Source organism: Acinetobacter pittii, from assembly GCF_022449185.1.
In the GTDB taxonomy this organism is placed as follows: domain Bacteria; phylum Pseudomonadota; class Gammaproteobacteria; order Pseudomonadales; family Moraxellaceae; genus Acinetobacter; species Acinetobacter pittii_I.
Genome location: NZ_JAKUKO010000003.1, coordinates 115,344 through 173,014, shown reverse-complemented (window position 1 = coordinate 173,014; position 57,671 = coordinate 115,344). Strand labels below are relative to the sequence as shown.

Sequence of the window (57,671 nt, the reverse complement as noted above, 5' to 3'; positions counted from 1 at the left end):
AAAATTAATGATTATTAATTAAAATACCTCACAATTTAGATGGGGTATTTTTAAAACTAAATAAATTTTTCAAATATATGTAATAATTATTTTAGATTCATTTATTCAATTTGCTCTTTTAATCTAAAAGTATTATTATTTTGTTTAGTAACACTATTAAAGTTTAAATACTGAAAATTAATAAAATAATCTAAACCTCTTAACTACCTATAGAGTGATTAAGCCCCATTCACATTGCAAACAAACTTATGCAACTTAGCTCAAAGTTAGCCTCTAAATGCTTCTTCTTCTCATCTGACTCATCAATATATATAATTAAAAAAAATGCCATACAATTTTTATTTTTATAATACCTTTATATTATTTTATAATAGCATTCATTTATTATAAACCTATTATAACCATAATATATATTCAGTATTTCACATAAATACACCCTTTTAAATGAATATATATTAACCAAATAAACTAAATATATTATTTGTCTTTTTAATAAAAATTAATAAGAATAATCAAAGTCAGAGTTTTGAATAAACTTGTTCAGTAAAACTATAGGCAAAGGATTGATTGTATGCTGACATTACTTGGTGTTGGCATGATTTTGTGCTTCATGTACTTAATCATGTCCAAACGTTTAAGCCCTATTATTGCTTTAATTCTCATCCCATTTATTTTTTCTCTCATTGCTTGGGGCCTAGGTCATTACTTTGAAAGTTTAAGTCACATTGAACTTAAAGGTCTCAGTGAGATGATGCTGGATGGCATCAAAAAATTAGCGCCAACTGGCGTAATGCTTTTATTCGCAATTTTATATTTTGCCTTAATGATCGATGCAGGTCTTTTCGACCCACCGGTTAAATGGATTTTGAAAAAAGTTAAAGGCGATCCTTTAAAAATTACACTAGGAACCGTGTTTTTAACCACTCTCGTTTCTTTAGATGGTGATGGTTCAACCACTTATATGATCTGTGTGGCTGCAATGTTACCACTTTATCAGCGTTTAGGAATGAACACACTCATCATGACTGCGCTTATGCTTTTATGTAGTGGTGTAATGAACCTAACGCCATGGGGTGGTCCTACTGCTCGTGCTGCAAGTGCGTTACAAGTTGATCCAAGCCATATTTTCGTACCGATGATCCTTCCAATGATCATTAGTATTGGTTGGTTATTCTTCCTAGCATATTTATATGGTCGTTATGAGCAAAAACGTTTAGGCGTGATTGAGCTTGAAAGTCATCATGGTGACAATATTACCGTTTCAAAAGACCCTGAAGCGACGCGTCCACATTTACGCAAAGTGAATATGGTACTTACTATTATTCTCATGATTGCATTAATTAAAGGCATTTTGCCGATGTCAGTGCTATTCATGCTAGCGTTCTGTATTGCAATGCTGATTAACTATCCTGATGTTGATATGCAGAAAAAGCGTATCGCAATGCACGCAGATAGTATTTTAGCTGTTGTAGGTTTAATTTTTGCAGCTGGTATCTTCACAGGGATTTTATCTGGTACTGGCATGGTTGAGGCGATGTCTAAAGAATTCGTCGCAATGATTCCTCCAAGCATGGGCCCATATCTTGCACCGATTACCGCTTTAGTCAGTATGCCTTTGACATTCTTTATGTCAAATGATGCATTCTTTTATGGTGTACTACCAATTCTTGCTGAAGCGGCTTCTCATTACGGTATTAGCCCAGAAGCTATTGCTCGTGCATCAATTGTAGGCCAGCCAGTACACTTGCTATCACCTCTTGTTCCTTCAACTTACTTATTATGCGGTCTTGCTAAAGTTGACTTTGCAGATCATCAAAAGTTCACATTTAAGTGGGCATTTATAACATGTATGGTTTTGATGGGCACTGCATTAGTGATTGGCGTTTTCCCGCTCTTTAGCACACTTTAATTATTCTTCTACAAGAAAAAAGCCCCTATCGGGGCTTTTATTTTTATTTATTTATATACTCAATCATGGCGTCTAAGAACGCATGAAAGTGCAAGCTAATATCTTCTTCTAAAATTTTATAGGCATTATCAAATTGAACCATTGGCCAACCTTCTTTCCAAAACGGGAAGATGTCATGTAAGTCATGAGTAACTATTGCATCTTCTCGAACAATCGCTTGTGAAATTTGTGCCAAAACTTGCGCTGTTTCTGCACCATCAATAGCTAAATAATCAATACCACGCGCTTTTAAAATACGAATTCGATCTTTTTTATAGCGAATTTTTTTAGCTTGAGCTGCATTTAAACCTAGTGCAAGAGTAACTGCCTCTACAAACTTTTCTTCAAAATTTGTATTCAGTGCCACTAAAGCCTGTTTATGTGCTTCCTGACGTCCTGCTTTCCCCCCGTTACGGATGATCTCATTTGCTTCCGTATCTAGCTTATCTTTTTTCATCGACTGTAAAATGTCTAAAATTTCGATATCGCTTAAAGATTCAGGAGATTGCTCAAACATAGGAGTCTCTATACATACAACTAAAGGCGTATTCTCTCATAAAAGCGATACTAAAGCAGAGTAAAATTTTAAATAGCTCATTATCTTGACTATTTTTATAGTCCTAACTTCATCGACTACACTCATAAAATCAAATAATTCTTTGGTTATAATTTTAATTATTTGCCAAATTAATTTTACCCTGCTAATATTATTTTACCCAGATAAAAATATATGGCTAAAATGAATACTAAAATCACCTATACTGCCTTCACTGGAAGCACGCTTATTGCGAGTGACTCCCTTATTGAACTTGCAAAAAAACTCAAAGATCTTCCGAAAACAACGGAAAATATTCTGATTTTTAATGATCAAACAGGTCAACAAATTGATCTTGATCTTTCTGGTTCGGAACAGGAAATTCAACAACGTTATGCTGAACCGGAAGAAATTAAAAAAGTTGGACGACCTAAACTCGGAGTAATTTCGCGTGAAATCACTTTACAAAAAAAACATTGGGATTGGTTAGATCAACAAAGCGCGAGTGCATCAGCAGTGATTCGCAAGTTAATTGATAAAGAGTTAAATAATCCAAATTCTGAAGGCAATATTATGCTGGCCAAACAAGCCATCGACCGTTTTATGTCTGCCATGTTAGGTAATATGCCTAATTACGAGGAAGCAACACGGGCCTTATATCAAGGCGATCGAGATATATTTTTAAAAATGATTCAGAGCTATCCTAAAGATTTAAGAGAATATTTAACTTTAAAAACTCAAAGTATTTTCTAAATCCAATAAAAAACCCGCTTACGCGGGTTTTTCAAAATCAATTCAGTCTATTAAAGACGAACTAATTCCACAACTTTTTCAGCTGCCTCTTCAACGGTTTCAGCAGTAACTTCTGTATCCGTACCATCTATAGAAGTTGTGATAACCACAACACCTGTCTCACGCAATAAAGTAATTTGTTCAGCAGTTAAGTTGGCTTTTGCAATCGCAACTACACCTTGCTGAATCAACAAACTTTCTAAAACTTGAGCTTTCTCGATTAACTGTGCAGAAATCCCAATCACCGCTGGCTTTTGGCCCAAACGTGCAGCACGATCTTCAGCTGTTACAGGATTGCTATGTGCAGTCCATTCAACAGCAGCCTCAACCATACCTGCACCAACAGTTACGTTACTTAAGCGGTCAATGAAGATGAATGAACCTGTATAACGAGAATCTTGATATTGATCAAACACAACTGGCGCATCGAACTCAACTACAACATCTGCAATTGCATTTAACTCAAGCTCTTCCACATGAGTATGTTCAAGTGTATTCACATTCACACGATAGTGAATATTAGTCACTTTAGCAGGAACAGTCTGGGTACCAATTTTAACGTTGTACAACTTACCTTTCACGAGCGGATGTTCATTCATCCACACCACTGAAGCACGAACACTACGTGAAATTAATGGTTGCTCACCAGCACGTACCAAAACGTTACCACGGCTAATATCAATTTCATCATTCAGGGTCAATGTAACCGCTTGCCCCGCTACAGCCTGCTCAAGGTTTCCATCAAAAGTAACGATTTCTTTAACTGTTGAACGCTTACCTGATGGTAGTGCAACAATCTCATCACCAACATTGATTTCACCTAAAGCAACGGTACCCGCAAAACCACGGAAATCAAGATTTGGACGGTTTACATACTGAACAGGGAAACGGAATTCGTGTTTATTCGATTCACGACTAATTTCCACCGACTCAAGAATGCTCATCAAGGTTTGACCCTTGTACCAAGGCGTATGAGCTGATGGATTTACAACGTTATCGCCATTTAAAGCAGAGATTGGTACAAACTGAATATTGGCAGGACGGCGATCACCTAGTTGGCTTACGAAAGCATCATATTCAATCTGAATTTCAGTGAAACGTTCAGGTGAATATTCAACCAAGTCCATCTTATTAATTGCAACAACGATATTTTTAATACCAAGCAAACTTGCAATAAACGTATGGCGACGAGTTTGAGTTTGCACACCATAACGCGCATCAATCAAGATGATTGCCAAGTCCGCAGTTGACGCACCTGTTGCCATGTTACGTGTATATTGCTCATGTCCCGGGGTATCCGCAATAATAAACTTACGCTTTTCTGTTGAGAAATAACGGTAAGCTACGTCAATAGTAATACCTTGTTCACGTTCTGCTTGCAGACCATCTACCAGTAATGCCAAGTCTGGTGCATCACCCGTAGTTCCTACTTTTTTACTATCACGCGTTACTGCTTGCAATTGATCTTCATAAATCAATTTTGAATCGTAGAGTAAACGTCCAATAAGCGTACTTTTACCATCGTCTACGTTACCGCAAGTCAAAAAGCGTAGAAGGTCTTTTTGTTCATGTTGCTTTAAATAGGCCAAGATATCTTGACTGATTAATTCTGATTGATGAGACATTGCTCAAACTCCACAAATTTAGAAATTGTCTTAGAAATAGCCTTCTTGCTTTTTCTTTTCCATTGAGCCCGCTTCATCATGGTCAATCATACGACCTTGACGCTCAGAACTCGTGGCTAAAAGCATCTCTTGGATAATTTCAGGTAACGTATCTGCTTCAGACTCAACTGCACCGGTTAACGGATAACAGCCAAGCGTACGGAAACGTACAGACTTCATCTGTGGAACTTCACCCTCTTTTAGACGCATACGCTCATCATCAACCATGATTAACGTACCGCTACGCTCTACTACTGGACGAACAGCAGAGAAATAAAGAGGAACAATTTGAATATTTTCTAAATAGATATATTGCCAGATATCCAACTCTGTCCAGTTCGATAATGGGAATACACGAATACTTTCACCTTTGTTCACTTTACCGTTGTAAAGATTCCAAAGTTCAGGGCGTTGGTTTTTCGGGTCCCAACGGTGTTTGCTATCGCGGAATGAGTAAACACGCTCTTTTGCACGTGATTTTTCTTCATCACGACGTGCGCCACCAAAAGCAGCATCAAATTGATATTTATCCAAAGCCTGTTTTAAAGCTTGGGTTTTCATAATATCTGTATATTTTGAACTACCATGATCGAATGGATTGATCCCAGCTTCACGGCCTTCTTTGTTCTGATGAACAATTAAGTCAAAACCATGAGTTTTCGCCATATTATCGCGAAATGCGATCATGTCTTTAAACTTCCATCCAGTATCTACATGTAATAATGGGAACGGAAGTTTAGCTGGATAAAATGCTTTCAACGCAAGATGAAGCATAACAGCCGAGTCTTTACCAATTGAGTAAAGCATGACTGGGTTTTCGAATTCTGCAGCAACTTCACGGATGATATGAATGCTTTCCGCTTCAAGTTGCTTGAGATGTGTGAGTCTTGATTCAGTCATGAACACGTCCTTCTCTATCCATTTTGCCCATAAAATCTAGAAGCGGTATTAAACCACCACGTAGAAGACCATGTGGAGGAACGAGTGCCATAACAACTCCAATTTTTCGTGATAAATAATCCAACCACAAGCCTTTATATGGCTTATAGCATTAGTTATGCATTATAGTGATTTAAAACCGATTCCTTTTGCTTGTTTTTTCATATTGATATTCGATTTAATCATATACATGTAATATGCTGATTCACTTGCACAACTTCATAATCGTAGCTAGTAGTGCAGTCAACTTAAGCAAACACGTTCTAGTTTTTAGATTTCTTTAAAAGTCATGAAAAAGAGAAGCATTAGTCGCTTCTCTTCTCTAAAGCATGATCTAATCTTAGAAACCAAACATTTTACGTTCTAATGGAATTTCAATACCAATAGATGCACCTGCATCATTACCCTCAAGATCCGAATCACTTACCCATCCATTAATTTTTAATGGAAGATCAGGTTTGATGAAATGCGTCCAAGTTAAATCAAGGGCTTTGATTTCATCGTCTTTAGGGAATGCTTTATTGATTGCCAAGTTAGATTGGTTAACTTTGACCACCATAGCACGACCACTTAAACGGTTCATGACATCAAAGCGGATATCGCCACCCACCGAATACATTTGCCCATCACCACCCATCGCGTGACCTAATGGGAAACCATGTTGGTAATAACCATCTTTATAAACCGAATGCGTATAAGAGATACTCTTTACATCCCCATTAGTACGCGTGTCAGCCCATTCTGCATAAAGTTGATATGGCATGTCATTGTAGCTTGACGAATAATCGACCCCAGCTAAATACATCTTTTTAGATGGCAAATAACCAGCCTCATCCTCACCAACATATTGACCATAAAGACTTACTGGGATATTTAAAAGAGGTTGCAATAATAAGCGCCCATCAAATCCAGCCAATTGGTTTGATGGATTTTCGGTATCGCCATAGACATTATCGTTGCCCTTAATAGCATCCCATAAAGAGCTAAAACTTTCTGAACGTCCGTCTCCCCCCCACTGAATTGTACGTGAAGCACCTAGTTCTAAATATGGCAATGGTTGTGCAGTTAAACGTAATCCAATTAATTTAGCATCAGGTACTGCTTTATAATCATCTAATTGACCAGCAAATGCTTGGTATTGCCAAGGCCCAATCCAAGATAACCATTTTGTTTCAAAAGCATTTTGCACAGCACGTTGCGCCGTTACTCCATAAACTGGTCGACTCGCATCACCACGAATTAAACTACCATCGTGTCCAGGTCCCCACCATGTTGGGATTTGACCCGCAACTACCCATTGATTCCAAAGTTTACCAGCGACATATGAACCTTCAACATTGACGTCCTGCCCATTATCAATTTGAGGATCTTTTTCTGCATTTACTCGGATTTTAGCATCCCAGTTTTCACCGCCAGCATTAAACTCTAACGAACCTTGATATTGAGCTTTTTGGTTATCACCGAATGCTTGAGGAATATTTTTGCTATCAGTTTCAGCAAAAGCACCCACTTTAACTGTATTGTTATCTGCTTTTAATGCATTAAGAACTGAGTTAATAACTTTTTGTTGAGCTGGATGAGACACTTTTGCTTGAGAAAGTGCTCTTTGAATTTCATCACCACTTAACGGCCAAGTTGAGGTGCTAATACTGATAACACCTTGTTGATTTAACCAGTTTAAGTCGGTACGTAAGTCTTCATTATTTAGCACTAAACCTTGTGCAAAAATAGCGGATGAAGCAGTTGCCAATATTGCAATCGAAAGTGTTTTTCTTAGAAACATGCCAGCCAATTCTCAAAGTTATTTATGAGCAACACCTTAATTTTTTTATCACAACTTTGCAATTGTTAAACTGTGCAATTACATTTTTTAACGCTATCTTAAGGTTAGTATAATTAGGTAAGTTTCTAGATATAAAAGGTAATAAAAAAAGGCAGTATTAAATACTGCCTTTTTGCATCTTAGAAGGTTAACCTTCTTTACGACGCATATGCGGGAATAAAATTACATCGCGGATACTTGGCGCGTCAGCAAATAACATAACCAAACGGTCAATACCAATACCTTCACCTGCTGTTGGAGGTAAACCATATTCAAGTGCTTCAACAAACTCTGCATCGTAATGCATTGCTTCATCATCACCAGCGTCTTTTTCAGCAACTTGCGCTTGGAAACGCTCAGCTTGATCGATTGGGTCATTTAACTCGCTGAAGCCATTTGCTAACTCACGACCACCGATGAAGAATTCAAAACGATCTGTAACGTGTGGATTGTCATCATTACGACGCGCCAATGGAGAAGTTTCCGCTGGGTAATCAGTAATAAATGTTGGTTGACGCAGTTTAGTTTCAACAGTTTCTTCAAATACGATCGTTTGAAGCTTACCTAAACCAAAACCTGGCTTAACCTCTTCTTTCAACTCTTCACGAATAAATTTTGCAAGAAACTCGCGATCACCTACATTTTCAGGTGTGAACTGCGGATTATTCTCTAAGATCGCATCGAACATAGAGATTTTTTTGAATGGTCCTTTGAAGCTAAACACTTCACCTTGGTAAGGGACATCGGTTGTACCTAGAATATCCAAAGCCAACTTTTCAAGCATATTTTCAGTCAATGCCATTAAGTCTTTATAATCAGCATATGCCTGATAAAACTCGATCATCGTGAATTCAGGGTTGTGACGTGTTGACACCCCTTCATTACGGAAGTTACGGTTAATTTCGAACACACGCTCAAAACCACCAACCACTAAACGCTTCAAATAAAGTTCAGGTGCAATACGTAAGAATAAAGGCATATCCAAAGCATTGTGATGTGTTTCGAATGGGCGTGCAGAAGCACCACCTGGAATCACATGCATCATTGGCGTTTCAACTTCCATGAAACGTTCATTGTTTAAAAATGCTCGAATACCTGCAACAACTTTGGCACGGATTTCAAAAGTTTTACGTGTTTCTTCATTCACGATTAAGTCAAGGTAACGTTTACGGTACTTAACTTCTGTGTCATTTAAGCCATGAAATTTATCTGGTAACGGACGAAGCGATTTTGTAAGAAGTTCAAAACCTTCAAGATGAACATATAAGTCACCTTTGCCTGAACGTCCGATATAACCTTCGGCAGCAATAATGTCACCAAGATCTAAACCTTTAATAGTTTCAAGAATATCTTTTGGTAAGCCTTTACGGTCAACATATAACTGAATACGACCTGTCATGTCTTGAATCACCATGAAAGAACCACGGTTTAACATGACACGGCCAGCCACTTTTACATAGACATGCTCAGCGCTTTCAATTTGTTCTTTCGACTGATCTTTAAATTGTTCTTGTAGATCAGCAGCGTAATGTTCACGCTTAAAAGTATTTGGCCAAGGACTCTTTCCAGTTTCCTTCGCAACATCTTGGATTTGCTTTAATTTGGCATGACGCTGTGCAATTAAATCGTTTTCGGAAATAGTTGGTTCAGAAGTCGATTGAGCGTTTTGTTGCGTCATCTCTGCCTCGATTAAGTAAAAATGAAGTGGCATAGCTTAACAGATTGCAGGAGTTTTTCGAATGATTTCAATCAAACAAAAATGAAAAAAGACAATTTATGGAAACGAGCAGTACTTTTTAAAGGCAAAATGACTTAGACCAATCGCTAAGATCATTTTTTAAAGCTTTTAGTAAAATAGAAAAAAATCCAAATAACCTCGATATTCAAAGGCCCTTTTTGCCTTGTATTTTATCAATGAGATTGTGTCGTAAATAATGAAAATTCTATTTTTACATGGCTTGGATTCTTCTCGTGAATCAACAAAGTTCCACGCCATTTTACATCCTGAAAAATTTTGTATTGACGTTGATTATCGTAACCTAAGTTATGCATCTGTTGAGTACTTTTATCACCAAGCTATTCAGACGATCAAACCAGATTTACTGGTTGGTCACAACCTTGGAGGATATTGGGCCTTAAAAACTGCCGCTCAACATAAATTAGCTGTGATTGTGGCGAATCCAAGTCTTACGCCTAGTTTTCGACCTGATTATCCTCAGCTTTCCGAAGAGGAACTTACCCTCTCTAATCCTAAAATGGCCTATTTAGAATTAGGAGATGAGCAACTCGATATGTATCAAGTTCAAGAAAAACTTGCGCCCTACATGAATATTGAAACGTTTGAAGGCGGACATCATCGTTTGGCCTATCCTTCTCGCCTCAATGATTTGATTATGAAAATTTATAAAAAATATTTGGCTTAAATTGATGCCGATTGCCTATTTTTCTTCTGCCAATTTCTTGATGACATCAAATCCTTGAACGAAGCCACTTTTCAACATACCCATATATTCAGGTAAGGTGGCCAATTCGACTCTTAAAGTAGTTATATTATCGTGTTGGCTTAAAAAATATTTTTCTTGGGAACCACTCCAGCCTTTAACTTCTTCACTTTCTAAATCTTCCTTACCGTCCTTAATCATTCCTAAATGTTTAAAAATCAAGATTTCCGGCTTTTTCAATTCTTCAATGGTGGAGACCATGCCATTGCCTTCACCATCTAGGAAATAAGTTTTACCACCGATTTGCCAATCAGTACGCATTGAAGAGTCTGGAGCAAAAAATTTTGTCCAAGCATTATATGTCTCGTTATTCCAAAGTAACTCCCATACTTTTTCTATAGGCGCCTCAATTTCTACTTCGTATACTAAATTTTCCATACTTAAGTTCCCTGATTTATTCCGTTCTTATACTGTCGAATTTTAATTTTCGTGTTTAATAATGACATCTGTTGAATCTTTATTTGTTGTTATTTAGCTTTCTTATTATATAAATCTTTTAAATGAGCAGATACTTTTTATCTCTCAATAATTTCACAAACAAGATTAAGTTTAAAATTAACGTTAAGAATGTATTAGTTATTATTAGTTTGTGCTCAAGTTTTGCCTAAAAAACCACTTATTTGTCCTAACCTGCCATTCATCTTTGCTTACGAATGATTAAACTCCGTTATTTGCTTTACATTAAATGTAGAACTGCGTAAAAATTTGATATCCGATCAAAGGCACATTGGTTATTATTGACCGGATCGTGGTTACATTATTAATAGATGGAATAGTTTTACTGAAAGGCAGCTTTGAGCAAACTTATCAGTGCGGAGAGTCTCATGAAAAAATATCAATGTATCGTTTGTGGATGGATTTACGATGAAGCAGAAGGTTGGCCACAAGACGGCATTGCAGCTGGAACAAAATGGGAAGATATCCCTGATGACTGGACTTGCCCTGATTGCGGCGTTTCAAAAGCTGACTTCGAAATGATCGAAATCTAATGACTTAAAGTAAAAGGCCATGATTGACATGGTCTTTTTTACGAATATTACCCATTACCGTATTAAATAAACAATTCTAACTCTGGAGAAAAAAATGCATCCTATCGTCATTATCGGATCAGGCATGGCGGGTTATACCTTAGCACGTGAGTTTCGTAAACTTAGCCCAGAGCAAGAACTTGTGATGATTTGTGCGGATGATGCAGTGAATTATGCAAAACCAACATTATCAAATGCATTTGCAGGTAAAAAAGCACCTGAACAGATTGCTTTAGGTGATGCTGCTAAAATGGGTACCCAACTCAATATGCGTATTGAGCCTTTCACTTTTGTAAAAGAAATTTTAGCTGAACGTCATGAGCTTGTTCTTGAAAAAGACGGGGTAACTTCGAATCAACCCTATTCAAAACTGATTTTAGCTGTGGGTGCTAACCCAATTCGTCTTGCAATTGCAGGCGATGGTAGCGATGACATTCATGTAGTGAACTCGCTAATTGATTACCGTGCTTTCCGTGAAAATCTAGCTCAACGTAAAGACAAACGTGTTGTTATTTTAGGTGCTGGTTTAATTGGTTGTGAATTTGCCAATGACTTACTTCACAGTGAATATGACATCACTGTCATTGATTTGGCACCTCAACCATTAGGTCGCTTATTGCCAGGTCATATTGCCTCTGCATTCCAGCAAAATCTCGAAGAGGCTGGTGTTAAATTTGCATTAGGCACAACGGTTGAAAAAGTCAGCAAAATTAATAACGGCGAAGATTACGCGATTACACTCGCAAACGGACAAACGTTGGTCGCAGACATTGTTCTTTCAGCCATTGGTTTACAGCCAAATATTTCACTTGCTAAAAGTGCAGATATTCAAACAAGCCGTGGAATTATTACCAATAGTTTACTTGAAACGAATCAAGCCGACATTTATGCAATTGGCGATTGTGCTGAAGTAAATGGCACACTACTTCCATATGTAATGCCAATTATGCAGCAAGCGCGTGCTCTTGCAAAAACCCTCAGCGGACAACAAACTGCGGTGCACTACCCTGCTATGCCAGTTGCAGTAAAAACTCCTGCAGCTCCACTTACAGTGTTACCAGCTCCAGTAGATGTAGAAGTGAACTGGGAAACAGAAGAGTTCGACGATGGTATGCTTGCTAAAGCAATTGACAATGAAGGAACATTGCGTGGTTTCGTATTGTTAGGTGCAACAGCAGGTAAACAACGCTTAACTTTAACAAAGCTTGTTCCAGATCTTATTCCAGCCCAAGCATAAGGTTTGAATCAGGAATACTCTTTTGTGAGTATTCCTTTAAGGAATGAATAACATGAATAGTGCCTTACAGTTTAATATTTCGCCGTACACATCTTTCATGCAAGAAACCAAGGTCAACTTAGGCAATGGTATTGAGCTACATGTAGAAGTAGGTGGAAAACCGGAACATCCAACCATTTTGCTGATTATGGGTCTTGGAGCTCAAATGCTTTTCTGGCCGGATTTTTTCTGTAAATCACTCATTGATCAAGGTTTTCGTGTTATTCGTTTTGATAACCGTGATATTGGCCTTTCTTCAAAAGTACGTCATGAAGGGAAACGATTAAATACAGTTAAATTGATGGGTCGCTTTGCGCTGGGGTTAAGTAACCAAGGGGCGCCTTACACTCTGCATGATATGGCAGATGATGTATCAATGCTCATTGACCGCTTAGGCGTGGCTAAAACACATGTCATTGGCGCATCAATGGGTGGGATGATCGCTCAAATTCTTGCAGCAAAATATCCTGAAAAGGTTGAGAAATTGGGGCTCATGTTTACAAGTAATAATCAGCCTTTTTTACCCCCTCCTTTTCCGAAACAGCTTTTGAGTTTAATTGGCAAACCTGAGTCACGTGACGAAGAAGGTATTGTTAATCACAGTTTAAAACTATTTCAATTGATTGGTTCACCTGGTTACGTCAACCAGATTGAAGCAATGCAAACTGCACGCAAACTTTATCAACGTAGCTATTATCCTGCTGGTGTACTTCAACAGTTTTTAGCAATATTATGTACAGGCTCCTTACTTCAACTGGACCGTGAAATTAAGCAACCTGCGTTAGTCTTACATGGCTCTCGTGATCGCTTACTTCCACCTAGTCACGGTAAGGCTGTAGCAAAAGCAATTTCCGGTGCTAAGTTTGAATTAATTGATGGAATGGGGCATGATATCCCTGCACATTTTATTCCTCAGCTTAGCGGTTTATTTGCGCATCATTTTAAATCATCATACTAGGACACTATGGCTGCATTACCCTCACTAAGACAGCTATCATATTTAGTTACGTTGTCGGAAACTTTGCATTTTACTGAAGCAGCACGCCGCTCTTTTGTCACGCAATCGACGTTATCAGGCGGCATCATGGAGCTTGAACGGTTGTTAGGTGGCGTTCTGGTAGAGCGTGACCGTCAGAATGTGCGTTTAACACCATTGGGTGAACAAGTCGTTGCTCGTGCCCGTGTACTACTAGCAGATGCTCAAGATTTAATGCGATTGAGCCGTGAAATGAGTGAGCCGTTAACAGGTGACTTGCATTTGGGCGTTATCCCAACCATTGCACCTTTTATCCTGACACGGTTACTTGATGAAGTGCATCAGCAGTTACCTAAAATTCAGTTGCATCTGCATGAAGCTCAAAGTGAAAAAATTGTAGAGCGTCTAGAACACGGTAATCTAGACATGATTGTTCTTGCTCTACCGTTTGATACCAGAGGCCTAAAAGTCGCTGAAATCTCAAAAGAAAATTTGTACCTTGTATGTAGTAAACAAGATACAAATGCTTTGCAAGCAAATTCACTAGATGATCTTGATTTATCAAGATTAATTTTGCTTGAAGAAGGTCACTGTTTACGTGACCACGTTTTAAGTGCATGCCCTATCGGTGAACGTAAAAACGACAACCGTTTAAAAGCAAGCTCTTTACCAACATTAGTTGAAATGGTTTCTTCTGATTTAGGCTTTACGCTTTTACCAGAAATTGCAATTGAAAACAGTATGATCAAATTTAATGATCAGATTACTGCGAAACCAATTGAAGATGCTCCAAGCCGCACTTTGGCTCTCGTTACGCGTAAAAGTACTCCACTACAAAGTGAATTCGATGTATTACTGCAAATTATGCAGAAAATCACCACCAATTTACATGAATAAAAAGGAGTCTTCGGACTCCTTTTTATTTTATTGCGGTGTAAGAGATGCCCACTTAAATACCCAAGCAGATTGCATGTTCAAACTATGATCGGAAATAATTTTTTCTCTAATGATTTGTGCTATAGCATAATCGTTGGCTGGATCTATCATGACCCTTATTCCTTTAGTCGTTGAGCTAGTTACAACCTTGTAACCCTTTGCTTCAAGCTGTGCCTGAATATTATTTGCTTTATTTTGATTAGCTGCTAATGCAACTTGTACCATCCATTTCTTTTCACCATTTTCTAAAATCTCTTTAGCGATCGCAGCATCAAGTTGTTTTTTATTTTCAGAATCTTTCTTTTCTTCTATTTTTTTTGTATGAATCTTTTCAGTTTTCTTTTTTGCTAAAAACTCATCTTGCTTTTGTTTTCTTGTTTGGTTGATTATTTCTTTATTCCTCTCTTCATTTTTTTTAGTTTTATCATTAGAGAGTGGCACAAAATAAGGATATATTGCTTGATCATCAAATCTTTGAAATACGATGATATCTCCATAACACTTCTGATCTGCATAAGCAGTCACTGACGTTATCCCCAAAAGTATTTTAATAAGTAAACTTCTAATAAAGCATTGCATCTTATTCATTTACCAAAGTTAAGTATATTTAGTGCGGCTTATTAAAGTAGATTTCTCGTAATTTGTATATTTTTAAAATTCAATGTTTTATGGCAAAAATCACATATTTTTAAAACATCTTGCTATACTTCAAATTATTATCGTTTATCCAACAACCATTTAGAAAAACTAACTAAATTACTTTGAATTTCAGTGAATTAAAAAAGCCGATATTTTGTCGGCTTTTTTAATTCAATTTAAAAATTATTATTTAATTATTTCTAACAATACTCTTTGAGCATTATGCAATTTTTCCCCCTCTGCTGGCTCAGCACGCACCCAAGTACCATCTGACTGTAACAACCAAGCTTGCTGGTTATCTTGCAAATAATTTACTAGCCCTTGTTGATAGATACGCTTTTTCAATGCAGGATCTTCTACAGGGAAACATGCTTCAACACGATTAAATAAATTACGATCCATCCAATCTGCGCTTGAGCAGTAAATACGTGCATCACCATTATTACTAAAGTAATAAACACGAGTATGTTCAAGGAAACGTCCTACAATTGAACGTACACGAATATTTTCCGATAAGTTAGGCAATCCTGGACGTAAACAGCAAATAGAACGAATAATTAAATCAATTTGAACACCTGCTTGAGATGCTTCATATAATTTATTGATCAATTGAACTTCCGTTAAAGCATTCACTTTCACGATAATTTGCGCTTTACGCCCTGCCTTAGCATTGGCAATCTCTTCATCAATAAAGTTGATGAGCTGAGCATGTAAGGTAAATGGTGCATGTAATAGCTTTTTCAATTTCGCCATTTTGCCCATACCCGTGAGTTCTTGGAAGATACGGTGCACATCTTCACACAGATCTTTATCAGTCGTCATGAGACCATAATCGGTATAAATTCGAGCATTCATTGCATGGTAGTTACCTGTTCCTAAATGAACGTAACGCACCAGTTTGTTGTTTTCACGGCGTACCACCATAATCATTTTGGCGTGAGTTTTATAACCAACAATACCGTAAACAACGACAGCCCCAGCTTCTTGTAAAACGTTAGCCACCTCAATATTTGACTCTTCATCAAAACGGGCACGCAATTCAATAACTGCGGTTACTTCTTTTCCATTACGTGCTGCTTCTGCCAAAATCTGTACAATTTCAGAGTCAGCACCACTACGGTAAAGTGTCTGCTTGATTGCCAATACTTGTGGATCGCGAGCAGCTTCACGAAGTAGCTGAATTACGGGAGCGAAAGATTCAAACGGATGATGAAGCAAAATGTCTTGCTTCTGCATTGCAGAGAAAATGCTCTCGGTTTTTTTAAACACTTTAGGCACAACTGGCGTATGCGAGTCATAACGCAAATGCGGACGTTTAAAATTTGAAACCAGACGAGCCAAGTTGACAGGTCCATCAACTTTATATAAATGCTCATCGGTTAAATCAAATTCTTCCAGTAAATACTCATAAATATGTTGTGGACAGTTGTGAGTTACTTCTAAGCGAACCGCACGACCAAAACGTCGAGAACTTAATTCACCTTTTAAAGCTTTTGCTAAATCTTCAACATCTTCATTTAATGCTAAGTCAGCATTCCGTGTAACACGGAATTGATAACATCCAGTTGCAGTCATTCCAGGGAATAAATCTGACACATGCTCATGGATAATTGCAGATAGCATAACGTGATGTTCTTTACCACCTGTTAACTCATCTGGCAGTCGAACTACGCGAGGTAATGAACGCGGTGCTGGTACCACGGCTAAATCAATTTGACGACCGAAAGCATCTTTACCTTCTAAGGTCACAATAAAGTTCAAGCTTTTATTGACGAGACGTGGGAATGGATGCGCTGGATCTAAGCTAATTGGTGTTAATACAGGTGCAACTTGCTCTTGAAAATACTTCTTAATCCATGCCGACTGTGCTGGCGTTAACTCACCACGACGGAGGAAGCAAATATCTTCTTCACGTAACTTAGGTAAGATTTCTTCATTTAAAATACGATATTGACGTTCAATCGCAGCATGAGCGGTTTCAGAGATTTTTTGTAAGACTTGTCTTGGCGTCAAACCATCAGGGCTACGACTTTCATTGCCCAGAGAAAATTGCTCCATCACCCCCGCAACACGAATTTCAAAAAACTCGTCTAGATTACGTGAAAAAATGAGCAAGAAATTCATTCGCTCAAGTAATGGATGTAAAGGGTCTACCGCTTGCTCCAATACACGCAAATGGAAGTCAAGAATAGACAATTCACGATTTATATAACGGTCATTATAACTATATTCTGTTGGGGTCGTTGGTGTAATCGCTGTATTCATGTCTAACTCAATTCTCTATCCAGCCAAAATCTCTAAAAAACAGTATGCTGCAAAAATATGACAATTTGGTAAAAACTAAAAAATTTACACATCTTTAAACATCATTATTCAGGAATCTGGGTACTATTCATATAACGTAGAATAACGCGTTTTCTATATTGTAGTTTACGATCGTTGCGGTGATCTTGGTAATATTTCGGATCAGGCAATAATGCGGCTAAAAAAGCAGCTTGTTCACGCGTTAAGCTTCTCGCACTTTTACCATAATAATATTGCGCGGCTGCTTCTACACCATATCGATTTTTGCCAAATTCAACAGAGTTCATATATACCTCAAGAATTCGGCGTTTTGACCACATCCGCTCCATCATCCAAGTTGCGATAGTTTCTTGACCTTTACGAATAAACGAACGCTTATTGTATAAAAACAAGTTCTTTGCAAGTTGCTGAGACACAGTAGACCCGCCAGCAACCACTTCGCCCTCTTCATTATTACGCTCTAGAGCAAAACGAATACCTTCCCAGTCAAAGCCATGATGATGAATAAATTTTGCATCTTCCCCAGCTAAAATCGCATGTTTGAAATTGTCACTAATATCATCATAGTCAAGCCATTCATGAATGATGGGTTCTGAGGTGTCTGACCAATAATCAATTCGCATAAACATGGTCGTATCAACTTCATGTGTACGCCACCAAACCAAACTTGAGAAAATCCAAAGTTGAATCAGGAGAATTGCCCCAATAAAAATTAACAACACGCGAACAATAAAAGCTTTCATGTTCGTCCCTATCTCCTGTATTCAACTTTTTTCATGTTAAGCTGTTAAGCATGTTCATATATAACAAAAGCATAGCATGACTCAATATCAGCCTCCGCACATTAATCGTAAACTCAATGTACAAACTTGGTGGCTGACCGCCTTATTGATCTTGATTAATGTAGGTTTGTTTGTCTGGCAAATTGCGACTGGTGTCGATATTAGCGACCCAGCCGTAAAAGATGCTATTCATTGGGGTGCAGATTTTACACCACTTACTTTTACTGGGCAGCCCGAACGCTTATTTACCAGCATGTTTTTTCATTTTGGTCTTGTTCACCTCATGCTTAACATGTGGGCCCTCTATATTTTCGGTAATGTTGCAGAGTCACTATTTGGTCGCTTCTATTTTATAGGCATGTATTTACTTGCTGGCTTATTTGGCAGCCTTCTCAGTAGCTATATGACTATTCAAAATGGGCATGAATTACTGCAAAATTTTGATCAGAGCTTACTTCCGCATGTCAGTGCAGGCGCTTCGGGTGCTGTGATGGGATTAGGTGCTGCATTAACCGTTCTTTCCTTATTTCCACCGCTTCCACATCAAGCCTACCTACTCGATAAAAAAGCCTTATTAATGATTATGGCCATCAACCTTGTTTTTGGTTTTGTCGCAACCGGTATTAATAATGCCGCGCATATTGGCGGCATGATTATAGGCGCATTCCTTGCACTGATGTGGTACTTAAGCTATGTCAGTAAGTTAAAAACTATACTTAAAATTTTAGGTTTATTAGGGGCAGTAATTATTACGGGTGTTTTTTATATGTACTGTGTACAAATCAACTCACCGTTACTTCCACTATGGCATGAAATCATCATCCAGAACCCTGACATTATTCCTTAAACTACAATTGGTTTAATTCTCTTAAACTCTGTAAAGGTGGTAAATTACAGAGATAACCTAGTCGATAACGACCAATCAAGGCACAAACCAGCATCATGCCAAGAGGTAAAATCAGCCATATTTCAATATGCCACTGTATTGCCATATTCATTTTATAGCTTGCGATCGCACTAATCACTTCTGCAAAACAGCAGGCAACTATGCCTGCTAACAGACCTAAAAACCCAATCTCAAAACTGAGCATTTGCTTCATTTTATTTTTAGATAAACCAAATGAGCGTAGTAAAGCAACTTCACGGCGCCGCTCATCCATTAATAAATTTAGACATGCAATTAAAACGAGTATTCCAGAAAAACCAACTAATGCCGCTAGAACAGTTACTATTTTGACCAAAACATTCATTAAGCGTTTTACTTCATCTAATATTCGATCAACATCAATAAATACTGTATTTGAGAACTGCTGAATAATATTGATCATTTTTGGTTGATCTTGCTTAGGCACATAGAAACTACCTAAATAACTTCCAGCATTTTCGTCTAAGGTTTTAGGTGAAAAAATAAAGAAAAAGTTAGGGCTAAAGCTTTCCCACTCGACACTCCGAAAATTCACAACTTTGGCCTGTAAGTTGCCTTCGGGCAAACTAAAAGTAAGCTTATCTCCAATTTGAATTCCCAAACTTTCGGCAGTTTTACTTTCGACTGAAACTTGCCCTACGCCATTAAACTGGGCTTGACCATTTGTAATGACATTGTCATTTGGTAGTAGATTTGATTGAGTCAAATTCAGTTCACGGCGCAAAGAATTATTTTGCTTTATAGCCTCTTCTGAAAAAGGCACATCATTCTTAGCTAACAATCGGCCACGAATATTTGGATATAACGGCGTGCTTTGCCAGCCATTCTGTTTTAATTGTTGCTCAAATGCTTTTAAATCAAATGGAGGCAATCCATAAACAAATTGATTCGGTGTCCCTTCTGGAAGTTGTTGTTGCCAACGCTCCAATAAATCTGTTCTTAATACGCTGAGTACCGTAATGAGGCTTAAGCCTAAAGCCAATGCGGTAATTTGTAAGGCACTCTGTGATGGCGAACGAATATAAAAAGACAATCGATTCTTCAGCTTTTTTAAGCTACGAAGCAATAGCCAAACAACGGTGTAAAGCAAAATACAAAGAACAATAATTGCTGCTAAAACCAGAATGCTGAGCATTAAGTTTTCACTCAACACCAAACTAAAAACAACTAGGCTAGTGATTCCTGCAAAAAACATGAAGAATAAAGATTTGCGAGATTTGGCTTGCTCGCGAATAACACGAATTGGAGGTGTATTTAAAAGCTCCCAGATGCTTGGCAAAATAAAACCAAGCAGCACTATCACGCTGGTAAAAATCGCAATTGGTAAAGGCCCGATTAAAAGAGGTACAACCGAAAAACTTAACTCTAATTGAGGGATCAATTGCAGCATAAGTTGCAGCAGGCCAAACCCCATGATTAAACCTAATAGGCTTCCCAGCACAATTGAAATCGCACTGACAATACAAAGTAATCCAATATATGCCCATAAAATTTGGAACTTACTGGCGCCTAAGCATCTAATAAGTGCAATGTGATCTTGGTTTTGCTGCACATAACGTTGACTCGTTAAGGCGATGGCAATACCACACAATAAAATCGTTAAAATATTGGCCAATTGCAAAAAGGTATCTAAATTTTCAAGCGGACGTAATAACCTACTGTTCGATTCACTTGCATCCCGTAAACGTAAGCCTGCCGTTTCATCTGCTTCTTTAGAAGGTTGATGCTGTTGCTTAAATTGTTTTGAAAATGCCTGAACTTGTTCAGGTTGACCAGACATTAACAGGCGATAATCGATTCTACTGCCAGTTTGAATTGCATGCGTTTTAGCAATATCAGCTTGATGAATAATGACAGTAGGTGAAAAGCCTGAAAAACCAAGCTCTTGATTTGAATCACGCACAATCACTCCGCTAAAACGGAAGGTACCGTCAGCAATAGAAACAATATCTCCTAGCTTTACTTTAAGTAAATCGGCTGCTCTTTGACTTAGCCAAACCTCACCAGATTGAATCGCTTTAGCGCTTGGTTCAATTTCCAAATGTCCTCTGAGTGGGAATAAAGGCTCAATTGCCTTTACATTCACCATGACAAACTGATCTTGGGTATGTGCCATCGAGCTAAATAGAGTGACATTGGTTTGTTTTAGATCTAGCTGCTCAGCTTTCTTTTTCCACGGCTGTTCGATAGGCTCGTTATTCGACAGAACTAAATCCGCACCCAGCATTTGTGAAGCTTGCAGACTGACTGCATTTTTAACTTGGTCGTTACTAAATTTCAGGGCTGTAGTTGCACTGATCGCAAGCGATAGAGCAATAATGAGTAGATATAATCCACCGGTACGAAAACTCTGTAGCAAAAGTGGTTTGAGAAGATTACGCATAGTTTAACCACCCTGTACTGTCTTTAGTCGGCCATCATCTAACTCAACATGACGCTGACAAAGGGTTGCTAAATTACGATCGTGGGTGACTAAAATCAGAGTCGTACCTAACTCTCGGTTTAAATCAAAGAGCAAGCTTTCAATTTCTTGTGCTGTCTGACCATCTAGGTTTCCAGTCGGTTCATCCGCAAAAATAATTTGTGGTTCTGCAATAAGAGCGCGTGCAATGGCTACACGCTGCTGCTCGCCACCAGATAAGACTTTAGGCGTTTGTTCAACTTGACGACTCAGCCCTACTCGATGCAACCAATCTAAAGCTTTTTTCTCTGCGGTTTTATAATCAAAGTCTTTACGTAATCGTAAAGGTAACATCACATTTTCAAGCGCACTCAACTGAGGTAGAAGTTGAAAAGACTGAAATACAAAACCAATATGCTGCATTCTGATTTGGGCACGTTGTTCCTCTGTTAACTGATGAACAGCTTGACCACACAACCAGACTTCTCCTTCAGATGGTTGATCTAAAGTCGCCAAAATTCCTAGTAAGGTTGATTTACCTGAGCCGGAACGTCCCGTAATTGCTACCTGTTCCCCTTCAAAAATCTCTAAATCAATATCTTTTAAAATCGTAAACTGATTTTGGTTAATCTGAATAGTTTGTGTAACTTGATGGGCAGCAATGATGGGTTGTGGCATGATGTGAAAAGTCCTATGTATTCAGAATCAGGGTCGAAGTACAAATGTCTAAATCTTTTTTGATTGGTTCTAAAAGCATCATGCTCATCTCATTAAGTATGCTGCCTATGCTTGTATCGGCGAAAACTATTTTAATTTTAGGAGATAGTATTAGTGCCGGTTACGGAATTGATCCCAAACAAGGTTGGGTGCAATTACTGCAAAAACGTTTAGACCAACAGTATCCCAAACAACACAAAGTGGTCAATGCAAGTGTTAGTGGAGAAACAACAAGCGGCGCTTTAGCCCGATTACCTAAATTATTGCAGACCTATAAGCCGAATGTGGTCGTGATTGAATTAGGTGGAAATGACGGCTTGCGTGGGCAACCACCTCAAATGATTCAAAAAAATCTGGATCAGCTCATTCAATTAAGCCAAAAACAAAAAGCCAAAGTTATTCTTTTTGGCATGAAGATTCCGCCAAATTATGGGGCTGCGTATAGCAAAGCTTTTGAAAATAATTATAAAGTTGTAAGCCAAAAATATCAGGTGAAACTACTACCGTTTTTTCTAGATGGCGTTGCTGGTCAAAAACAGCTTATGCAAAATGATTTAATTCATCCCAATGCTCAAGCGCAGTCAAAACTACTTAATTTAGCTTACCCATATATAAAAGGTGCCCTTTAGGCACCTTTTATCTTTAAGTATTCTTTTTAATATGATCAGAAATCAAAAAAAGTAACTTCACCAGTTTCGAGTGAATATTCTGCACCGACAACAATTAATTCACCTTTTGCAATCAGGCTCTCTAACACCGCTGAACCATGGCGTAATTGATTTACCGAAGCAAAAACGTTTGAACGCACCGCATGACATGAAAGTTTTTTCAAATCATTTTTTAAATCAGTCTGCATTAAAATTTCAACTGATGGGCGAACGCGGTTCACAATCGACATTAGGTTAGATGATGGCGGGTGATCAGGATTCATTAACGTATCAATTGTTGCCTGAATTGCGCCACAATGACTGTGTCCTAATACAACTACAACTGGGCAATCATAACGCTCTGCTGCGAACTCGACACTACCGACTTGTGAAGGTGCAACCACATTACCAGCTACACGGATTACGAATAAGTCACCAAGACCTTGGTCAAATACCATCTCTGCTGGAACACGAGAATCTGAGCAGCCAAGTACAATTGCAAACGGATTTTGATCCTTTGCCATTTCAGCGCGTTCTTGATGAGATAAGGTTTTTGCAAGGGAAGTATTTCCATTTACAAATCGTTGATTACCGGCTTTCAGACGATCTAAAACTTCTTGCGCAGTAGGCATTTTATATTTCCATTGTTTTTTCAAGGTTGGAAATCATTTTAATGTGTCAAAATTTGAATGTCACTGACAAAAAATAAATCCTTTTCTATGAAAAAATTTAAAAATACTTAACTTGTTTTAATGTAGAGCTCACTGCATATTCGCTACTGTTTAGTGAAAAAATAGACATACTTTGGTTCTCGGATTGACTATAATTTTCTTCATTCCAAACATTTGGCAAATGACTCATTGGCAAAGTTTTTCAATAATTTTTCAAACTCGCTTAAGCTCCAAGGATGAAATCTATGACAAGGCTGTCCACATCAATTATGGCCTCTATGAAAAAAACTGCTACCGCCCTGACTTTGGCTTGTAGCGTATTGTCAGTGATGAGTATTTCTCAAACACAGGCAGCCGATAATATTGATGTGACATTCCAGAATGTGTTACAGCAAGAACGTAGCTGGGCAGGTCTACAAAGTAAAAACTTAAAAGTCGGCGATGTGACTTGGTCATATAGCGAAGGCGGCTCTACAACAAAACCGACTTTACTGCTTATTCATGGTTTAGCGGGTAGCCGTGATAACTGGAACCGAGTGGCTCGTTATCTCACCACAAATTATCATGTCATTATTCCTGATTTGCCGGGTAGTGGCGAAACTATCGTTCCACAAGACTTCGATTATTCAGTACCAAATCTTGCTGAAAAATTACGTCGCTTTGTTGAGGCTGCAAATTTAAAAGGTCCAATCCATATTGCAGGCCACTCACTGGGCGGTTCCATAGCCTTGCTGTATGCTGGACAATATCCATTTGAAACTAAGAGTCTATTCTTAGTTGATAGCGGCGGTATTTTCCGTTCTGCCAACACAATTTATCTCAAAGATCCTACCTATCTAAAACAACTTTTAGTCTCTAAAAAAGGTGACTTTAACTATTTGTTAAAACAAACCATGTTTAATCCTCCGTTTATTCCTAAAGAGTTCTTACAGGCTCAGGAAAAACTGATGATTAATCAGGCACCACAAACACAAAAACTAGTTGATCAACTGATCGCACTTAATAAAGTCTACACTCCAGACTCATTTGCAGTGCTTACCAAAACCATTGATGCACCCACACTCATTTTATGGGGCAAACAAGATAAGATTATTAATGTAGAAGTGGCGAGTGAGCTCAAAAGCCTCTTAAAAAATGCACAACCTCCTGTCATTTTAGAAAACGTAGGCCATATGCCAATTTTGGAGGCTGAGCAATTGGTTATTCAACAATATGTACCGTTTCTACTTAAAGTAGAAACAAATCAAGCGTCGAAAACGACTTCTCATTAAATAAAACTTCGGACTTATGAGACCTTATGTCTACCCAACCAATCATTGAAAAACTTATTGAAGCTCATCTAGATTTTTTAGATGAGCAATTTGCTCAGACTCAAGTCATCCAACAAGAGTTTGAGCAGTTTTATCATTGGTTGGGTAGCCGGCAGTTACAACAATTGTGGACTTTTGAACAGATTCAACATCTTATTCAAAAGCAAATTTTAGATACACCCGCTTCTGATTTTCTAATTGAACAGATTGCAGAGCATATTCGCTTTGCACTCATTCATCCTGCAAATGACACGGCAACGGTTGAAGATGTTATTCCTGTTTTAACCATTGACCGAATTGCACAGTATGTTGCAAGTAAAGAAGAACACCGTAAAAAACTCATTAAAACGATCGTAAATAACCCTGCTTTTTCGGCCCTGCTCACACAACTGATTCAGCAAACTATGCATGATTATTTAGATGAATCAATGTCAAAACGCGTACCAGGTGTAGGTCGTTTTATGAAAATGGGCAAATCGGTATTAGAAACCGTGACCGATTCTAATCTCGATGACACGATTAACCATTATTTGCAAAAGAATATTTTAAAACTCAGCCAAATGAGTGAACGTGTTTTAAACCAACATTTTGACAATGATAAGCTTTATCACTTTCAAGCTAATATTTGGCATAAAGTTAAAACGATGCCACTTTCTGTTTTAAAAAATTATATAGAAACTGAAGATTTAACCAAAACGGTTGGTTTAGGGCATGAAATTTGGGACCATATTCGTCAAACTGATTATCTAAAACAACAAGTCCATGATGGTATTTATACGTGGTACGCGCGTAACCAAGAACGTAATTTTGACTTGTTACTGCGAGACCTAAATATTGAAGAAAGCCTAGTACAACATGAACTTACTCAGTTACTTGTACCCGTATTACAGCAACTCGTTATAACAGGACATTTAAGACGCCGTGCCCGTGTGTACTTAGAAAAGTTTTATTACTCTGAGAAAGCATTAGATATTTTAAATAACAAAGGCGCTTGAAGCGCCTTTGTCATAAGTTTTGTTTAGAAAGAATATTTTAAAGATGCATAATAAGCTCGACCTGGCTCATTGTAAGTTTGGCTAATTGAGTTACTATCTCTTAAAATTTGTTTATCAAATAGATTACTTACACCAACGCGTGTACTTATATTATCTGAAAATTTATAACCGACGTTAATTCCAGCAATACTATAGCTTTTTACAGTACTTGGCTTAAGTGCAGAATTTGCTCCACCTGAACCAATCCCCGATTCGAGTCTATTCTCGGCAAACTGGCGTGATTTTTGACGGCCATATTGAGTGAACACAAAATTCACATCTAACTGATCTGTAATGTCATAATCAAAAATTGAGTTAATCGTATAGTTTGGCACTAAAGATAATGGGTTCCCTGTCTGTTTATCTTTCGAGTCCATCATATAAGTAAAGTTGTTAGTCCAGCGGATATCACCGAAGTCTAATCCCAAGCTTCCCTCAAAACCTTGAATTAATGCTTTAGGCGTATTTTCCCAACGTAAGATATTCCACTTGGTATTGGTCACAGCGCCAGTATTTGCATTGGTGCTTGAACCATCTACTGTTCCAACAACATTTGTCCCAGCTATAATTTTATCTTTATAGTCATTGCGGAACCAAGTTAAGCTCGCATTCACGATATCCTTTTGGAACTGAATACCAAGCTCTTTGTTTACGGAAGTCTCGGGTTTTAGATCACCATTACCCTGTAATAAACAACGTGAATCAATATTAGCTGGGCAACCATTACCATTTGTACTTAACAAATACCCTTCGGCATTTTGATACATATTCGGTGCTTTATAGGCTTTTGCTACCCCACCTTTTAAAGTGAAATAATCATTGAGTCTTTGAGTAACGTTTAAGCTTGGGCTCCAATTAGAACCTGATTTGCTGTGATCATCGAAACGTAAACCTAATACCACATCAGTGCTGTCTGTAAATTTTAGGTTATCTTCGATATATGCAGAAGCAATACGTGATTCCATTTTACTGCGATTGCCTTTAGCTAATTGATCGCCATAACCCGAACCACTACTGTCTGTACCCTGATTTGTCGAAATATTATCTTTAAATCTGTCTTCAACCCATTCAGTACCTACTGTTAATACATGCGGTACATAATATTCAAAAGGAATATTGGCTTCACCATTTAATCGAAGCGTTTCTAAGCGTGAAGTGGCTTTGTCATCCAGATTATTAATTTTTCCTTCTGTGCTACCGCCCAAACCTTCAGGAAGGCGCTTATTGTGAGTTTTATCATATTGAGCAACGAGCTTACTTTTACCCCAAGACCAATCCCCTTCATGCGTTAATGCATAGCTATCACGGTACATAGTATTGGTTTCTTTACCGATGAGCTGCGAAAGAATCGCATCCGCTTGAGCATTTGCATTTAACTGAGAATCACCAGAATAAATATTGCCTTGTTTGCTAGAAGAAACATCGAGTAAGATAGTTTGCTGGTCTGTTGCCTGCCAAGCTAAACGGCCTGAAATATCTTTATTTTTAACGCCTTCACGGCCAGCTGCTGTACTGCCTATTGATTTATTAATATCGACGTCGTCAGCTTCTGTTTTATTATAATTACCGTATAAACGATAAGACAAAACGTCTTTAATCAATGGTCCACTTACGTTAAAGCCAACACGATTTGATGCACCTTCTTTAGAGTCTTCAGGTTGTGAAGTATAAAACTCTAACGAACCATGGGTTTCATTCGTCACTTTTTTAGTAATAATATTGACTACACCACCCGCAGCACCAGAGCCATAACGAGCTGCTGCTGGTCCACGTAAAACTTCGATCGACTCGATTGCTTCTGCTGGTACCCAGTTTGAGTCACCGCGTGTATCACGCTCTCCTTTCCAACCATAACGGACTGAGTTACGAGAGTTAATTGGTTTACCGTCCACTAAAATAAGTGTGTTTTCAGGCCCCATTCCACGAATATCAATTTGTCTATTATTACCACGCTGCCCTGTTGCGCTATTACCAGTTAAATTGACACCCGGCATACGACGTACATAGTCAGAAATATCATTACGAACAGGTAGCTTTTCTAAATCTTCTTGGGTGATTACTGATACGCCGAGCGACTGCTTCACCTGCTCTTCAGCTGTTACAAAAATTGTTTCCAATTTCACAGGTTCAGCAGGCTTTTCTAATGCTTTTTCAGCTTGTTCTTGCTCATTTTGTGCAGCATAAGCCATAGACATCATACTTGCCAGTACTGAAACAGAAAGCACTGACTGGATAATACGCTTCGACATAAGTATTCCCAATATATTGATTTATTAAACATCTCTCTTTTTCAGTTCCGCATTGTAACAAAGATAAATAAAATTACAAATGATATTGATAATAATTATCATTATTTATATTGAATAATAAAAAAACCTCATTGCGAGGCTTTTTTATTTCACTTTTCAAATAATTTAATTATTTGAAGTAAGCGCCTTCAGCTTGTGTATGGTCTGTTTGGTCAACCACACGTTGAAGCTCAGGAATGTTCTCTCTTAAAGTAGTTTCTACACCTTGTTTCAAGGTAACATCAATTGCAGAACAACCTTGGCAACCACCACCAAATTTCAATACAGCAGTTAAACCGTGTTCTGGGTCATCTTGTACTTCTACCAAGCTACAATTTCCGCCATGCCCTGCAAGACCTGGGTTAATTTCTGCCTGAAGAATGTAAGTAATACGTTCTTCAATCGAAGCATCTGGACCAACACGTGGAACTTTAGAATTTGGAGCACGGAAAGTGAGCTGACCACCAAAACGGTCTTTGTTGTAATCAATTACGGCATCTAAAAGATAAGGAATAGATGGCGCATCAATATACGCAGGAAAATCAGGATAGTCCTGCTTATAATCCGTTGGGATCACTTCTTCTGGCGCACTATATGCCATACAGCATTCCGCACGTGGCGTACCCGGATGCTCAACAAAAATTCGAACGCCAATTCCCGGAGTATTTTGCTTCGTTAGTAAATCGTGCAAATACTCTTGTGCAGATGGTGTAATCAAAAGGTTTGGAATTTCTTCTGCAACAGCAGTGTTGGTGTTCTCAGTCGACATAACAATATTCCTCAAGCTGATGCCTTTATATTAACCGAAGATGAGGTGGATTTAAAAAAAATCAACTAAATTTGTCGGATTTATACACAACAGGGTTTCAACTTAAGTTTTTAATGGCATTATTGAGCTCAGTATTGATCATTTTTTAAATATTTCTTATGTTGCATTTGCCGTTTAACCATACAGTTACTCTTATTATTATTACGGTCCTTATTTCTTTACTTGCTTTTAGCAATCAAAATGTAATGAACCGATTGATTTTTTGGCCGCCTGCAATGCAACGTGGACAAATTGATCGATTCATTACTCATGGCTTTATCCATGCCGACGGAACACATTTACTGTTCAACATGATTACCCTGTTTTTCTTTGGCAGTATTATTGAAAGTTTTTACCGCCAATATTTCTATGACATGGGTTTTGTGTTGTTCTACTTAGGTGGCTTAATCTTTGCGATTTTGCCAAGCTATTTACAACATAAAAATGATGCGAACTGGGCCAGTCTAGGCGCTTCTGGTGCTGTTTCAGCGGTTTTATTTGCTTATATCCTATTCCAACCGTGGAAACTTATCTTTGTATTTTTCATTCCTGTACCCGCTATTATTTTCGCTATTTTATATGTGGCATACAGTATTTGGGCTGGTAAGCGAGGTAATAGTCATATCAACCATAGCGCTCATTTGTGGGGTGCAGCTTACGGAATCATCGTAACCATTCTACTTGAACCTAAAGTTATTCCACATTTCTTAGACCAGCTTACCCGTCTTCCTTTCTAAACGATATAAATCAAAGAAAAGCCCGTTATGGGCTTTTCTTTTTTTCAGATTTATTTATCTGCATAAATTCTCAGTCTTTTTTCTGATTTTCTTTGATCAATTCGTTGTTTTGTTTGTAAAAACCATCTGATTAAACTCGTGCCAATTCTTTTAATAATTCAGATGATACAATGAAATACAAAGCAATTTTATCTAGCCTCTCCATTGCATTATTTAGCTTATCTTTGGCTGGATGTAATGACAACGATAATCAAGAAAATGTCGTAAGCACGCCTAAGCAACCGAATATCTTATTTATTATGGCTGATGACTTAGGCTATTCAGATTTAGGGGCTTTTGGCGGCGAAATTCACACCCCTAATATTGATAGTCTGGCTCAAGAAGGACGCCTTTTAACGGATTATCATACTGCCCCGACCTGTTCGCCAACACGTTCTCAACTTATTTCCGGCACTGATCACCATTTAGCCGGTATTGGGGCAATGGCGGAACTCACCCCAGAGCATTTGAAGGGACAACCAGGTTATGAAGGCTATTTAAACGAACGTTCTTTATCGATTGCCCAAGTACTTAAAGACAATGGTTACCGCACGTATATTAGTGGTAAATGGCATTTAGGCTTAACCCCTGAAAGCAATGCACATGCTAAAGGTTTTGATCATTCATTTACCTTATTACAAGGTTTAGACCATCATTTTAAACAAGCTCCAAGTGCCTTTAAACGAAATTCAACTTATACAGAAGATGGGCAAATTATTCCTATTTCGGCATTGCCTGATGACTTTTTCTCTACCAACTATTTTACCGATAAATTACTGAGCTACTTAGATTCAGGCAAAAATAGCGGCAAACCATTCTTTGCTTATGCTGCCTATACGGCGCCTCACTGGCCAATTCAAGCCCCAGCCGAATATCGTGAAAAATATCGCGGAGTTTATGATGTAGGTTACGATGCAATTCGTAATGCCCGCATTGCTAGACAAAAACAGCTTGGAATTATTCCTGCAAACTTTGATGCAGCAGAACCAATTGCGACTCAAAATGCTCCACAAAAATATGAGAAATGGGATGAGTTAACAGCCGAACAAAAGGCTCTAGAAGCTCGTAAGATGGAAATCTATGCGGGCATGGTCGAAAATCTCGATGCCAATGTAGGTCGTATTATTCAATACCTCAAACAAAATAATCTTTATGACAATACTTTAATTTTCTTTGTTTCTGATAACGGCGCAGAAGGTTTTGTACGTGGCGGATATGGCAGTGAATCTGGTTTTGATAACTCGGTAGCCAATGTTGGCACACCTACTTCATATCACTATATTGGGCCACGTTGGGCCGAAGTCAGTGCAGCACCTTTCCACTTATGGAAAGATACGGCGGGCGAAGGTGCAACGACTGCCCCTGCTATTGTGAAATTACCAAATCAGAAAAAAGCAGAAGCAACCAATCATAGCTTTGCATCTGTACTCGATGTTTTCCCTACCTTACTAGAATATGCTCATATTCCAGTACCTCAAGGTCAATATAATGGCCGGGCCATTAATACGCCATCTGGAATTTCATGGAAACCTTTGCTTGAAAACAAAACCGATACTATTCGCCCTGCAAATTTTAGCTTTGCCGATGAGTTACATGGCAGCAAATATGCAAAACAAGGTGAATGGAAAATCGCACTTCAAGGGCGACCTGAATTAGGCACAGGGACTTGGGAGCTATACAACATTAAATTAGATCGCGGTGAAAGACAAAACGTTGCTCAGCTCTATCCTGCAAAAGTTCAAGAACTCTTATCGGTCTATCAAAAATATACTGAAAAAAATGGTGTGCAGGAATATAACGCCAAATGAAATTGAAGCCTTTTTTAGTTATCACAATCAGCCTGTCTATTATGACGGGCTGTAGCCAATCTTCAAAAGTTTCTGAATCTACATCTTCGACGCAACAGCAAACATTTTTAGCTGATCTAGGATCTATTGAAAAGTGTCAAAACTATACTGGTCTGCCTCAGGGTTGGCTCAAACAGCCTACTGCTGGTATGGTTTTAATAGCCGATGGGTATTTTAATTTTGGTTCTGAAAAAGCCTATCCCGATGAACTTAATTTTGGAAAAAAACAGCGCGAAGTCAAAGAATTTTGGATTGACCAAACTGAAGTTACGGTCGCTCAATTTGCAAGTTTTGTAAAAGCAACTGGCTATATTACAGATGCAGAAAAACAAAAACAGGCTGCTGTTTTTTCACCAGACTCTCATCACCCACAGCAATGGTGGCAACTAAAATCTGGATATACGTGGAAAACTCCAAACGGCAGTACGGGTGCTATAGCAACTCCTAATGAGCCTGTAAGGTATGTGAGTAAAAATGATGCTGAACATTATGCAGTGTGGCTGGGACGTGATTTACCAACAGAACTAGAATGGGAATATGCAGCTAAAGCCAATTCAAAGACTGATACCCCTTTACATCAAGCCCCTACTGATGAACATCAACATCCGCAAGCCAATTACTGGCAAGGTGAATTTCCTTTTCAAAACCTGAATCAAGATCACTTTAAAGGTGTTGCACCCGTTGGATGTTTTGCATCAAACAATTTCAAACTATTTGATATGATTGGAAATGTATGGGAATGGACATCATCTCCTTATCAAGGTGCTCATGACCAGCATATGGGAAATTATTCTGATTTACGACAACAACAAATCACCAGCACTCAATATGTAATTAAAGGTGGATCTTTTCTTTGCGCACAAAATTATTGTTCACGTTATCGTAGCAGTAGCCGTTATCCACAAGATTTTGATTTAGCTACAACACATGTTGGATTTCGAACTATTTTACGATCTCCTTAATTTCTTCTTAATTCGACTGATTAAAGATATTTTTTAACCAAAACTAGATCGAAAAATGAGCAAAATATTTTTATAGTACAAATGAGAATGATAAAAAAGTGAGAACAAGATGAAAACTTTACTTCTTTGTGCCGCAGCAATTTTCACAATGTCACTATCAGCCTGTGCGGTTCATACACCTGAAGGTAGTATTGTGATTGACCCTGATTCACCATATTACGGACATCCAGGAGGCTTTTGCCCACCAGGACAAGCTAAAAAAGGACGTTGTTAGAAATACCCTCTTTTAAAGTAATTTTGAAGTTACTCTAAAGAAACAGGCTTCAATCAAGTGATGAATTGAATACTAAATGGAGGGTTCCAGCCCAAAAATAGATGGGATGAAACTAGAAAATTATGGTGTAAAAAATCACCATATCCCCAAGATTTTTAAAAGACAATCTTACGTTGTCTTCTATCTAGTTTCACCCCAATTCTTTCTTATTCCGTTTGACTTTTCTTACCGCTTAAGAAAAAAGTCTAGTTTTTAATCATTTCTGTATCTCTATTATTGATACATTTTGAACATTTTACCTTCAGGTTAATACTGATGTATTTGCTTAATACAAAATAAACATTTATGTAACGTAAGTCTATAAAAATGTTCTAAAAATGTGAAAAAAATTAAGGCCAAAATGAGATGAATTTATCATAATAACTTTCTCTTTCACGTTTCATCACATAAATAATCAATATTATTTTGTCAGTTATTGCCACTCGTTTCCTTTCATTGGCATAGATAATGTATACACATGTATATTAACCCAGTCGTATAAACGAGATATTTTATGTCCAGCACAAGTCAAGTCGAAGGTCTACAATTTCCGGTACACGCCTCAACAAAAAAACAAAGTACATCTCTTACAGGCCAAGAGATTTTGTCAGAGGCTTTATCTATTGTAGATAATAAAACCGCACAACAAGTGTTGAATGAAAAAAACTGGCGAAAAAACTATCCTTTATATTTTAAAGCTCTTGTTAAACAAGGGATTTCTAATATCAACAACCCAATTACTATTGCGAAGCAAGGGTTGCATAAAGCTCACCATATTTTTGATTATTATCGTGATGGTAAACACTACCTTTTAAAAGATGCAGTTCATATTGCTTCATCAACTCCTCTTTATACAGTAAAACTTAAAGGTGAAAGTGACGCAGCACCAGAGTGGTATGTTCCCTATAAAGGGCAAAAGCTGAGTGGACAAAGCTTATTAGACCAGATTCAACGCTGGGAAGAGGCTGGTATTATTGAGCCAAGTCATGCAAAAGCACTTCGTGAAGCTATTGCTCATCCTGAATGGTTCGATTTGTCTGACCGTACGATGGTGCTGTTTGGTGCAGCCTCAGAAGCAGGACCACTGCCTTGGTTAGCCAAATGGAAAGCAAATATTGTTGCTGTAGATTTACCAAACTCACGAGTCTGGAGCAAAATCTTAAATACGATTCAACAAGGGAATGCAACACTCATTGCACCATGTATTGAAGCCGTTGATTCGTCAGCAAAAGCTTCTGAGTTAAAAGATAAGCTGGGTGCAAATTTACTGACTCAATTACCAGAAATAGCGCAGTGGCTGGTACAGTTTCCACAAAAGTTAGATTTGGCAGCAATCGCCTATTTAGATGGTGAAAAGCATGTCCGCGTTTCCATGGCAATGGATAGCATCATGCAATTTGTGAGCGAGCATAAGCCTGATACAAGCCTTATGTTTATGTGCACTCCAACCGATGTTTATGCAGTACCAAAAGAAGTTGCAGAGGCTGCTCAAGAGAAATTTAAATCCCGCAGAAAAATGCAAAAGTTGGCAGTAAAAGGTGTTTCTGCTCTTTCGCTCAATCGTTTTTTTCAAGCGCCATACCAAGACTTGGTTACATGTGAAAATGGAAAAACTTATGGTATTGCCGACTGCTTAGTGGTTGAACAAGGTCCAAACTATGCTTTGGCAAAGCGTATTCAACAATGGCGTGCTATTCTGGCCCGCCATCAAGGACAACGTGTCAGCATTAATATTGCACCATCGACAACGACTCATTCAGTGACTAAAAATCCATTATTGAAAGCAGCTTTTAATGGCGCAGAACTTTTCGATGTAGAAGCATTTAGTCCTGAAACCACCAATGCCATTATGGCGGCACTCTGGATTCATGACTTAAGAAATGAGTCTTCTGTCGCGAATCCTGAAACTGTCTTAGACCATCCGCTTGAACTTATGATGGAAGGTGCCAATCATGGTGGATTATGGCGTGTGGCTTATTTAGCACGAACTGCCCTACCTTTTGCCGCAATTTATGGTTTTGCTACAGAAAAACTCCCTTTTAGAAAATCATCTAAAAGATAATTTGATTAAAGCCCAATCCTAGAATTGGGCTTTTTTCTAAGCATCTTTATTTACCTTGAAAGTGCGATAGATATTTTTGCATTTTATCAGGTGGCACCATGCCGCCCCCTGTAGCCCATATTACATGAGTTACCTGCTGCAACTGCTCAGCTGTAAACTGGTGTAAAGCCAAGTAATCAGGACTCGTCTGTACGTAATACGGTCCCATCATGCCTGCTACCGCAGAAGGCTCAAGCTGAATATTCTCAGTTTGATTTAAAAGCGCAATAAGCTCATATAAACGTTCATCGTGAATGGTGTAGTAGCCATCGATTAATTGTTGCATAGCACGCCCGACAAAACCTGAAGCACGCCCTACCGCAAGTCCGTCTGCCGCAGTAACGTTATCAATGCCAATGTCATTGACTGAAATCTGATCATGCAAACCTGTGTGGACACCAAGTAACATACACGGCGAATGTGTTGGTTCTGCAAAGATACAATGTACATGCTCACCAAAAGCCAGTTTTAGTCCAAAACTCACCCCACCAGGCCCACCACCGACGCCACACGGCAAATAAACAAATAATGGATGTTCAGCATCGACTTTAATTTGGTTTTGCTCAAATTGCTGTTTTAAGCGTATTCCTGCAACGGCATAGCCTAAAAATAATGTTGTTGAGTTTTCATCATCAATGAAAAAGCAGTGTGGATCTTGCTCTGCGGCTTTTCGTCCCTCTTCAACAGCTACTCCATAATCACTGGCATATTCTACAACGTTGACACCGAGTGAACGTAGTTTGTCTTTTTTCCACTGTCTAGCATCAGCCGACATATGAACAGTGACTCTAAAGCCGAGTTTGGCGCTCATAATACCAATAGAAAGCCCAAGGTTGCCCGTAGAACCTACTGCAATTTGATACTTAGAAAAGAATGCCCTAAATGAATCTTGATCTAATTTACTATAATCATCTTCTGGTTTGAGTAACCCTGCCTGCATGGCAAGTTTTTCAGCATGTGTGAGCACTTCATAAATGCCACCACGTGCTTTGATGGAGCCTGAAATAGGTAAATGACTATCCTTTTTCAGCCAGAATTTTCCATTAAGCTGTACTTGTTTTGCTGAAGAAAGTGCTTGTTGCATATGAGCAATTTCAACAATATCTGATTCAATTTTTCCATGTTGTGCTTGAGTTTCAGGAAATACTTTTGCCAAATAAGGTGCGAAACGCGCTAGTCTTGCTTCTGCTTCACTTACGTCCTTAGCGGTTAGTCCAACTTTTTCTAAAGCTTCTTTTAAAGGATAGCGATGAGGTGTAAACCAAAATGTTTCTTGATAGGCTTGAAGTGTTTCAATAAGTGGAAATTTTTGTTTTAGCTGATCTATTTGAACCGCATTCATAATATATCCTGATATAAAATTTTAAGCCCAGCCTATAAAGCTGTTTGATGGCCTATAACAACTTATTAATTTATAGATGAATGTACATGAAAAATAGTCTCAACTTTAAAAACTAAACAAATAAAAAAGCCACTGTGAACAGTGGCTTTAATTTTTTAAATGCTTTTATACAAACTGCAAGAATAACCAGTACAAACCACCTGACAAACAGATTGTTGCAGGAAGAGTAAATACCCATGCAGAGAGAATTGTCTTCACGGTATTAAAGTTTAAACCTGATTTATTCGCGACCATCGTACCCGCAACAGCACTGTTTAAAACGTGTGTTGTTGAAACTGGCATACCTAAACCATCAGCAGCTGCAATTGTACTCATTGCAACAAGCTCAGCAGACATCCCTTGACCATAAGTCATGTGATGCTTACCAATACGCTCACCTACAGTCACAACAATACGTTTCCAACCCACCATTGTGCCTAGACCAAGTGCTAAAGCAACAGCCACTTTTACCCAAGTCGGAATGTATTGTAAGAATGAATCTAAGCTACTACGGTATTCTTTCACAAGCTTTTTCTGTGAGTCATCCATTTTTGGTAAAGCATCTGCTTTATCCAAACGCTTAAACGTCGTGGTGCTTAAATACATGTCATTACGAATTTCGCTAATTGCAGCTTCAGGAATATCTTTTAAGTTGCTATAGCTAGAAACTCGTTCACCCAAGTGATCAGTCATACTTGCCAATGCAGGCACAACTTCTGGAGTTTGCTGTTTAGTTTGAATATATTTAGTCAGAATAACACGTGCTTTTTCATCGGTTAATTCTGGCTGATTTTGATTCAAAAATACGGCAGTTTGAGAAGAAAGCTGATGGAATGATTGAACTTGCTGAGTATCAAGATTTTTATTTAATGAATAAGCCAACGGCACCAGACCAACCAAAATCAGCATGATGAGTCCCATACCCTTTTGACCGTCATTAGAACCATGTGCAAAACTCACACCTGTACAGGTAAAGATCAAAATTGCACGAATGATTGCTGGTGGTGGTTTATTCCCTTCAGGTGGCTGGAATAATTCTAATTGGCGTTTAAAAATAGTTTTAACCAACAAGAATACAATCGCTGCAAAAGCGAAACCAATTAAAGGTGAAAATAATAATGCCTTACCGACTTTAATCACCTGATCCATATCAACACCACTGGTCGTTACGCCAGTCGATGCACTCAATAGATGGTTCATAATGCCCACACCCAAGATTGAACCAATCAAGGTATGAGAGCTAGAAGCAGGAATACCCAAGAACCATGTACCTAAGTTCCAGAGAATCGCAGCAATAAGCAATGCAAAAACCATTGCGAAACCTGCACCGCTACCCATATTCATGATCAATTCAACAGGCAACAATGCAATAATGCCGTAAGCGACTGCGCCGCTTGCAACCATTACCCCAAGGAAATTACAAAAACCAGCCCACATGACTGCAACCGGTGCTGGTAAAGCATTGGTGTAAATCACTGTTGCTACTGCATTTGCAGTATCGTGGAAGCCATTTACAAACTCAAAGCCTAAAGCAATCAAGAGTGCAGTTGATAAAAGAATAACTGAATAAAGACTCAAAGGTGGTACATGTGCTAAATCAGCACTCACCTGAAATCCAATATAAATAAGTGTTGCAACAATAATCGTCAGAAACACCGGCATAAAAAATTTAGGTGTCGGGACATGTACATTCGTCGATTTGACTTGCAGGTTTGCCGCAAGTTTTGAATCCGAAACAGGGGGTAGATTAGAATTCATGCAGACGGTAAGAGGATAAAAAAATCCTCTGTATTCTTAAATTAAATTATGACAATTATATGACAAAGCGGCGCTCGATGAAGTCAATTTTTCACATTTTGACCTCATTTGATGCACCTTTCCTCTATGATTTTTATTTTTTTATTAAAATTCAATAATTTACATAAATCCCCACCCATCTATTTTATGACTATTTTTGAAGCAAAAATATCTAAAAAATTACCTAAACGTCTACTTTTTAAACATCACAACTGTCATAAAACCGAATATTGGAGATGAAATATTTCAATATCATGATCATTTTATGAATATTTGATGAAAAAACAGTCTTTATTTGTCATAAAAGCCGTTTTTTAATGAATCTATTACAGTGAATGATGGGTCGTTATAGCTCATCAATTGCGCAACTATTCTGTTACAATAGCGCCGCATTTTTAAATTCATATAAAAGATCGGGGTTTTCTATGTCTACGCTTGCCACCCTAAAAGCGCTTCTTGCTAAACGCATTCTGATTATTGATGGTGCAATGGGAACTATGATCCAGCGCCATAAATTGGAAGAAGCCGACTACCGTGGTGAGCGTTTTGCCGATTGGGCACATGACTTAAAAGGCAACAACGACCTTTTAGTTTTGACACAACCTCAAATCATTCAAGGCATTCACGAAGCTTATCTTGATGCGGGTGCAGATATTATTGAAACCAACAGCTTTAACGGCACACGTGTTTCTATGTCTGATTACCACATGGAAGATCTTGTTCCAGAGATTAACCGTGAAGCAGCACGTTTAGCCAAAGCAGCTTGTGAAAAGTATTCAACTCCAGACAAGCCGCGTTTTGTAGCAGGTGTACTTGGGCCAACTTCGCGTACTTGTTCAATTTCACCAAATGTAAATGACCCTGCTTTTCGTAACATTACCTTTGATGAGCTAAAAGAAAACTATATTGAAGCGACTCATGCGCTGATTGAAGGCGGTGCAGATATCATTCTGATTGAAACCGTATTTGATACCTTAAACTGTAAAGCTGCGATTTTTGCGGTAAAAGAAGTCTTTAAACAAATTGGTCATGAATTACCAATCATGATTTCAGGGACCATTACCGATGCATCGGGTCGTACCTTAACAGGTCAAACTGCCGAAGCATTCTGGAACTCTGTACGTCATGGTGACTTACTATCGATTGGTTTTAACTGTGCGCTTGGTGCAGATGCAATGCGTCCTCACGTAAAAACCATTTCCGATGTCGCAGATACGTTTGTTTCAGCACACCCAAATGCAGGCTTACCAAACGCTTTTGGTGAATATGATGAAACACCAGAACAAACTGCTGCATTCTTAAAAGAATTTGCAGAAAGCGGCTTAATTAATATTACTGGTGGTTGCTGTGGTACCACACCTGATCATATTCGCGCCATTGCCAATGCAGTAAAAGACATTGCACCTCGCCAAGTACCTGAAACAGTACCTGCTTGTCGTTTGAGTGGTTTAGAGCCATTTAATATTTATGATGACTCACTTTTCGTGAACGTGGGTGAACGTACTAACGTTACCGGTTCGAAAAAATTCTTACGCCTCATTCGTGAAGAAAACTTTGCCGAAGCTTTAGAAGTGGCACAGCAACAAGTTGAAGCTGGCGCTCAGATTATCGACATTAACATGGATGAAGGGATGCTCGATTCGCAAAATGCGATGGTGCATTTCTTAAACCTTGTGGCTTCTGAGCCAGATATTTCTCGTGTACCAATCATGATCGACTCATCAAAATGGGAAATCATTGAAGCTGGCTTAAAATGCGTGCAAGGTAAACCCGTTGTTAACTCGATTTCATTAAAAGAAGGTTATGACGAGTTTGTCGAAAAAGCTCGCCTGTGCCGTCAATATGGTGCTGCGATTATTGTCATGGCATTTGATGAAAAAGGTCAGGCCGACACCGCTGAACGTAAACGTGAAATCTGTAAACGTTCTTATGATGTTTTGGTTAATGATGTTGGCTTCCCTGCTGAAGATATTATTTTTGACCCGAACGTGTTTGCAGTTGCAACAGGGATTGAAGAACACAATAACTATGGCGTTGATTTTATTGATGCCACAGGTTGGATTAAACAAAATTTACCTCACGCCATGATTTCTGGTGGTGTATCGAACGTTTCGTTCTCATTCCGTGGTAACGAGCCCGTTCGTGAAGCCATTCACTCTGTGTTCTTGTACCATGCCATCAAGCAAGGCATGACCATGGGGATCGTAAATGCCGGACAAATGGCCATTTACGATGACATTCCAGCCGAGCTAAAAGAAGCAGTTGAAGATGTCATCTTAAACCAAAACCAAGGTGAGACTGGTCAGGCGGCGACTGAAAAATTGCTTGAAGTGGCTGAAAAATACCGTGGACAAGGCGGCGCTGCAAAAGAAGCCGAGAACCTAGAATGGCGTAATGAATCTGTAGAAAAACGTCTTGAATATGCTTTAGTTAAAGGTATTACAACTTACATTGATCAAGATACAGAAGAAGCTCGCCTCAAAGCCAAACGTCCTTTAGATGTAATCGAAGGCGCTTTGATGGACGGTATGAACGTGGTTGGTGACTTGTTCGGTTCGGGCAAAATGTTCTTACCACAGGTTGTGAAATCTGCACGTGTTATGAAGCAAGCTGTGGCTTGGCTCAACCCGTACATTGAAGCTGAAAAAACAGGTAGCCAATCTAAAGGTAAAGTCCTGATGGCAACTGTTAAAGGTGACGTACACGATATTGGTAAAAATATCGTAGGCGTGGTACTCGGCTGTAATGGTTATGACATTGTTGACCTTGGGGTGATGGTACCTTGCGAGAAAATCTTACAAACTGCAATTGATGAAAAATGTGACATCATCGGTTTGTCAGGTCTGATTACTCCATCTTTAGATGAGATGGTATTTGTTGCGAAAGAAATGCAACGCAAAGGCTTTAACATTCCTTTATTGATCGGTGGCGCGACTACATCGAAAGCACACACGGCAGTAAAAATTGATCCTCAGTACCAAAACGATGCCGTGATTTATGTTGCTGATGCTTCACGTGCTGTAGGTGTTGCAACGACCCTGCTTTCTAAAGAAATGCGTGGAAACTTTATTGCAGAGCACCGTGCTGAATATGCCAAGATTCGTGAGCGCTTAGCCAACAAACAGCCAAAAGCTGCAAAATTGACTTATGCAGAGTCAGTTGAAAACGGTTTTAAAATTGACGAAAGCTATGTACCACCAAAACCAAATCTTTTAGGAACACAAGTCCTCACCAACTACCCGCTTGCAACGCTTGTAGAATATTTTGACTGGACACCATTCTTCATTTCTTGGAGCTTGGCAGGTAAATTCCCGAAAATTTTAGAAGATGAAGTGGTCGGCGAAGCTGCAACAGATTTGTACAACCAAGCTCAAGCGATGTTGAAAGATATTATCGACAACAACCGTTTTGATGCTCGTGCAGTATTCGGTATGTTCCCTGCACAGCGCACTGACGCAGACACAGTGAGCGTATTTGATGAAGCGGGTCAAAATGTTACGCATACTTTTGAGCACTTACGTCAACAATCTGACAAAGTGACAGGTAAACCAAACTTGTCTTTGGCAGATTACATTCGTAATGACCGTGAACAACAGGACTACTTAGGCGGATTCACTGTATCGATTTTTGGTGCAGAAGAACTGGCAAATGAGTACAAAGCAAAAGGTGATGACTACTCTGCAATTTTAGTTCAGTCATTAGCCGACCGTTTTGCTGAAGCCTTTGCAGAACACTTACATGAACGCATTCGTAAAGAGTTCTGGGGTTATAAAGCTGATGAACAGCTTAGTAATGAAGAACTGATTAAAGAGAAATACGTCGGTATTCGCCCTGCACCGGGCTACCCTGCTTGCCCTGAGCACTCTGAAAAGGCAGTGTTATTTGATTGGTTAGGCTCTACCGACAAAATCGGTACTAAACTGACTGAACACTTTGCAATGATGCCGCCATCTTCGGTAAGTGGTTTCTATTATTCACATCCACAAAGCGAATACTTTAACGTGGGCAAAATCTCTCAAGACCAACTTGAAGATTATGCAAAACGTAAGCGTTGGACACTGGATGAAGCGAAGCGTTGGTTAGCACCGAATTTAGATGATTCGATTGCTTAAGTTTAAGTAATTATAAAAATCCCCTCAAGTGAGGGGATTTTTTATTTTTGTTCAAATACCCCTGTAATATGAGTCATACCATTAAGTGTATTTGCTCCTGCTTTTAGATTATGAAAATAAAAGGTTTGTCTATCACTATCTGAAGTTATGCCAGAACAAGGGATTTCTCGATTTCCGCACATGAACTCTTGTTCACCAACTATTGTTTTAACGCTTAAATGTCCTGCAAGCTCTTGAATGATAGATATATCAATTAATTCATTACTATTTTCAAAACCTAGATTATAAATTTTTTGATCATTTTTAACTGTAGCTATATAACGATTATGAATAGGCAACATTACTATTTTTTGATCCCCAAATTGTAAGTCACTATAAGTTTTAGGCATGTTCAAATTTACACTAACATTTAGTTTCCTATTGTTAGTATGATCAATCAATTCTATATTTTCGAGATTAAACTCTATATTTTTTTGATCTTCCTTCCAAAACTGATCGCTCAATTTCTCTATATTTTTAAAATCCCCACCTTTATATACCAAACTAATTAATGCATTACTTTTCACCTTGTTTTCATAAAATATTATACTTAAATATGAAATATCTTCATTTTTCTTCAAAGTAAATTTTTTTGTAGTGTATATTAATTCATTATTATAATATTGCTTTGACTCTTCAAAATCTATAATTTTAAAAATACTTCCATCAATAGCAATATCATTAACTTTGATAGCTGAAAACCTATCTTTTTGAAACAATGGCCAATTTGAAGGAACCGTAAAATTTATATTCCCAGACACAACTACGGGAACTCTATTTCCTACCTCCTCTCCGTTTATAGAAGTTACTGAGAACTCATTTTTGGACTGATTCAAATCAAAACTCAATTTAAATTTATCCCCGAAATTTTCTATTTTATATGTCGTACCATCTGGACAAGTTAAGATTGGTAAACATATAAGTGCCTTATTTAAAATATCCTTCCATACCAAATAATCTAAACTCGCTATATTTGAATAAGGTTTTAATGAAATTGAGCCCAAGAGCTTTTTTTCCTGCCCCGTTAAATTAATCAAGACAGCCTCAGTAGGTTCATTACCATAGGCAATTAGGTCATAGCTGGTTAGGGCTGGGTTTAATTCAACCTTTTCATTAACACTAACGCCTTGTATAAACAATGTATTATCTTTATTTGGTACTATACTTTGGTTATTTTCACCACATCCAGTCAACATTAAAAAACTTAATAGACTAAAGTGTATTTTTTTCATTTTTTCAAATCCTATTTATAATTTTTATTCATCTTATAACACATAATTATTTAAACCAAACCTTCAAAATAGCCAACTTCCTGTTAATTGATGTCTACATTTCATTAGCATATTGAGATAAAAAATCCCCTAATCTTTAAGATTGAGGGATTTCAATGAATCTATTTCCATACTGTCTACATCAAGCAGACATTACTTTTACTTCAAATGCGACTTAATCTTCTCTTTAACTGCTTCTGTTGAAATACCATATCGATCATGCAAAGTTGGTAATGCCCCTGCATCTAAAAATGCATCTGGCAAACCAATCATGTCAAAACGAGAGTGTTGTCCATTTCTTAAAAGTAGTGATCCAACCGCTTCCCCTAAACCACTAATCACAGAATGATTTCAGCAGTTAAACAGATCGACTACCTTTAGCGACTTCTTCCCAAATGCCTTAGAATAAGATTCTATTGCTTAAATCCTACTAAGCTCCGTCTATCAACACTGGGAACTTTTTCAGCTTTTACATACTTATATCATCTGAATTCGCTCAACTCGTAAGTGATGCATCATCTCTCGAACAAATATAAAGTAAGTAAAAATATAAAGCTGATCTGGGGCGACTTGGCTTATGTAGTAACTCAAACGCTCAATAAAATCATTAAATCCATGCTCAAGCTCCATACGGCTGATTTGCTTTTTAGCACTTAAAAATAGCTCGCTAAGTTGTGTCATGGCTGCATCAGACGTAACAGCTACGCCATTTATATTTAGATTTCTGAGTGGCTGTGACTCGATGATTTCTTCAATAAAATAAATCATCTTTTCGATAGCAAGTTCATCAATCACACCATGTCGAATACTTTTTGAATCAACAAAACTCAAGCCCTGCTCAATTTGAATGTGCTGGTTCCCTATTTCGAATGACAGGCTATTAAGACCAAGCGAAAATTTTAAAACCGAGTCAGGATGAGTCATAAAAATAGCTTACCGTTGAGTTTTACTAATAGGATTAGTGCCAGTTTGTTCAATACTTAGAGTTAACAGCGCTAATCATCATTAACACTATATATAATAAAAAACTCTTTAAAAAGATGAAAAATCAATCTTATATTCATCCAGTCTTACTATTACAAAATAGAGTATAAGCATGAAAAAATTAGCAATTTTAGGTGTTACGGTTTATAGCTTTGCACAACTTACCAATGCAGCCACATTAAATGTAAAACCATATGGTACGACTCAAGACGGTCAAAAAGTTGATCTATATACCATGAGCAATAACAAAGGAGTCTCGGTATCTTTTATTAGCTTCGGTGGTGTAATTACACAGATTTTGACTCCCGATGCACAAGGCAAACAAAATAATATCGTTTTGGGCTTCGATGATCTAAAAGGTTATGAAGTCACTGATACCAAGGCAGGCATTCATTTTGGCGGATTAATTGGTCGTTATGCGAACCGTATTGGCAATGCTAAATTTAGCTTAGATGGAAAAACATATAATCTTGAAAAAAATAATGGACCGAATTCATTACATAGTGGTAATCCGGGTTTTGATAAACGTGTTTGGCAAGTTAAGCCCCTCGTTTCTAAAGGCGAAACCGTTAAAGCTTCTCTTAAGTTAACCAGTCCAAATGGTGATCAAGGTTTTCCTGGAAAATTAGATGTTGAAGTGATCTACAGTCTTTCAGATCAAAATGAATTCCAAATTGAATATAAGGCCAAAACTGATCAACCGACAGTCGTCAATCTTACCAATCACAGTTATTTCAACTTGTCAGGCGCTGGCAATAACCCTTATGGTGTGCTGGATCATGTTGTACAACTTAATGCAGATCGTGTATTGGTAACAGATCAAAACTCTTTACCCACAGGTGAGATTGCCTCAGTTGCAGGTACACCTTTTGATTTTCGGACGCCTAAAGCAATTGTGAAAGATATTCGAGCGAATCATCAGCAATTGGCCTATGGATATGGCTATGACCAAACTTGGGTAATTAATCAAAAGTCTCAAGGGAAACTCAATCTTGCAGCTAGTGTGGTTGATCCAAAATCTAAACGGACACTGCAAGTCTTAACTACTGAACCAAGCGTTCAAATGTATACAGCCAATCATTTACTCGGAAATGTTGTTGGTGCAAATGGCGTACTCTATCGACAAGCAGATGCGCTAGCACTTGAAACGCAGCATTTTCCAGATAGTCCGAATCAACCATCTTTCCCTTCTACACGTTTAAACCCAAATCAAACTTATAACAGTATCACCGTATTTAAATTTGGTATTCAAAAATAGTCTTTTTAATGAGGCTATGTCCATATTAAAAAGACTCTCAGCTGAATATGGCTGAGAGTCTTTCATTTATTTTACTTTTGTGTTGGGTAAAAATGCAGTTGCAAAACCAAGTAATGGCAACAATGAACATAAACCAAATACCCATTCAATGCCGTTAATATCCGCTAAATGCCCTAAGCCTGCTGCGGCGATACCACTTACCCCAAACATAAGACCAAACATTAAACCTGCGATCATTCCCACACGGCCCGGAACAGCTTCTTGCGCATAAACCACCATCGCTGCAAAAGCAGACGATAACACCAAACCTGCAATAATTGAGAAAACCGTTGTCCAAAATAAGTTTGCATACGGCATCATTAATGCAAAAGGTGCCATACCAATAAATGAAACCCAGATCACAGCTTTACGGCCAATTTTGTCACCAATTGGGCCACCTGCAAATGTACCTAAAGCAACGGCTGCCAAAAAGGCAAACAAATGCAACTGAGCTGTTTGAATGCTGATATGGAACTTTTGAATTAAGTAAAAGGTAAAGTAGTTACTAATGCTAGCAATGTAGGTAAATTTAGCAAACATCAACACACTAATTGTGCTCAAAGCAATAATGAGCTTACGGCCATGCAATTTAGTATGTGCTTGTGTAGCACGTGCAACCACCTGACTTTTAGCATGACTTACAGTCCAACGGCTTACGCCAAACAAAACCCAAATCGCTAAAAGTGCAAATATAACTAAACTCACAACTGCATGCTGTCCAAATGGAACAATCAGTAAAGCTGCTAATAATGGACCAATCGCAGTACCTGTATTTCCGCCAACCTGAAAAGTCGACTGTGCTGTACCGAAGCGCCCACCCGATGCCATTCGTGCCACCCGCGAAGCTTCTGGGTGAAAGGTGGCAGACCCTACCCCAATCAGTGCAGATGCACATAACAACACAGCAAAACTTGGTGAAAATGCCAACAAGATAATGCCGCAGAATGTGACCACCATTCCGAGCGGGAGAAGATATGGTTTGGGATGTTTATCGGTATAAAGTCCAATCCAAGGCTGTAGCAGTGAACCTGTAATCTGGTATACAAACGAGATTAGGCCAACCTCCGCAAAACTCAGCGAAAAGTTTGCTTTTAGCATTGGATAGATGGCTGGTAGCACCGCCTGAATTAAATCATTCAGTAAATGTGCGACTGCCACGGCGCCTACAATTTTAATAATCATTCCTTGAGACTGATCATTTGCAACGGTATTGGCAATACCATCTTTCAATTGTATTGAAGACGTCATACCTGAAAAACTCCAATATTTTTAAATGAGATGCTTATTGTAAATTGTCGCTTATAAAGTTATCTTCCAATAATCATCGTATAAGTGACAATTTTTAGGATAGTTTATGTCCGATTCTCTTATTCAGTCTGATTTGTCTGAACTTGTGATTGGGCTATCTTCTGAGCATTCTTACCGAGAAATCACGCCTACCCATACGCATACACGTGCGCAGTTTTTATATGCCTCTACTGGAACTATTCAGGTTTTTACGCCCAATCATGTGTGGATTGTGCCGCCGATGTGCGCGTTATGGATTCCAGCACATGTAGAGCACAGCGTGATTTCACTGAGTCACGTTAAGTTAAATACGGCATTGGTTGAAGTAAATGCAGCAGCTTTAATGGGACAACATTGTTTTATTATTCGGGTAAGCAATCTGTTGCATGAACTCTTAATACGTTTAAATGAAATCGAACGAGAAGACACTCCAAATACAGCAACCTCTCAAGAGCTTTCCCGTTCTTTACAAATTTTGATTTTTGAAGAAATACATCGGGCCAATTTATTGCCTATCCAGATACCTTGGCCGAAAGACAAAAGACTTTTAAAAATTTGCCAAGAGTTATTACATACGCCTGACCATTCAAAAGATTTAACAGATTGGGCTGATGATATTGGTGCGAGTTCTAGAACCCTAATGCGTATGTTCCAAAAAGAAACCGGGCTGTCATATCGGGCATGGTTGCAACAAATGCATATTGCACTTGCGTTAAGTAAAATCGCAAATGGTGAATCTATTGCTCAAATTTCAGAATCACTGGGGTACACAAACCCCAGCGCGTTCAGTGCGATGTTTAAGCGACATCTAGGAAAAACACCTCAGCAGTTTAGAAGTGCCGCGATGTCGCTATAAGTCTTTTTTTTTGCAGGGAGGTCATGCTTTTCGAGCAAATCATCGAAATCATGATAGACATGCAGTTCTCGATCTTTACCAGTTCTGGCATGATCTAGGCGCTGTTCAGGGTCGACTAAAACAAGAGTATGACCATCATCAATCAGACGATCTACGCCTTCTAAAAACATACGTTTACCCACATCGTGGATAAGTGAAATCTGGGTTAAATCAATCACGATTGTGCTTTGGTCAGTTGTCTCGTCTTGTAAAATACGCAACAACATTTCAGCTTCGGTAAATTTCAATACGCCCCGAAGCACATACACACTTAATGATGCATCTTTTCCTGTACGGTAATGACTTTGTACAATGGTCTGGGCAGAAGGTGTACCTTCCATGAGATGTAATCCCATGTCACGAGATAATCGTTCTAAAATATCGATACCTCGAACACTATGACCATGCTCATCTAGTCGAGGTGAAAAAGCAGCAATACTGACCTGCCCCGGTAGCACACCCAAAATACCGCCTGCTACACCACTTTTAGCAGGAATACCTACAGTTGAAAGCCAGTCACCCGCGGCATCATACATACCACAGCTCATCATGACACTGAGGACTTGTCTAACTACAGATCGATTCAATAGGCGCTTTCCAGTTCTAGGATCGACCCCGCCATTAGCAAGCACACTGCCCATACGTACCAAGTCTTTAACTGTAACCATGATCGCACATTGACGAATGTAACCATTCACAATATCGACAGGGTCAGTTTCCAAAATCCCCACCGTGCGCAACATATAACCGATCGAAAGATTACGGTAGGCTGTTTTGACTTCCGAATCATAAACAGACTCATCAAAACTTAATTCACGACCAGCAAGCTCGCTCATAAAACGGCGTAGGATTTCTGCGCTATGCAAACCATGCTTGACCTGAATCAAGGAATGTACAGTAATTGCGCCAGAGTTGATCATCGGATTTTTTGGACGACCATCTTTACCTAATGAAATTTCATTAAAGGCTTCTCCTGAAGGCTCCACTCCTACTTTCGCAAGTACCGCATCAATGCCAAGCTGTTGTAAAACATAGGCATATACAAATGGTTTAGAAATCGATTGTATGGTGAATTCAACATCATCATCGCCGACCGAATAAATTTCACCATCTACCGTAGACATTGCTAAAGCTAATCGATTTGGGTTTGCATTTGCCAACTCAGGAATATAATCGGCGAGATGACCGCTGTTATCGATGTCACAGGCTTCTATAACATTTGCCAAATAATCTGGGAGAGGGGTTTGCATGGTCAGTAACCTTAAATGAGGAGATTTACAACATCGCGTAAAATTTCAGCACAACCTGCTGATAATATTAAAATTGTATCTTTTGTAATGATTTAAATATTACGCTATAAGTATTGTAATTCCGATGACTTATCCTTTTCAAGCTCATTATAGGTTTTTCAAAACTTTAAACTAAAGATTAGCTTATTCTTTCTACAAACAATATCCCATTTAAATGATCGACCTCATGTTGAACGATACGAGCAGGAAAACCATGCAAAATTGTTTCCACCGTCTCGCCCTGAAGTGTTAAGTATTTCACCTTAACCATTTCGGCACGTTCCACTTGTCCACGTTCGTCTGGCACACTTAAGCAGCCTTCTTCACCTAAACAAACTTCGTTTGAGAACTCTAGAATTTCAGGATTCACCATGACCACTGCTTCCATTTCAGGTGCATCGGGATAGCGTGGGTTTGGTCGAGATGCCACAATAATGACGCGTTTAGAGATGTAAACTTGCGGTGCAGCAATCCCTACTCCATTACGTTCAAGCATTGTTGCATGCATAGCGTCAGCAAGCTGATAGAGCCAATTACTGTTTAACTCATTTGCCGAGACGGGAGCAGCAATTAGTTTTAAAATATCTTCACCACGCTTCGCGACAGGTAAAACTACACTCATCCTTTGACTCTCTCATTAAACTGGCTATAACAAGTTTTATTGTGTCGCTGAACGAAACAAAAGAAAAGCCATTCCTACATCTGTTTTTGTTTCATCTAAAGCGTTTTTTGTTTTAAAGCTTTTTGTTCTGAGTAAGACCAATCGGTGTTGCCCTATAGAACAAATTTCCTCCATTTACTTTTACTTCACTTTTCCATTAATATCCAAACTTCAATTACAACAATTAAGTAAAAAATGGATCAGGAATTAACTTTGCAGGATGCGAACTATCTTAATAAAGAAGATAAACGAACCCTCGCCCTTTCTTCATTGGGTGGAGCTTTAGAGTTTTATGATTTTGTGATTTATGTGTTTTACGCCAAAATCATTTCCGACCTCTTTTTCCCCAGCACACTTAGTCCGTTTTGGGCCATGCTCAACACTTACGGTATTTTTGCAGCAGGTTACTTTTTCAGACCTTTGGGCGGGGTTGTCATGGCCCATTTTGGTGATTTGGTTGGGCGTAAAAAACTATTTTCGCTTTCTATTTTGCTGATGGCACTGCCTACCCTGTTTATCGGGATATTGCCGACCTTTGAAAATATCGGGTATTTGGCACCGCTACTTTTACTACTCATGCGAGTGGTACAAGGGATTGCGATTGGGGGTGAAATTCCAGCCGCATGGACCTTTGTGTCTGAACATGTACCTGAAAGAAAAATTGGACTGGCAAATGGCTTACTTACCGCTGGGCTGTCTTTAGGAATTTTACTAGGCGCGCTCATGTCTTTATGGATTTCGCTGAATTTTAGTGAAGGACAAATCCATGACTGGGCATGGCGTATTCCTTTCATTGCAGGTGGTATTTTTGGTCTGGTTGCACTTTATTTGCGGACTTATTTAAAAGAAACGCCTGTGTTTAAAGCCATGCAAGCTCGTAAAGAAATCTCAAAAGAAATGCCTGTAAAACAAGTCTTAAAAACGCATAAAACAGCTGTTGCGATTGGCATGTTATTTACATGGTTTTTAACGGGATGTGTGGTGGTGGTGATTTTAGCCATGCCAAATTTATTAACTGGTACATTTGGCTTTGAGCGCACCCAAACTTTTGAAATGCAAAGTGCAGCTATTATCATGCAAATGGTGGGCTGTATTTTGGCAGGCTATTTTGCTGACCGTTTTGGCTGTGGCAAAGTCATGATGGTCGGTGCGCTTGCCGTGGCACTCACAGCCGCAGTCTTTTATAACAGTTTGGGGCACGCGGCACATTCAACCATTTTTGGTTTATATATGTTGTTAGGTCTATGCTCTGGTACTGTCGGCATGGTGTCGAGCAGTATGGTCAAAATGTTCCCCGCGCCTGTGCGTTTCTCGGGCATTTCATTTTCATATAATTTGTCGTATGCGATTGTTGGGGGTATGACATTGCCTTTAGTACATTGGCTCAGTCAATATAGTGATATTGGTGCGATGTATTATATTTTCGCGCTAACCATTTTGGCCTTTGTGACTGCCTTTGTGTTTTGGAATAAGTTTGAAAAAAACAGATATTAAAAAGCTTTAACTTATGAAAAAAACCACGCCGATCGCGTGGTTTTTTATTGCTGCTTACTTTAGAAAGTAAACCCGATATTAAAGTTAATACGATATAGCCATTTATCACTGTTTGGCGAAGTGGTAGAGGTATAACCCGTTGAGTTGGTCGATCCACCAATAATGTTGGAGTTTTTACCCCACGTATAATCCGCCCAAACCATAAATGGTGAAGCAATAAACATCATCCCTGTGGTGTTCATTTGCGAATCTGACCAATCATCACGTTTTTTATCGAGATAACTATAGTCATTATAAAACTTAATGGCTTTTAGCTTGCCCATATTGGTCACAGGCAACGTATAGGCAAGATTTAAACTGGCAATCGTACCTTCTGAAGCAATGAAATAAGCAGGCGTAAGACCATTTGCCCCCATCAAAGTCATATCACTATTTACACCATCGGGATTTTTAGCATCGTACTGATAGTGGATGAGCGAACTTTGTAAGTTAAAGCGTTTGTAGTTGTTTTCGGTATGCAAACCGACTGCATAATATTTGCCGTCTTTATCGGTAATATCATTATGCAACTGAGCAATTGCACCGGATACCCCAAACTCTTGCTTCCCAAAATCAGTTTCTAACTTGCGAACAATGCGGGTATTCACCTGATTGCGCTTTTCATTTTGATAGGCTTTTTGAGATGGAAAGGCATTTCCTGCCAAGTCATCATAAGTTGCACTCTCAGGTGAATAACGCAAGTTAGTCTCTAACATTTGCGGGTAATAACCGAGTTTTACATCCCAATCTTTGTTGTGATAATTCCAGTTAATCCCCGGTGCAATATTGTTGCCATAACCTAAAAAGAATGGAATGTGATAGGTCCAGCCGTTTTGTGGGTATGGATAAATCGTGAAAGGCTTATAAACTAGGCCCGCTTCAATGCTGTTATTGGCGTCTAGGTTATAACCGACATATGCTTTCTCAATGGACGTTTTCTGTTGGTCTTGAAACAGATAGCTGGCATTGATATAGGCATCATCAAATTTACCTTTGAGATCTACCCTGAAAATATCAAAATGTAGCTTACCAAAACCACGGTTTGGCCCTTCCCAATCTTCATAGCGTTGATTTAACCGAACCACCCCACCTAACTTTAATGAGTCGGTACCATCATCACTTTTCCATTCAAGCAATGAATCTTTTGCAAATGCATTGACGCTTACCCCCAGCGTGAGCGGTGCAATGAATGCCATGATCAATGAAGTCTTTTTCATCTCTACATCCTTGATTGAGTTCCAGCGTCCTGCTGGAACTTTATTTGTTTTACCTGTAAAACTTCGTTTTTATTGCTTTTTAGACAAAAAAATTTATCTAAAAAAAGGATGGCTTAGCAGCTCCCATCGCATATGTACTAAACCATCCAAACTGGTTAATACAGTTTCTTTTGCGGTGGACCCGCGAAGTTTAATGGTCCAATCGAGTTCATATCGAGCTCAATCACTGTTGGTCCTTCAAAAGCCACAGCCTCTTGAATAACCGTTTTAAACTCATCTGCACTACCGACTTTCCAGCTTTTCACACCCATTGATTCGCCAAGGAGTTTGTAGTCTGGCGTATGCAATTCATTGAAATATTGACGACCACCGAAGTAATTATTTTGAATGCCACGCATTACGCCATAACCACCGTCATTCATAATCATTAAGACCATGTTGGTGTTTTCTTGCACCATAGTTGCAATCTCACCAATGCCAAGCATTAAGCCGCCATCGCCGACTAAACCAATAACTTTTTTATCAGGGTTAGCAATCGAAGCACCGATTGCTGTTGCAAGGCCTAAGCCAATTGCACCCGCAAGCGAGTGGATGTTTTGGTTTGGTGCTTGTACAGGGAATAAACGACTGCCCCATGTACTACCCGACATAGTGATGTCACGTACAAAAATGCCATCTTGAGGTAAAGCTGCACGTAAGTGATCACAAATTAAAGCGTATTGGTCGATTTGCTTACGCAGCGCATCAATCGCAGCTTGTTTAGCAGCTACTACAGCAGCATCATAATCGGTATCAACTTTTGAAGTCCCCTGAAGCTGTTCCAACACACGTGTTAAGACATCTTTAGCATCGCCACAAATGAAGTTGCGGATTTTGTAATTACGTTGCTGAGCCACTGGGTTTGCATCTACCTGAATAATGTTTTCAGGGAATTCAACCGAATAAGTTTTAGTTTCATTACTACGTAAACGAGAACCCACTACAATCATCAAGTCGGCATCTTTTAATAACTGCTCAACACCTGCCGAGTTATGGAACGCACCCAAACTACGTGGATGATCATCTGCCAACACCCCGCGGCCGTGTGTAGATGACACAACCGGAATACCTAAATCTGCAATTGCTTTAACTTCGGCAACGCTATTTAAAGTTCCACCGCCAATCCAGAAAATCGGACGTTTTGCTTTTTTGATTTCGCTTACAAGAAGGTCAATTTCAGTTTGCTCTGCCTGAGGTAACTCAAGTGCTTTGACTGGCCCTAAGTTAAGTGGCAAATCAATTTCTGCTGCCTGCACATCAATCGGCAGCTCAACACTTACCGGACCCATTGGAACTGTGGTTGCTACACGGATGGCTTCACGTATTACACCAACAGCATTGTCTGGGCTGGTAATACGGAACGCCGCTTTGCTTGATGCGCGCAAGAATGTAAGTTGGTCTTTAGTTTCATGGATGAAGCTTGCATCACGGTCGAGATATTCACGCTCAACTTGACCTGTTAAATGCAATACAGGGCTACCCGCATTCATTGCTTCAATCAGTGAACCTACCGCATTACCTGCACCAGCACCCGTACTGGTTAACGCTACACCTAGGCCTTTAAAGCGTGAGTGTGCATCTGCCATGGTGACCGCACCCGCTTCGCCACGGGCTGCGACAAAGCGCATTTTTTCACGGCGCCCTACCGCATCGGCAATAGGTAAATTGTGGATGGAAATAACACCATAAATACTATCAACTTGGTGCGCTTCTAAAACTCTTGCGATTGCTTCGCCTACATTTACACGTTCAGTCATGTCTGTTCCTCAAAATTTATTTTCAGTCCTTGAATTTATTAATCGCACCAAGGGTTCGGCTGTTCATTCAGCCCCATATAAATACTCTTTTGTTGCATGTACGATAAAATGCCCAACCGGCCTTTTTCGCGTCCGATTCCACTGTCTTTAAAGCCACCAAACGGCGCACTAATCGAGAATTTTTTATAGGTATTAATCCATACCGTTCCAACTTCTAATGCACGTGCAATACGCCAAGCTTTACGATAGCTTTCAGTCCAGATGCCTGCGGCAAGACCAAAACAACTGTCATTGGCTTGGGCAATTAAATCTTGCTCGTTGTCATATTTCATAACCACTAAAACAGGGCCAAAAATTTCTTCCTGACAGGTTTGAGCACTGTTATTTAAGCCCGTAATAATCGTTGGTAAGTAATAGCTTCCTTTGGCATAGTCACCAGTCGTAAGTGCCTCACCACCAATCAGAACTTGACCACCTTCGCTTTTAGCAAGCTGCACATAGCGGTCGACGGACTGCAAATGTTTGTCATTGACCAATGGCCCTAAATGCACACCCGCCTGTTCTGGATGGCCCACACGTAAGCCTTTGGTGATTTCAACCAAACGCGTTAAAAACTGATCGTAAAGACTGCTATGAATAAACAAGCGAGAACCTGCGATACACGCTTGGCCTGCCGAGCTAAAAATACCGTACGCCACACCTTTAGCCGCCAGTTCGACATCTGCATCCGGCAAAACGATGGTTGGTGACTTACCACCTAACTCAAGCGAAGTAGTAATCAGTTTATCTGCAGCAATGTGTGCCAAATGACGACCCGTGGTTGTTCCACCCGTAAAAGAGATTTTACGAACCAATGGGTGCTGAGCAATTGCATCACCAATCACAGAACCGCGCCCCACTAACACACTGAGTAAGCCTTTTGGTAAACCAGCCTCTTCAAAAATTTTGGCAAGCTCTAAAGCAATCAGTGAAGTTGCTTCTGCTGGTTTTAAAACTACGGCATTTCCTGCTGCCAAAGCTGGAGCAAGTTTTTGAACCTCACTCGCAATTGGAGAGTTCCAAGGGGTAATAGCTGCCACAACACCTACAGGTTCATGCACGCTCATGGTCATAAAGTCTGGAGCACGTTGAGTGGTGAGCTCATCGTTCAGCGTTTCACAAGCCGCCGCAACATAGCGTGCAGTTGCTGCCGCGCTCATCACCAAACCACGAGTTTCGGTTAAAGGCTTACCATTATCGCGTGTTTGTAATTTTGCTAATTCATCGACACGCGCTTCAATAATGTCTGCAACTTTGTAGAGAATACGTGCGCGCTCATGCGGCAAGCTGTTTCTCCAATTTGGTTGACGCCAAGCCTGATCTGCTTTTTCAATTGCTTCATTTACATCTTCAAGCGTTGCTGTGGAAAGCTCAGCGTTTACCGACTGATCTGCCGGAAACAGGCTTTGAATGACTGCACCACGGCCTAATCGCCATTCACCTGCAATATAAATTTCCTTTGCCATGATCAAATCCTTCTTAAATCTGTATTGCTTCTACACTGTTGCGACAAGCACGAATCACGCTAAGCGCAGCCAAAGTTGATGTTTTTGGGTTACTTGGCAACGGCACGCCTACCAGTTCAATGGTCATTTGCCCAAAGCCACCTTCTGCCACAATGGTGTGTTTGTTTTTGTTGATGGTTGGATCAACAGTTAACTCAACCATGGTTTCATCCATACCAAGTCCTGCAAGTGCAATGGTTGCTGCAACGTTGGCATTGGCTGGAAATTTCATGGCAGCTTCACGCGCAGTTCCTGTGAAAAAGACCGTAGCTTCAGCAACATGGTCTAGATCGACCAATTGCTCTGCATAACTACCTTTCCAACTTTTTGGACTTTTGCAGCCTTTGTAAGTGACTTTTTGCAAACCACCTTCTTTGGCCGCAGAAATACCGTCAATGCCTGCGATAGCCCCTGCAAGTAAATGCAGATGGGCATCATTTTTTTCGGCAGTTTGCTTAAGCTGAACCAGAAACTCGTTATCAGCCAAAGTACCCACTGAGATCAAACCAATGGTCCAGCCTTTCGCTAAAACTTTTTGAGCATGCTCTTTCACTGCTGCTTGACCTGCCACCTCAATGACATAGTCTGGAGTACCATCGCATTGCTCAATATCTGAAATCACCTGAATGTCAGACGAGACTTGTGATTGAACTTTTTCAATGCTACGAGATGGCACGACAATCCATTTGAGTTGCAGATCTTGAGGCAAGTGGGCATACACTTCTGCTGCCATTGCGCCAAAACCAATCATCATCAACTTTTTCATGACAGCACCTAATATTTATAAATGTTTGTTAAAACCACCCGAGACATCTATTGCCGAACCTGTGGTGTAAGATGCCAATGGTGATGCCAAGAAAACTAAAGCACGTGCAGGCTCTTCTGGACGGCCTAAACGCTGCATAGGAATGCCACGATTTTTTGCGATATTGCCTGTCCATTCTTCCCATGACAGATTTAAATCTGAACGGGTTTCATAACGGCGTTTCCACTGCGCAGATTCGACCATTCCAAGTAAAATCGAGTTCACACGAACGCCATATTGAGTAAACTCATGCGCTAATGAATGGGTTAAATTCAACAGTGCAGCGCGTGCAGATGAAGTCGCAATCATGTGCGGTTCCGGTTGCAATGCCAGTAACGAGTTCACATTGGTAATTGAGGCATTTGCCGACTGTTTTAAGTCGTCAAGAAAAGCCCGTACCGGATGTAAAACACTGAAATATTTCAGCTCGATTTCTTTCATCCAGTCTTCATCTTGTGTGTTTTCAAAATTTGAAACACGGCCTTGCCCAGCATTGTTAATGAGCATGTCCACATTGCCCAAATTGAGTTTGACCTCTTTGGCAAATTGCTGAACTTCTTCTTTTTTCAATACATTGCATGCTTTGGTAAAAATATTGGCATGCGGATATTTTTCTAAAATATAGTGCTTAGAAGCATTTAAACGTTCTTCATCGCGACCACACCAAGCAACTTTTGCACCCTCTGCAACCAGTATTTCAACAGCAGCCAGCCCAATCCCAGATGAGCCACCGGTAACAACTGCAACTTTTCCTTCAACTTGGAAGCTCATAATCCTTAATCTCTCTTACGATTGTTCCTGAATCGTCAACATAATTTGGT

General features: G+C 39.1%; 50 protein-coding genes and 1 pseudogene (2 of these 51 cut by a window edge). 22 read left to right on the top strand and 29 right to left on the bottom strand.

From position 1 onward, the window contains the following. Both ytfL and citN read left to right on the top strand, forming a co-directional pair. Positions 1 to 8, top strand: partial view of a hemolysin family protein gene (ytfL, locus tag MKX14_RS09510; protein ID WP_046812724.1) — the end only. 1,318 nt of this gene lie to the left of the window's left edge; the window shows 8 of its 1,326 coding nt (coding positions 1,319-1,326); its start codon lies off the left edge, out of view; its stop codon occupies positions 6 to 8. A gap of 563 nt (positions 9 to 571) precedes the next feature. Beyond that, a complete protein-coding gene (gene citN, locus MKX14_RS09505; protein WP_002117607.1) occupies positions 572 to 1,909 on the top strand; it encodes a CitMHS family transporter in 1,338 nt (445 codons plus the stop codon). A 43-nt stretch (positions 1,910 to 1,952) separates the two neighbouring features. On the opposite strand, the gene MKX14_RS09500 is transcribed toward citN, so the two are convergent. After that, positions 1,953 to 2,465, bottom strand: a complete 513-nt coding sequence (locus MKX14_RS09500) for a hypothetical protein (protein WP_002117749.1) — start codon at positions 2,463 to 2,465, stop codon at positions 1,953 to 1,955. 213 nt (positions 2,466 to 2,678) lie between these two features. Here MKX14_RS09500 and MKX14_RS09495 point away from each other — a divergent pair, with 213 nt between their 5' ends. Continuing rightward, the gene (locus MKX14_RS09495) at positions 2,679 to 3,236 is read left to right on the top strand and encodes a DUF2239 family protein (RefSeq protein WP_174724340.1); all 558 of its coding nucleotides are present in this window, start codon (positions 2,679 to 2,681) and stop codon (positions 3,234 to 3,236) included. 50 nt (positions 3,237 to 3,286) lie between these two features. Here MKX14_RS09495 and cysN read toward each other — a convergent pair whose 3' ends face one another. The 5 genes from cysN to lysS all read right to left on the bottom strand — a co-directional run bounded on the left by cysN (position 3,287) and on the right by lysS (position 9,378). Continuing rightward, positions 3,287 to 4,900 carry a sulfate adenylyltransferase subunit CysN gene (gene cysN / locus MKX14_RS09490; protein WP_240282328.1) on the bottom strand — a complete coding sequence of 538 codons (1,614 nt, stop codon included), beginning with the start codon at positions 4,898 to 4,900 and terminating at the stop codon, positions 3,287 to 3,289. 30 nt (positions 4,901 to 4,930) lie between these two features. After that, positions 4,931 to 5,839: a sulfate adenylyltransferase subunit CysD gene (gene cysD / locus MKX14_RS09485; protein WP_000140408.1), complete on the bottom strand. Its 909-nt coding sequence runs from the start codon at positions 5,837 to 5,839 to the stop codon at positions 4,931 to 4,933. Next, complete coding sequence (locus MKX14_RS09480) at positions 5,832 to 5,963, bottom strand: hypothetical protein (RefSeq protein WP_080026499.1); 132 nt, start codon at positions 5,961 to 5,963, stop codon at positions 5,832 to 5,834. The genes cysD and MKX14_RS09480 overlap by 8 nt, the downstream gene beginning before the upstream one ends. A 255-nt stretch (positions 5,964 to 6,218) precedes the next feature. After that, positions 6,219 to 7,661: a capsule assembly Wzi family protein gene (locus MKX14_RS09475; RefSeq protein ID WP_240282327.1), complete on the bottom strand. Its 1,443-nt coding sequence runs from the start codon at positions 7,659 to 7,661 to the stop codon at positions 6,219 to 6,221. A 187-nt stretch (positions 7,662 to 7,848) separates the two neighbouring features. Then, the gene (gene lysS / locus MKX14_RS09470) at positions 7,849 to 9,378 is read right to left on the bottom strand and encodes a lysine--tRNA ligase (RefSeq protein WP_002117806.1); all 1,530 of its coding nucleotides are present in this window, start codon (positions 9,376 to 9,378) and stop codon (positions 7,849 to 7,851) included. 256 nt (positions 9,379 to 9,634) lie between these two features. Between lysS and MKX14_RS09465 the strand changes: the two genes are divergently transcribed. After that, positions 9,635 to 10,123: a YqiA/YcfP family alpha/beta fold hydrolase gene (locus MKX14_RS09465; RefSeq protein WP_240282326.1), complete on the top strand. Its 489-nt coding sequence runs from the start codon at positions 9,635 to 9,637 to the stop codon at positions 10,121 to 10,123. 15 nt (positions 10,124 to 10,138) lie between these two features. Here the strand turns inward: MKX14_RS09465 and MKX14_RS09460 are convergent, their stop codons facing one another. Continuing rightward, on the bottom strand, positions 10,139 to 10,579 hold the full coding sequence (locus MKX14_RS09460; protein ID WP_046812729.1) for an SRPBCC family protein: 441 nt from the start codon (positions 10,577 to 10,579) through the stop codon (positions 10,139 to 10,141). A 446-nt stretch (positions 10,580 to 11,025) separates the two neighbouring features. Here MKX14_RS09460 and rubA point away from each other — a divergent pair, with 446 nt between their 5' ends. From rubA to oxyR, 4 genes are all read left to right on the top strand, one after another. Next, a complete protein-coding gene (gene rubA, locus MKX14_RS09455; RefSeq protein WP_000760495.1) occupies positions 11,026 to 11,190 on the top strand; it encodes a rubredoxin RubA in 165 nt (54 codons plus the stop codon). Positions 11,191 to 11,284: 94 nt separating this feature from the next. Beyond that, complete coding sequence (gene rubB / locus MKX14_RS09450; protein ID WP_017387143.1) at positions 11,285 to 12,466, top strand: rubredoxin reductase RubB; 1,182 nt, start codon at positions 11,285 to 11,287, stop codon at positions 12,464 to 12,466. A gap of 52 nt (positions 12,467 to 12,518) precedes the next feature. Then, the gene (gene estB / locus MKX14_RS09445) at positions 12,519 to 13,463 is read left to right on the top strand and encodes an esterase EstB (RefSeq protein ID WP_032056843.1); all 945 of its coding nucleotides are present in this window, start codon (positions 12,519 to 12,521) and stop codon (positions 13,461 to 13,463) included. Between the two features lie 6 nt (positions 13,464 to 13,469). Continuing rightward, complete coding sequence (oxyR, locus tag MKX14_RS09440; protein ID WP_002117503.1) at positions 13,470 to 14,378, top strand: LysR family transcriptional regulator OxyR; 909 nt, start codon at positions 13,470 to 13,472, stop codon at positions 14,376 to 14,378. Between the two features lie 27 nt (positions 14,379 to 14,405). Here the strand turns inward: oxyR and MKX14_RS09435 are convergent, their stop codons facing one another. Further along, positions 14,406 to 14,996: an SPOR domain-containing protein gene (locus MKX14_RS09435; RefSeq protein WP_240282395.1), complete on the bottom strand. Its 591-nt coding sequence runs from the start codon at positions 14,994 to 14,996 to the stop codon at positions 14,406 to 14,408. Between the two features lie 60 nt (positions 14,997 to 15,056). Between MKX14_RS09435 and MKX14_RS09430 the strand changes: the two genes are divergently transcribed. Then, positions 15,057 to 15,182, top strand: coding sequence for a hypothetical protein (locus tag MKX14_RS09430; RefSeq protein WP_080947760.1), 126 nt, complete (start codon positions 15,057 to 15,059; stop codon positions 15,180 to 15,182). Positions 15,183 to 15,242: 60 nt separating this feature from the next. Here the strand turns inward: MKX14_RS09430 and ppk1 are convergent, their stop codons facing one another. Then, positions 15,243 to 17,321: a polyphosphate kinase 1 gene (gene ppk1 / locus MKX14_RS09425; RefSeq protein ID WP_046812732.1), complete on the bottom strand. Its 2,079-nt coding sequence runs from the start codon at positions 17,319 to 17,321 to the stop codon at positions 15,243 to 15,245. Between the two features lie 104 nt (positions 17,322 to 17,425). Next, positions 17,426 to 18,103 carry a monofunctional biosynthetic peptidoglycan transglycosylase gene (gene mtgA / locus MKX14_RS09420; RefSeq protein WP_046812733.1) on the bottom strand — a complete coding sequence of 226 codons (678 nt, stop codon included), beginning with the start codon at positions 18,101 to 18,103 and terminating at the stop codon, positions 17,426 to 17,428. Between the two features lie 76 nt (positions 18,104 to 18,179). Between mtgA and aarA the strand changes: the two genes are divergently transcribed. After that, positions 18,180 to 18,989, top strand: coding sequence for a rhomboid family intramembrane serine protease (aarA, locus tag MKX14_RS09415; protein WP_240282325.1), 810 nt, complete (start codon positions 18,180 to 18,182; stop codon positions 18,987 to 18,989). A gap of 1 nt (position 18,990) precedes the next feature. Here aarA and MKX14_RS09410 read toward each other — a convergent pair whose 3' ends face one another. Next, the gene (locus MKX14_RS09410; protein ID WP_240282324.1) at positions 18,991 to 21,450 is read right to left on the bottom strand and encodes an ABC transporter permease; all 2,460 of its coding nucleotides are present in this window, start codon (positions 21,448 to 21,450) and stop codon (positions 18,991 to 18,993) included. Between the two features lie 3 nt (positions 21,451 to 21,453). Further along, the gene (ybbA, locus tag MKX14_RS09405; protein ID WP_005802976.1) at positions 21,454 to 22,146 is read right to left on the bottom strand and encodes an ABC transporter ATP-binding protein; all 693 of its coding nucleotides are present in this window, start codon (positions 22,144 to 22,146) and stop codon (positions 21,454 to 21,456) included. 44 nt (positions 22,147 to 22,190) lie between these two features. Here ybbA and tesA point away from each other — a divergent pair, with 44 nt between their 5' ends. Further along, positions 22,191 to 22,814 carry an arylesterase gene (tesA, locus tag MKX14_RS09400; RefSeq protein ID WP_005129345.1) on the top strand — a complete coding sequence of 208 codons (624 nt, stop codon included), beginning with the start codon at positions 22,191 to 22,193 and terminating at the stop codon, positions 22,812 to 22,814. A 35-nt stretch (positions 22,815 to 22,849) separates the two neighbouring features. Here the strand turns inward: tesA and cynT are convergent, their stop codons facing one another. Beyond that, on the bottom strand, positions 22,850 to 23,464 hold the full coding sequence (gene cynT / locus MKX14_RS09395) for a carbonic anhydrase (protein ID WP_002117769.1): 615 nt from the start codon (positions 23,462 to 23,464) through the stop codon (positions 22,850 to 22,852). A 284-nt stretch (positions 23,465 to 23,748) separates the two neighbouring features. On the opposite strand from cynT, the gene MKX14_RS09390 reads away from it, so the two are divergent. Together MKX14_RS09390 and MKX14_RS09385 are read left to right on the top strand one after the other, a co-directional pair. Continuing rightward, positions 23,749 to 24,774, top strand: coding sequence for an alpha/beta fold hydrolase (locus MKX14_RS09390; RefSeq protein ID WP_240282323.1), 1,026 nt, complete (start codon positions 23,749 to 23,751; stop codon positions 24,772 to 24,774). Positions 24,775 to 24,800: 26 nt separating this feature from the next. Next, positions 24,801 to 25,808 (top strand): hypothetical protein, encoded by a 1,008-nt coding sequence (locus MKX14_RS09385; protein WP_240282322.1) that lies wholly within the window; start codon positions 24,801 to 24,803, stop codon positions 25,806 to 25,808. A 23-nt stretch (positions 25,809 to 25,831) separates the two neighbouring features. Here the strand turns inward: MKX14_RS09385 and pfeA are convergent, their stop codons facing one another. Continuing rightward, positions 25,832 to 28,096, bottom strand: coding sequence for a TonB-dependent siderophore receptor (gene pfeA, locus MKX14_RS09380; protein ID WP_240282321.1), 2,265 nt, complete (start codon positions 28,094 to 28,096; stop codon positions 25,832 to 25,834). Between the two features lie 169 nt (positions 28,097 to 28,265). After that, complete coding sequence (gene nfuA / locus MKX14_RS09375) at positions 28,266 to 28,904, bottom strand: Fe-S biogenesis protein NfuA (protein WP_002117617.1); 639 nt, start codon at positions 28,902 to 28,904, stop codon at positions 28,266 to 28,268. Between the two features lie 158 nt (positions 28,905 to 29,062). Here nfuA and MKX14_RS09370 point away from each other — a divergent pair, with 158 nt between their 5' ends. The 5 genes from MKX14_RS09370 to MKX14_RS09350 all read left to right on the top strand — a co-directional run bounded on the left by MKX14_RS09370 (position 29,063) and on the right by MKX14_RS09350 (position 34,903). Continuing rightward, positions 29,063 to 29,680 (top strand): rhomboid family intramembrane serine protease, encoded by a 618-nt coding sequence (locus MKX14_RS09370; RefSeq protein WP_240282320.1) that lies wholly within the window; start codon positions 29,063 to 29,065, stop codon positions 29,678 to 29,680. 170 nt (positions 29,681 to 29,850) lie between these two features. After that, complete coding sequence (locus MKX14_RS09365; RefSeq protein WP_240282319.1) at positions 29,851 to 31,527, top strand: arylsulfatase; 1,677 nt, start codon at positions 29,851 to 29,853, stop codon at positions 31,525 to 31,527. Next, on the top strand, positions 31,524 to 32,528 hold the full coding sequence (locus tag MKX14_RS09360) for an SUMF1/EgtB/PvdO family nonheme iron enzyme (protein WP_240282318.1): 1,005 nt from the start codon (positions 31,524 to 31,526) through the stop codon (positions 32,526 to 32,528). The genes MKX14_RS09365 and MKX14_RS09360 overlap by 4 nt, the downstream gene beginning before the upstream one ends. A 109-nt stretch (positions 32,529 to 32,637) precedes the next feature. Further along, positions 32,638 to 32,802 carry a hypothetical protein gene (locus tag MKX14_RS09355; RefSeq protein ID WP_000854552.1) on the top strand — a complete coding sequence of 55 codons (165 nt, stop codon included), beginning with the start codon at positions 32,638 to 32,640 and terminating at the stop codon, positions 32,800 to 32,802. 553 nt (positions 32,803 to 33,355) lie between these two features. Next, a complete protein-coding gene (locus MKX14_RS09350; protein WP_240282317.1) occupies positions 33,356 to 34,903 on the top strand; it encodes a hypothetical protein in 1,548 nt (515 codons plus the stop codon). Positions 34,904 to 34,949: 46 nt separating this feature from the next. On the opposite strand, the gene dsdA is transcribed toward MKX14_RS09350, so the two are convergent. Both dsdA and pitA read right to left on the bottom strand, forming a co-directional pair. Then, a complete protein-coding gene (dsdA, locus tag MKX14_RS09345) occupies positions 34,950 to 36,284 on the bottom strand; it encodes a D-serine ammonia-lyase (RefSeq protein ID WP_240282316.1) in 1,335 nt (444 codons plus the stop codon). 165 nt (positions 36,285 to 36,449) lie between these two features. After that, the gene (gene pitA / locus MKX14_RS09340) at positions 36,450 to 38,081 is read right to left on the bottom strand and encodes an inorganic phosphate transporter (protein ID WP_005070664.1); all 1,632 of its coding nucleotides are present in this window, start codon (positions 38,079 to 38,081) and stop codon (positions 36,450 to 36,452) included. Between the two features lie 464 nt (positions 38,082 to 38,545). Between pitA and metH the strand changes: the two genes are divergently transcribed. Beyond that, positions 38,546 to 42,232 (top strand): methionine synthase, encoded by a 3,687-nt coding sequence (gene metH / locus MKX14_RS09335; RefSeq protein WP_240282315.1) that lies wholly within the window; start codon positions 38,546 to 38,548, stop codon positions 42,230 to 42,232. A gap of 41 nt (positions 42,233 to 42,273) precedes the next feature. Here metH and MKX14_RS09330 read toward each other — a convergent pair whose 3' ends face one another. The 3 genes and pseudogenes from MKX14_RS09330 to MKX14_RS09320 form a co-directional block, all read right to left on the bottom strand. Next, positions 42,274 to 43,503 carry a hypothetical protein gene (locus MKX14_RS09330; RefSeq protein ID WP_240282314.1) on the bottom strand — a complete coding sequence of 410 codons (1,230 nt, stop codon included), beginning with the start codon at positions 43,501 to 43,503 and terminating at the stop codon, positions 42,274 to 42,276. A 198-nt stretch (positions 43,504 to 43,701) separates the two neighbouring features. Then, positions 43,702 to 43,893 (bottom strand): annotated as a pseudogene (locus MKX14_RS09325) (transketolase family protein); the annotation flags it as partial. A 126-nt stretch (positions 43,894 to 44,019) separates the two neighbouring features. Further along, positions 44,020 to 44,466 (bottom strand): hypothetical protein, encoded by a 447-nt coding sequence (locus MKX14_RS09320; RefSeq protein WP_240282313.1) that lies wholly within the window; start codon positions 44,464 to 44,466, stop codon positions 44,020 to 44,022. Positions 44,467 to 44,638: 172 nt separating this feature from the next. Between MKX14_RS09320 and mro the strand changes: the two genes are divergently transcribed. Beyond that, positions 44,639 to 45,784, top strand: coding sequence for an aldose epimerase family protein (gene mro / locus MKX14_RS09315; protein WP_240282312.1), 1,146 nt, complete (start codon positions 44,639 to 44,641; stop codon positions 45,782 to 45,784). 66 nt (positions 45,785 to 45,850) lie between these two features. Here the strand turns inward: mro and fsr are convergent, their stop codons facing one another. Next, positions 45,851 to 47,071, bottom strand: coding sequence for an MFS transporter (gene fsr, locus MKX14_RS09310; RefSeq protein WP_240282311.1), 1,221 nt, complete (start codon positions 47,069 to 47,071; stop codon positions 45,851 to 45,853). 106 nt (positions 47,072 to 47,177) lie between these two features. On the opposite strand from fsr, the gene MKX14_RS09305 reads away from it, so the two are divergent. Continuing rightward, entirely contained in the window at positions 47,178 to 47,966 is a 789-nt protein-coding gene (locus MKX14_RS09305; protein WP_017387120.1) for an AraC family transcriptional regulator, read from the top strand. Here the strand turns inward: MKX14_RS09305 and glsA are convergent. Next, a complete protein-coding gene (glsA, locus tag MKX14_RS09300) occupies positions 47,933 to 49,255 on the bottom strand; it encodes a glutaminase (protein WP_002060167.1) in 1,323 nt (440 codons plus the stop codon). The two genes, MKX14_RS09305 and glsA, sit on opposite strands and share 34 nt — an antisense overlap. A 178-nt stretch (positions 49,256 to 49,433) precedes the next feature. Further along, positions 49,434 to 49,916, bottom strand: coding sequence for a peptide deformylase (gene def / locus MKX14_RS09295; RefSeq protein ID WP_240282310.1), 483 nt, complete (start codon positions 49,914 to 49,916; stop codon positions 49,434 to 49,436). Positions 49,917 to 50,150: 234 nt separating this feature from the next. On the opposite strand from def, the gene proP reads away from it, so the two are divergent. Continuing rightward, positions 50,151 to 51,449 (top strand): MFS transporter, encoded by a 1,299-nt coding sequence (gene proP / locus MKX14_RS09290; protein WP_240282309.1) that lies wholly within the window; start codon positions 50,151 to 50,153, stop codon positions 51,447 to 51,449. A 59-nt stretch (positions 51,450 to 51,508) separates the two neighbouring features. On the opposite strand, the gene MKX14_RS09285 is transcribed toward proP, so the two are convergent. The 6 genes from MKX14_RS09285 to catD all read right to left on the bottom strand — a co-directional run. Continuing rightward, positions 51,509 to 52,705, bottom strand: a complete 1,197-nt coding sequence (locus MKX14_RS09285; protein WP_240282308.1) for a hypothetical protein — start codon at positions 52,703 to 52,705, stop codon at positions 51,509 to 51,511. A gap of 155 nt (positions 52,706 to 52,860) precedes the next feature. Continuing rightward, positions 52,861 to 54,501 carry a thiamine pyrophosphate-binding protein gene (locus MKX14_RS09280; RefSeq protein ID WP_240282307.1) on the bottom strand — a complete coding sequence of 547 codons (1,641 nt, stop codon included), beginning with the start codon at positions 54,499 to 54,501 and terminating at the stop codon, positions 52,861 to 52,863. A gap of 38 nt (positions 54,502 to 54,539) precedes the next feature. Further along, a complete protein-coding gene (locus tag MKX14_RS09275; protein WP_046813287.1) occupies positions 54,540 to 56,006 on the bottom strand; it encodes an aldehyde dehydrogenase in 1,467 nt (488 codons plus the stop codon). 13 nt (positions 56,007 to 56,019) lie between these two features. Then, a complete protein-coding gene (gene nadX / locus MKX14_RS09270) occupies positions 56,020 to 56,811 on the bottom strand; it encodes an aspartate dehydrogenase (protein ID WP_108008680.1) in 792 nt (263 codons plus the stop codon). A 15-nt stretch (positions 56,812 to 56,826) separates the two neighbouring features. After that, on the bottom strand, positions 56,827 to 57,621 hold the full coding sequence (locus MKX14_RS09265; protein ID WP_032037469.1) for an SDR family oxidoreductase: 795 nt from the start codon (positions 57,619 to 57,621) through the stop codon (positions 56,827 to 56,829). A 15-nt stretch (positions 57,622 to 57,636) separates the two neighbouring features. Continuing rightward, a protein-coding gene (catD, locus tag MKX14_RS09260) for an alpha/beta fold hydrolase (protein ID WP_108008682.1) crosses the window boundary here: on the bottom strand, positions 57,637 to 57,671 show its final stretch. It continues 790 nt past the right edge of the window; the window shows 35 of its 825 coding nt (coding positions 791-825); its start codon lies off the right edge, out of view; the stop codon is at positions 57,637 to 57,639.

What these genes read in the sequence shown, in the direction of transcription:
- MKX14_RS09330 (WP_240282314.1), bottom strand. Translation starts at nt 43,503, where the DNA reads ATGAAAAAAATACACTTTAGTCTATTAAGTTTTTTAATGTTGACTGGA.
- citN (WP_002117607.1), top strand. Translation starts at nt 572, where the DNA reads ATGCTGACATTACTTGGTGTTGGCATGATTTTGTGCTTCATGTACTTA.
- nfuA (WP_002117617.1), bottom strand. Translation starts at nt 28,904, where the DNA reads ATGTCGACTGAGAACACCAACACTGCTGTTGCAGAAGAAATTCCAAAC.
- MKX14_RS09350 (WP_240282317.1), top strand. Translation starts at nt 33,356, where the DNA reads ATGTCCAGCACAAGTCAAGTCGAAGGTCTACAATTTCCGGTACACGCC.
- MKX14_RS09435 (WP_240282395.1), bottom strand. Translation starts at nt 14,996, where the DNA reads ATGCAATGCTTTATTAGAAGTTTACTTATTAAAATACTTTTGGGGATA.
- MKX14_RS09460 (WP_046812729.1), bottom strand. Translation starts at nt 10,579, where the DNA reads ATGGAAAATTTAGTATACGAAGTAGAAATTGAGGCGCCTATAGAAAAA.
- cysD (WP_000140408.1), bottom strand. Translation starts at nt 5,839, where the DNA reads ATGACTGAATCAAGACTCACACATCTCAAGCAACTTGAAGCGGAAAGC.
- MKX14_RS09355 (WP_000854552.1), top strand. Translation starts at nt 32,638, where the DNA reads ATGAAAACTTTACTTCTTTGTGCCGCAGCAATTTTCACAATGTCACTA.
- MKX14_RS09280 (WP_240282307.1), bottom strand. Translation starts at nt 54,501, where the DNA reads ATGACTGAACGTGTAAATGTAGGCGAAGCAATCGCAAGAGTTTTAGAA.
- fsr (WP_240282311.1), bottom strand. Translation starts at nt 47,071, where the DNA reads ATGACGTCTTCAATACAATTGAAAGATGGTATTGCCAATACCGTTGCA.
- MKX14_RS09370 (WP_240282320.1), top strand. Translation starts at nt 29,063, where the DNA reads ATGTTGCATTTGCCGTTTAACCATACAGTTACTCTTATTATTATTACG.
- MKX14_RS09385 (WP_240282322.1), top strand. Translation starts at nt 24,801, where the DNA reads ATGTCTACCCAACCAATCATTGAAAAACTTATTGAAGCTCATCTAGAT.
- oxyR (WP_002117503.1), top strand. Translation starts at nt 13,470, where the DNA reads ATGGCTGCATTACCCTCACTAAGACAGCTATCATATTTAGTTACGTTG.
- aarA (WP_240282325.1), top strand. Translation starts at nt 18,180, where the DNA reads ATGACTCAATATCAGCCTCCGCACATTAATCGTAAACTCAATGTACAA.
- dsdA (WP_240282316.1), bottom strand. Translation starts at nt 36,284, where the DNA reads ATGAATGCGGTTCAAATAGATCAGCTAAAACAAAAATTTCCACTTATT.
- MKX14_RS09475 (WP_240282327.1), bottom strand. Translation starts at nt 7,661, where the DNA reads ATGTTTCTAAGAAAAACACTTTCGATTGCAATATTGGCAACTGCTTCA.
- MKX14_RS09305 (WP_017387120.1), top strand. Translation starts at nt 47,178, where the DNA reads ATGTCCGATTCTCTTATTCAGTCTGATTTGTCTGAACTTGTGATTGGG.
- MKX14_RS09495 (WP_174724340.1), top strand. Translation starts at nt 2,679, where the DNA reads ATGGCTAAAATGAATACTAAAATCACCTATACTGCCTTCACTGGAAGC.
- ppk1 (WP_046812732.1), bottom strand. Translation starts at nt 17,321, where the DNA reads ATGAATACAGCGATTACACCAACGACCCCAACAGAATATAGTTATAAT.
- MKX14_RS09275 (WP_046813287.1), bottom strand. Translation starts at nt 56,006, where the DNA reads ATGGCAAAGGAAATTTATATTGCAGGTGAATGGCGATTAGGCCGTGGT.
- def (WP_240282310.1), bottom strand. Translation starts at nt 49,916, where the DNA reads ATGAGTGTAGTTTTACCTGTCGCGAAGCGTGGTGAAGATATTTTAAAA.
- MKX14_RS09320 (WP_240282313.1), bottom strand. Translation starts at nt 44,466, where the DNA reads ATGACTCATCCTGACTCGGTTTTAAAATTTTCGCTTGGTCTTAATAGC.
- MKX14_RS09365 (WP_240282319.1), top strand. Translation starts at nt 29,851, where the DNA reads ATGAAATACAAAGCAATTTTATCTAGCCTCTCCATTGCATTATTTAGC.
- MKX14_RS09410 (WP_240282324.1), bottom strand. Translation starts at nt 21,450, where the DNA reads ATGCGTAATCTTCTCAAACCACTTTTGCTACAGAGTTTTCGTACCGGT.
- rubB (WP_017387143.1), top strand. Translation starts at nt 11,285, where the DNA reads ATGCATCCTATCGTCATTATCGGATCAGGCATGGCGGGTTATACCTTA.
- glsA (WP_002060167.1), bottom strand. Translation starts at nt 49,255, where the DNA reads ATGCAAACCCCTCTCCCAGATTATTTGGCAAATGTTATAGAAGCCTGT.
- proP (WP_240282309.1), top strand. Translation starts at nt 50,151, where the DNA reads ATGGATCAGGAATTAACTTTGCAGGATGCGAACTATCTTAATAAAGAA.
- pfeA (WP_240282321.1), bottom strand. Translation starts at nt 28,096, where the DNA reads ATGTCGAAGCGTATTATCCAGTCAGTGCTTTCTGTTTCAGTACTGGCA.
- MKX14_RS09465 (WP_240282326.1), top strand. Translation starts at nt 9,635, where the DNA reads ATGAAAATTCTATTTTTACATGGCTTGGATTCTTCTCGTGAATCAACA.
- ybbA (WP_005802976.1), bottom strand. Translation starts at nt 22,146, where the DNA reads ATGCCACAACCCATCATTGCTGCCCATCAAGTTACACAAACTATTCAG.
- rubA (WP_000760495.1), top strand. Translation starts at nt 11,026, where the DNA reads ATGAAAAAATATCAATGTATCGTTTGTGGATGGATTTACGATGAAGCA.
- MKX14_RS09360 (WP_240282318.1), top strand. Translation starts at nt 31,524, where the DNA reads ATGAAATTGAAGCCTTTTTTAGTTATCACAATCAGCCTGTCTATTATG.
- pitA (WP_005070664.1), bottom strand. Translation starts at nt 38,081, where the DNA reads ATGAATTCTAATCTACCCCCTGTTTCGGATTCAAAACTTGCGGCAAAC.
- tesA (WP_005129345.1), top strand. Translation starts at nt 22,191, where the DNA reads ATGTCTAAATCTTTTTTGATTGGTTCTAAAAGCATCATGCTCATCTCA.
- metH (WP_240282315.1), top strand. Translation starts at nt 38,546, where the DNA reads ATGTCTACGCTTGCCACCCTAAAAGCGCTTCTTGCTAAACGCATTCTG.
- cysN (WP_240282328.1), bottom strand. Translation starts at nt 4,900, where the DNA reads ATGTCTCATCAATCAGAATTAATCAGTCAAGATATCTTGGCCTATTTA.
- MKX14_RS09500 (WP_002117749.1), bottom strand. Translation starts at nt 2,465, where the DNA reads ATGTTTGAGCAATCTCCTGAATCTTTAAGCGATATCGAAATTTTAGAC.
- mro (WP_240282312.1), top strand. Translation starts at nt 44,639, where the DNA reads ATGAAAAAATTAGCAATTTTAGGTGTTACGGTTTATAGCTTTGCACAA.
- MKX14_RS09390 (WP_240282323.1), top strand. Translation starts at nt 23,749, where the DNA reads ATGACAAGGCTGTCCACATCAATTATGGCCTCTATGAAAAAAACTGCT.
- estB (WP_032056843.1), top strand. Translation starts at nt 12,519, where the DNA reads ATGAATAGTGCCTTACAGTTTAATATTTCGCCGTACACATCTTTCATG.
- cynT (WP_002117769.1), bottom strand. Translation starts at nt 23,464, where the DNA reads ATGCCTACTGCGCAAGAAGTTTTAGATCGTCTGAAAGCCGGTAATCAA.
- mtgA (WP_046812733.1), bottom strand. Translation starts at nt 18,103, where the DNA reads ATGAAAGCTTTTATTGTTCGCGTGTTGTTAATTTTTATTGGGGCAATT.
- lysS (WP_002117806.1), bottom strand. Translation starts at nt 9,378, where the DNA reads ATGACGCAACAAAACGCTCAATCGACTTCTGAACCAACTATTTCCGAA.
- nadX (WP_108008680.1), bottom strand. Translation starts at nt 56,811, where the DNA reads ATGAAAAAGTTGATGATGATTGGTTTTGGCGCAATGGCAGCAGAAGTG.
- MKX14_RS09285 (WP_240282308.1), bottom strand. Translation starts at nt 52,705, where the DNA reads ATGAAAAAGACTTCATTGATCATGGCATTCATTGCACCGCTCACGCTG.
- MKX14_RS09265 (WP_032037469.1), bottom strand. Translation starts at nt 57,621, where the DNA reads ATGAGCTTCCAAGTTGAAGGAAAAGTTGCAGTTGTTACCGGTGGCTCA.